Annotated in this window: 46 protein-coding genes and 2 pseudogenes; 33 read left to right on the top strand and 15 right to left on the bottom strand. The window is 59.3% G+C overall.

From position 1 onward, the window contains the following. Window positions 1-239: 239 nt before the first annotated feature. A complete protein-coding gene (locus tag ACIQV9_RS26165) occupies window positions 240-557 on the bottom strand; it encodes a DUF2388 domain-containing protein (RefSeq protein WP_134420813.1) in 318 nt (105 codons plus the stop codon). Between the two features lie 170 nt (window positions 558-727). On the opposite strand from ACIQV9_RS26165, the gene ACIQV9_RS26160 reads away from it, so the two are divergent. Further along, the gene (locus ACIQV9_RS26160) at window positions 728-1,708 is read left to right on the top strand and encodes a hypothetical protein (RefSeq protein WP_403107631.1); all 981 of its coding nucleotides are present in this window, start codon (window positions 728-730) and stop codon (window positions 1,706-1,708) included. A gap of 5 nt (window positions 1,709-1,713) precedes the next feature. Here ACIQV9_RS26160 and ACIQV9_RS26155 read toward each other — a convergent pair whose 3' ends face one another. Continuing rightward, entirely contained in the window at window positions 1,714-3,498 is a 1,785-nt protein-coding gene (locus tag ACIQV9_RS26155; RefSeq protein WP_403107629.1) for a GspE/PulE family protein, read from the bottom strand. Window positions 3,499-3,588: 90 nt separating this feature from the next. After that, on the bottom strand, window positions 3,589-3,927 hold the full coding sequence (locus tag ACIQV9_RS26150) for a hypothetical protein (protein ID WP_403107627.1): 339 nt from the start codon (window positions 3,925-3,927) through the stop codon (window positions 3,589-3,591). A gap of 125 nt (window positions 3,928-4,052) precedes the next feature. Here ACIQV9_RS26150 and ACIQV9_RS26145 point away from each other — a divergent pair, with 125 nt between their 5' ends. Continuing rightward, entirely contained in the window at window positions 4,053-4,523 is a 471-nt protein-coding gene (locus tag ACIQV9_RS26145) for an Lrp/AsnC family transcriptional regulator (RefSeq protein WP_403107625.1), read from the top strand. Window positions 4,524-4,681: 158 nt separating this feature from the next. On the opposite strand, the gene ACIQV9_RS26140 is transcribed toward ACIQV9_RS26145, so the two are convergent. Next, window positions 4,682-6,049 carry an inorganic triphosphatase gene (locus ACIQV9_RS26140; protein WP_403107623.1) on the bottom strand — a complete coding sequence of 456 codons (1,368 nt, stop codon included), beginning with the start codon at window positions 6,047-6,049 and terminating at the stop codon, window positions 4,682-4,684. A gap of 156 nt (window positions 6,050-6,205) precedes the next feature. On the opposite strand from ACIQV9_RS26140, the gene argE reads away from it, so the two are divergent. Beyond that, window positions 6,206-7,375, top strand: coding sequence for an acetylornithine deacetylase (gene argE / locus ACIQV9_RS26135; RefSeq protein WP_403107621.1), 1,170 nt, complete (start codon window positions 6,206-6,208; stop codon window positions 7,373-7,375). A 267-nt stretch (window positions 7,376-7,642) separates the two neighbouring features. Next, a complete protein-coding gene (gene argA, locus ACIQV9_RS26130; RefSeq protein WP_403107619.1) occupies window positions 7,643-8,941 on the top strand; it encodes an amino-acid N-acetyltransferase in 1,299 nt (432 codons plus the stop codon). A 115-nt stretch (window positions 8,942-9,056) separates the two neighbouring features. On the opposite strand, the gene tauA is transcribed toward argA, so the two are convergent. Continuing rightward, window positions 9,057-10,046 carry a taurine ABC transporter substrate-binding protein gene (gene tauA / locus ACIQV9_RS26125; RefSeq protein ID WP_403107617.1) on the bottom strand — a complete coding sequence of 330 codons (990 nt, stop codon included), beginning with the start codon at window positions 10,044-10,046 and terminating at the stop codon, window positions 9,057-9,059. Between the two features lie 364 nt (window positions 10,047-10,410). On the opposite strand from tauA, the gene ACIQV9_RS26120 reads away from it, so the two are divergent. The 9 genes from ACIQV9_RS26120 (at window position 10,411) to ACIQV9_RS26080 (ending at window position 19,423) form a co-directional block, all read left to right on the top strand. Beyond that, window positions 10,411-11,748 carry an OprD family outer membrane porin gene (locus tag ACIQV9_RS26120; protein ID WP_403107616.1) on the top strand — a complete coding sequence of 446 codons (1,338 nt, stop codon included), beginning with the start codon at window positions 10,411-10,413 and terminating at the stop codon, window positions 11,746-11,748. Window positions 11,749-12,158: 410 nt separating this feature from the next. Further along, window positions 12,159-13,496: an OprD family porin gene (locus ACIQV9_RS26115; RefSeq protein WP_403107614.1), complete on the top strand. Its 1,338-nt coding sequence runs from the start codon at window positions 12,159-12,161 to the stop codon at window positions 13,494-13,496. Between the two features lie 293 nt (window positions 13,497-13,789). After that, window positions 13,790-14,428, top strand: coding sequence for a peroxiredoxin (locus ACIQV9_RS26110; protein ID WP_403107612.1), 639 nt, complete (start codon window positions 13,790-13,792; stop codon window positions 14,426-14,428). Window positions 14,429-14,747: 319 nt separating this feature from the next. Next, window positions 14,748-15,341, top strand: coding sequence for an NADPH-dependent FMN reductase (ssuE, locus tag ACIQV9_RS26105; protein ID WP_403107610.1), 594 nt, complete (start codon window positions 14,748-14,750; stop codon window positions 15,339-15,341). Between the two features lie 101 nt (window positions 15,342-15,442). After that, window positions 15,443-16,408 carry a sulfonate ABC transporter substrate-binding protein gene (locus tag ACIQV9_RS26100; protein ID WP_403107608.1) on the top strand — a complete coding sequence of 322 codons (966 nt, stop codon included), beginning with the start codon at window positions 15,443-15,445 and terminating at the stop codon, window positions 16,406-16,408. A gap of 25 nt (window positions 16,409-16,433) precedes the next feature. Beyond that, a complete protein-coding gene (gene ssuD / locus ACIQV9_RS26095) occupies window positions 16,434-17,582 on the top strand; it encodes an FMNH2-dependent alkanesulfonate monooxygenase (RefSeq protein ID WP_403107606.1) in 1,149 nt (382 codons plus the stop codon). Window positions 17,583-17,590: 8 nt separating this feature from the next. Beyond that, window positions 17,591-18,373, top strand: a complete 783-nt coding sequence (gene ssuC, locus ACIQV9_RS26090; RefSeq protein ID WP_219095005.1) for an aliphatic sulfonate ABC transporter permease SsuC — start codon at window positions 17,591-17,593, stop codon at window positions 18,371-18,373. Continuing rightward, window positions 18,370-19,176: an aliphatic sulfonates ABC transporter ATP-binding protein gene (gene ssuB / locus ACIQV9_RS26085; RefSeq protein ID WP_109635717.1), complete on the top strand. Its 807-nt coding sequence runs from the start codon at window positions 18,370-18,372 to the stop codon at window positions 19,174-19,176. Before ssuC ends, ssuB begins: the two co-directional genes overlap by 4 nt. Before the next feature lie 31 nt (window positions 19,177-19,207). After that, window positions 19,208-19,423: a molybdopterin-binding protein gene (locus tag ACIQV9_RS26080; protein ID WP_003229256.1), complete on the top strand. Its 216-nt coding sequence runs from the start codon at window positions 19,208-19,210 to the stop codon at window positions 19,421-19,423. 146 nt (window positions 19,424-19,569) lie between these two features. Here the strand turns inward: ACIQV9_RS26080 and ACIQV9_RS26075 are convergent, their stop codons facing one another. Further along, window positions 19,570-20,208 (bottom strand): TetR/AcrR family transcriptional regulator, encoded by a 639-nt coding sequence (locus ACIQV9_RS26075; protein WP_403107603.1) that lies wholly within the window; start codon window positions 20,206-20,208, stop codon window positions 19,570-19,572. Window positions 20,209-20,475: 267 nt separating this feature from the next. Continuing rightward, window positions 20,476-21,852: a glutamine synthetase family protein gene (locus ACIQV9_RS26070; protein WP_403107601.1), complete on the bottom strand. Its 1,377-nt coding sequence runs from the start codon at window positions 21,850-21,852 to the stop codon at window positions 20,476-20,478. Between the two features lie 278 nt (window positions 21,853-22,130). Between ACIQV9_RS26070 and ACIQV9_RS26065 the strand changes: the two are divergent. The 8 genes and pseudogenes from ACIQV9_RS26065 to ACIQV9_RS26030 all read left to right on the top strand — a co-directional run. Further along, window positions 22,131-22,445, top strand: a pseudogene (locus ACIQV9_RS26065) (gamma-glutamyl-gamma-aminobutyrate hydrolase family protein); the annotation flags it as partial. Window positions 22,446-22,548: 103 nt separating this feature from the next. Further along, a complete protein-coding gene (locus ACIQV9_RS26060) occupies window positions 22,549-23,907 on the top strand; it encodes a glutamine synthetase family protein (RefSeq protein ID WP_403107599.1) in 1,359 nt (452 codons plus the stop codon). A 58-nt stretch (window positions 23,908-23,965) separates the two neighbouring features. Further along, complete coding sequence (locus ACIQV9_RS26055) at window positions 23,966-25,330, top strand: aspartate aminotransferase family protein (RefSeq protein WP_403107597.1); 1,365 nt, start codon at window positions 23,966-23,968, stop codon at window positions 25,328-25,330. 182 nt (window positions 25,331-25,512) lie between these two features. Next, the gene (locus ACIQV9_RS26050) at window positions 25,513-26,610 is read left to right on the top strand and encodes a polyamine ABC transporter substrate-binding protein (protein ID WP_403107633.1); all 1,098 of its coding nucleotides are present in this window, start codon (window positions 25,513-25,515) and stop codon (window positions 26,608-26,610) included. A gap of 236 nt (window positions 26,611-26,846) precedes the next feature. Continuing rightward, window positions 26,847-27,944: a polyamine ABC transporter substrate-binding protein gene (locus tag ACIQV9_RS26045; RefSeq protein WP_403107595.1), complete on the top strand. Its 1,098-nt coding sequence runs from the start codon at window positions 26,847-26,849 to the stop codon at window positions 27,942-27,944. A gap of 73 nt (window positions 27,945-28,017) precedes the next feature. Further along, complete coding sequence (locus ACIQV9_RS26040; protein WP_208670983.1) at window positions 28,018-29,160, top strand: ABC transporter ATP-binding protein; 1,143 nt, start codon at window positions 28,018-28,020, stop codon at window positions 29,158-29,160. Continuing rightward, entirely contained in the window at window positions 29,157-30,077 is a 921-nt protein-coding gene (locus ACIQV9_RS26035) for an ABC transporter permease subunit (RefSeq protein WP_403107593.1), read from the top strand. Before ACIQV9_RS26040 ends, ACIQV9_RS26035 begins: the two co-directional genes overlap by 4 nt. Next, entirely contained in the window at window positions 30,074-30,964 is an 891-nt protein-coding gene (locus ACIQV9_RS26030; RefSeq protein WP_403107591.1) for an ABC transporter permease subunit, read from the top strand. The genes ACIQV9_RS26035 and ACIQV9_RS26030 overlap by 4 nt, the downstream gene beginning before the upstream one ends. Before the next feature lie 128 nt (window positions 30,965-31,092). On the opposite strand, the gene ACIQV9_RS26025 is transcribed toward ACIQV9_RS26030, so the two are convergent. Continuing rightward, complete coding sequence (locus ACIQV9_RS26025; protein WP_403107589.1) at window positions 31,093-31,734, bottom strand: HD domain-containing protein; 642 nt, start codon at window positions 31,732-31,734, stop codon at window positions 31,093-31,095. A 340-nt stretch (window positions 31,735-32,074) separates the two neighbouring features. Here ACIQV9_RS26025 and ACIQV9_RS26020 point away from each other — a divergent pair, with 340 nt between their 5' ends. Next, the gene (locus tag ACIQV9_RS26020) at window positions 32,075-33,040 is read left to right on the top strand and encodes a GlxA family transcriptional regulator (protein ID WP_403107587.1); all 966 of its coding nucleotides are present in this window, start codon (window positions 32,075-32,077) and stop codon (window positions 33,038-33,040) included. A 120-nt stretch (window positions 33,041-33,160) separates the two neighbouring features. On the opposite strand, the gene ACIQV9_RS26015 is transcribed toward ACIQV9_RS26020, so the two are convergent. Both ACIQV9_RS26015 and ACIQV9_RS26010 read right to left on the bottom strand, forming a co-directional pair. Continuing rightward, the gene (locus ACIQV9_RS26015) at window positions 33,161-35,572 is read right to left on the bottom strand and encodes a penicillin acylase family protein (RefSeq protein ID WP_403107585.1); all 2,412 of its coding nucleotides are present in this window, start codon (window positions 35,570-35,572) and stop codon (window positions 33,161-33,163) included. 102 nt (window positions 35,573-35,674) lie between these two features. Then, entirely contained in the window at window positions 35,675-36,253 is a 579-nt protein-coding gene (locus tag ACIQV9_RS26010) for a DUF6436 domain-containing protein (protein WP_403107583.1), read from the bottom strand. A 97-nt stretch (window positions 36,254-36,350) separates the two neighbouring features. Between ACIQV9_RS26010 and ACIQV9_RS26005 the strand changes: the two genes are divergently transcribed. After that, complete coding sequence (locus tag ACIQV9_RS26005; RefSeq protein WP_403107581.1) at window positions 36,351-37,298, top strand: alpha/beta hydrolase; 948 nt, start codon at window positions 36,351-36,353, stop codon at window positions 37,296-37,298. A 111-nt stretch (window positions 37,299-37,409) separates the two neighbouring features. Here the strand turns inward: ACIQV9_RS26005 and ACIQV9_RS26000 are convergent, their stop codons facing one another. Next, window positions 37,410-38,162, bottom strand: a complete 753-nt coding sequence (locus tag ACIQV9_RS26000; RefSeq protein WP_403107579.1) for a DUF2059 domain-containing protein — start codon at window positions 38,160-38,162, stop codon at window positions 37,410-37,412. Window positions 38,163-38,285: 123 nt separating this feature from the next. Between ACIQV9_RS26000 and ACIQV9_RS25995 the strand changes: the two genes are divergently transcribed. Then, entirely contained in the window at window positions 38,286-38,918 is a 633-nt protein-coding gene (locus ACIQV9_RS25995; protein WP_403107577.1) for a 2OG-Fe(II) oxygenase, read from the top strand. A 2-nt stretch (window positions 38,919-38,920) separates the two neighbouring features. Then, window positions 38,921-39,406: a DUF523 domain-containing protein gene (locus ACIQV9_RS25990; RefSeq protein ID WP_403107575.1), complete on the top strand. Its 486-nt coding sequence runs from the start codon at window positions 38,921-38,923 to the stop codon at window positions 39,404-39,406. Window positions 39,407-39,534: 128 nt separating this feature from the next. Here the strand turns inward: ACIQV9_RS25990 and ACIQV9_RS25985 are convergent, their stop codons facing one another. Then, complete coding sequence (locus ACIQV9_RS25985) at window positions 39,535-40,122, bottom strand: transporter substrate-binding domain-containing protein (RefSeq protein WP_403107573.1); 588 nt, start codon at window positions 40,120-40,122, stop codon at window positions 39,535-39,537. A 135-nt stretch (window positions 40,123-40,257) separates the two neighbouring features. On the opposite strand from ACIQV9_RS25985, the gene ACIQV9_RS25980 reads away from it, so the two are divergent. After that, complete coding sequence (locus ACIQV9_RS25980; protein ID WP_403107571.1) at window positions 40,258-40,683, top strand: DUF4399 domain-containing protein; 426 nt, start codon at window positions 40,258-40,260, stop codon at window positions 40,681-40,683. 63 nt (window positions 40,684-40,746) lie between these two features. Here ACIQV9_RS25980 and serA read toward each other — a convergent pair whose 3' ends face one another. Then, window positions 40,747-41,976 (bottom strand): phosphoglycerate dehydrogenase, encoded by a 1,230-nt coding sequence (gene serA, locus ACIQV9_RS25975; RefSeq protein WP_129440240.1) that lies wholly within the window; start codon window positions 41,974-41,976, stop codon window positions 40,747-40,749. A 204-nt stretch (window positions 41,977-42,180) separates the two neighbouring features. On the opposite strand from serA, the gene ACIQV9_RS25970 reads away from it, so the two are divergent. The 4 genes from ACIQV9_RS25970 (at window position 42,181) to ACIQV9_RS25955 (ending at window position 46,484) form a co-directional block, all read left to right on the top strand. After that, window positions 42,181-43,575, top strand: a complete 1,395-nt coding sequence (locus ACIQV9_RS25970) for an FAD-binding oxidoreductase (RefSeq protein ID WP_403107569.1) — start codon at window positions 42,181-42,183, stop codon at window positions 43,573-43,575. Window positions 43,576-43,611: 36 nt separating this feature from the next. Further along, window positions 43,612-44,277: a fumarylacetoacetate hydrolase family protein gene (locus tag ACIQV9_RS25965; protein ID WP_403107567.1), complete on the top strand. Its 666-nt coding sequence runs from the start codon at window positions 43,612-43,614 to the stop codon at window positions 44,275-44,277. Between the two features lie 253 nt (window positions 44,278-44,530). Beyond that, window positions 44,531-45,460, top strand: coding sequence for an SdiA-regulated domain-containing protein (locus tag ACIQV9_RS25960; RefSeq protein ID WP_403107565.1), 930 nt, complete (start codon window positions 44,531-44,533; stop codon window positions 45,458-45,460). Window positions 45,461-45,566: 106 nt separating this feature from the next. Then, a complete protein-coding gene (locus tag ACIQV9_RS25955) occupies window positions 45,567-46,484 on the top strand; it encodes an SdiA-regulated domain-containing protein (RefSeq protein WP_403107563.1) in 918 nt (305 codons plus the stop codon). A gap of 126 nt (window positions 46,485-46,610) precedes the next feature. Here the strand turns inward: ACIQV9_RS25955 and rpiA are convergent, their stop codons facing one another. Next, entirely contained in the window at window positions 46,611-47,282 is a 672-nt protein-coding gene (rpiA, locus tag ACIQV9_RS25950) for a ribose-5-phosphate isomerase RpiA (protein ID WP_102595075.1), read from the bottom strand. Between the two features lie 286 nt (window positions 47,283-47,568). On the opposite strand from rpiA, the gene ilvA reads away from it, so the two are divergent. Then, window positions 47,569-49,083 carry a threonine ammonia-lyase, biosynthetic gene (gene ilvA, locus ACIQV9_RS25945; RefSeq protein WP_403107561.1) on the top strand — a complete coding sequence of 505 codons (1,515 nt, stop codon included), beginning with the start codon at window positions 47,569-47,571 and terminating at the stop codon, window positions 49,081-49,083. A gap of 39 nt (window positions 49,084-49,122) precedes the next feature. Then, on the top strand, window positions 49,123-49,548 hold the full coding sequence (locus ACIQV9_RS25940) for a DUF2269 domain-containing protein (protein WP_403107559.1): 426 nt from the start codon (window positions 49,123-49,125) through the stop codon (window positions 49,546-49,548). 122 nt (window positions 49,549-49,670) lie between these two features. Here the strand turns inward: ACIQV9_RS25940 and ACIQV9_RS25935 are convergent, their stop codons facing one another. Beyond that, window positions 49,671-50,327, bottom strand: coding sequence for an HAD family hydrolase (locus ACIQV9_RS25935; RefSeq protein WP_403107557.1), 657 nt, complete (start codon window positions 50,325-50,327; stop codon window positions 49,671-49,673). A 143-nt stretch (window positions 50,328-50,470) separates the two neighbouring features. Between ACIQV9_RS25935 and ACIQV9_RS25930 the strand changes: the two are divergent. Beyond that, window positions 50,471-50,818 (top strand): annotated as a pseudogene (locus ACIQV9_RS25930) (RNA pyrophosphohydrolase); the annotation flags it as partial. Window positions 50,819-50,890 lie beyond the last annotated feature (72 nt).

Here is a 50,890-nt window from a genome sequence, read left to right as displayed (position 1 = left end):
ACTGGAATAGGATTTTCGCATCATCATGCACACCTCAGATTTGGGCGCCATCATAGCGCCCTATTGATGTGTCCAAATTCATTAGGCCAGATCAGGCTTGCCCGCGAAAGCGGTGTGTCAGTTGACGTAAATGTTGAATGTTAAATCGCTTTCGCGGGCAAGCCTCGCTCCTACAGGGTTTTGTGTGGGCCATAAAAAATGCCGCTCAGTTGAGCGGCATTTTTATTCAGCTAAAAGGCTTATTCCGAAGCCACGGCATTCTTCGCCAGGATCGCATTCGCCAGTTCCATGTCCGTCGCCTGCAGGCCCGGATTATCAGCACGGACTTTCTGCATCGCGGCCTCCAGATAAGGACCGCGGATGCCGCCGTCACTGGCGACAAAGCTGCCGGCATCGTCCTGCGCAGCAATGATCAGTTTGTGATCCTTGAAGGTCAGGTAGGTCGAACCGGTGGTCGCACCGGAAGAGATGACGTTACGCCAAAAGCTATCGGCCATCGCCGAACCGACTGGAAGGGACAACAAGGCGATGGTAGCGACAGCAAGTTTGAGACGCATGATGGGGTGACTCCACTGATTAACTACGGGGTTGGATCGCCATTTCCCCAATCCAGTTCCATGACGGCTCATTCAGCAGGATCGACCCGCTAGATGTTGCCCATTTGACCCACATGGGGTGCAGGCTCAGAGGTTGTTTGGCACCATGGCCGATTATTCTCGATGCATGGATGCTTCCCTTGGCTATTGGCGCAATGCTGTACGTCACTGTGTTGAATGTGGTGTTGCTGGCGTTTGTCGGCCTACCCGCACTGTTGATTGCGCTGTGCGTTCCCGCCTGGCGCCGACAGATGTTGCGCCAACCCCGCAGGTTCGGTGCGCTTGGTTTGGTCTGTTTGAGCGTGGTTGGCGCCATGTCAGGCAACTACTGGCTGGATGCTGCCAACGATCGGGCGCGAAAGCCGACACTTGAGCATGACGTTCAAGTCGAAGGTCTGCCGCTGCCTGCCGGCGCCAGACTGCATCTGAGTACGGTCGACCCGCTGGATCAATACGATCAACCACAAGTCCATGGCCTGCCCAGCCTCATTGCTGCCGAATTTGTCGCACCGCACCGGATCAAGGGTATCAACGTCACGGCGCTGGAAATGTTTGGCCCGCCGTATGTGAAACTGCGGCTAGCCAGCGATCAAGCCGTTGATGGCTGGCCTTGTGCGAATGATACCTGGGTGACTTTCGAGATCGACGAAGAGATTCGCCTGCAACCGGATCGCTGGCGCTTCGAGTCCTGCACACTGGTGGCGAACACCGAGATGGGCGGGTTGACCTGGCCGTCCGGCAGTTACGTTCACCGTTTCGGTGAGGAATATGAACTGAAGCCGGGGGGGAAACGCGAGCGGGTTGTCCTTCAACGTGTTCCGTTGTCCGGCCCGACCCTGACCCTGAAACTGGATAAACAGCAAAAAGCCGTGGGTTGGGAGGGGCAACTGAATGACAGGATCACCTTTGGCGATTGGCAATACCCGCGCCTGACGAGGGTGCGCCAGGACTCGCCGCACACGCTGCTGTTCAGCCCGAACAAATCGGATCCTGCACACAACTTGCGCACAGGCAAAACGCTGGGAGTGGGTCAGTCGATCCTTCAGCGTACCCCGGACGGTGCAGTGCTATGGGTCAAGCCCAATACCGGATTGGGCCTGGCCGATTGGTAACGCGGCTATTTCTGCTCGCTCTGCGGCGTCACGCGCAATACTTCCTCGATCGTCGTCAACCCGGCCGCCACTTTCTGCGCCCCCGACAGCCGCAAACTGCGCATGCCTTCCTTGAACGCCTGCCGCCGCACCGCCAGCAAATCGGTGTCGGGATTGATCAGCGCTTTGACACCGTCAGTCAATTGCATGATTTCGTACACCCCGGCGCGGCCACGGTAGCCGGTGTCGCGACATTCCAGGCAGCCGATGGCGCGCTGGGCGTTGGTCGGCAGTGGCGCTTGCCAGGGTTTGGTCAGGGTTTGCCAGTCTTCTTCACCCAACGTCAGCGGTGCCTTGCAGTGCGGGCACAAGGTGCGCACCAGGCGCTGGGCCATGACGCCGAGCACCGTCGCTTTGATCAGGTAATGCGGCACGCCGAGTTCCAGCAGGCGGCTGATCGCGCTGGGCGCGTCATTGGTGTGCAGCGTCGACAACACCAAGTGGCCAGTGAGCGCGGCCTGGATCGCCATTTCAGCGGTTTCAAGATCACGGATCTCACCGATCATGATGATGTCCGGATCCTGTCGCATCAGCGCGCGCACACCGGCGGCGAAGGTCAGGTCGATGTTGTGCTGGACCTGCATCTGATTGAAGGCCGGCTCGACCATTTCGATCGGGTCTTCGATGGTGCAGAGGTTGACCTCCGGCGTCGCCAGTTTCTTGAGCGTGGTGTACAGCGTGGTGGTTTTCCCCGACCCGGTGGGCCCGGTCACCAGAATGATGCCGTTGGGCTGGCGGGTCATGTCCTGCCAGCGGCGCAGGTCTTCGGCGGAGAAGCCCAACTTATCGAAATCCTTGAGCAGCACTTCCGGGTCGAAGATCCGCATGACCATTTTTTCGCCGAACGCCGTCGGCAAGGTCGACAGCCGCAGCTCGACTTCGCCGCCGTCCGGGGTCTTGGTCTTCACCCGGCCGTCCTGGGGTTTACGCTTTTCCGCAACGTTCATTCGCCCGAGGCTTTTCAGGCGACTGACGATGGCCATGGTCACTTGCGGCGGGAATTGATAGACGTTATGCAGCACGCCGTCGATGCGAAAACGCACCGTGCCTTGCTCGCGCCGGGGTTCGATGTGGATATCACTGGCGCGCTGCTGGAAGGCGTACTGGAATAGCCAGTCGACGATGTTGACGATGTGCGCGTCGTTGGCGTCCGGTTCCTGATCGCTGGCGCCGAGGTTGAGCAGTTGTTCGAAGTTGCCCAGGGAGCTGGGTTGCTGATCGGCATTGGTCGCGCCGCTGACCGATTTGGCCAGCCGGAAAAACTCGACGCTGAAGCGCTGGATGTCCACCGGGTTGGCCACTACGCGTTTGATCGGCAGTTTCAGCACGTGGGTCAGGTCCGCTTCCCAGCCGTTGACGTAAGGCTGGGCGCTGGCCACGGTCACCGCGTCGCGGTCAATGGACACCGCCAGAATCTTGTGGCGCTGGGCGAAGGCGTAGGACATCAGCGGCGTAATTGCAGCCACGTTGATTTTCAGCGGATCGATGCGCAAGTACGGCTGGCCGGCCTGTTGCGACAGCCACAGGGTCAGGCTTTCCAGGTCGAGGTGTTTGCCCGGACGACTGAGGTCGTCGAGGTGTTGGCTGGCGATGAACTCCAGTGGATGTATCTGGCCATTGGCGGCATGCCGGCGACGAGCGTTTACCGCGTGCTCGGCCGAGTCCTGGCTGATAAAGCCTTGGGCGACCAGTTCACGCAGCAAATCATTGAGATCCAGCCAGCGGTCCTGAATGGCAAGTTGAACGGACATGCGGGCTCCTCATGAACAACAGTTCGCAAAGGATAGTCGCGGACCCGCCGACCGTTGGGCCACTACCCGACGAAGCCGTGTCGAGGTTTGTCAGCCGGCCGCCTGAGCCGGCTCACTCCACGACGAATCAGCGGCTTGCAGCTCTACCGAACACACGCTGATCAGGTTACGTAATTTGTCCGCAATCACTTCGGCGCGGTGCCAGCTCAACCCGTCCATGACGATGTCGATCGACATCAGATCATTCATCCGTTGGGCGCTGACCTGTTGCGGCGTCAGAAACTGTAAGGCGAACAAGTTGAGCGCCCGGCACAGCAGGTCCGGTTCGGCTTCGGCCAGCAGTTGGTAATGAACGCGGCAGTGCGCGTTGCCGGCGTTCCAGACATCGGCGCGGGTAGGCGAGGTGTTCACGGCTTCCAGGTGCGGCATGGTCGGTCTCCAAATCAATGGAGGAATTTTTACATTCGGTGCCGGGCATTTCTTATCTATGATTGGGCTTATCAGCTAATTTTCGAATTGTTTGATTCGGTTGCCTATCAATCACGGGTTTATTTATGCAAAACGAGCTGGATGGCTACGACCGCAAGATTCTCGCGCTGCTCCAGGAAGACGCTTCGCTCTCCAGCGCGCAGATCGCCGAACAGGTGGGGCTCTCCCAGTCGCCATGCTGGCGGCGGATTCAGCGGATGAAGGAGGAGGGGATCATTCGCGGGCAGGTGACGTTGCTTGACCGGAAGAAGATCGGGCTTAACACGCAGATCTTTGCCGAGATCAAACTCAACGCTCACGGGCGTTCGAACTTCACCGAATTTACCGAGGCGATTCGCGGCTTTCCCGAGGTGCTGGAGTGTTATGTGCTGATGGGGTCGGTGGATTTCTTGCTGCGGATTGTCACGGCGGACATCGAAGCCTATGAGCGCTTCTTCTTCGAGAAGCTGTCGATGGTGCCGGGGATTCAGGAGGTCAACTCGATCGTGGCGTTGTCGGAGATCAAGTCGACGACGAGTTTGCCGGTGTTGCGCTGATCGGAATGGCGTAGGGCTTTTGTGGCGAGGGGGCTTGCCCCCGTTGGGTCGCGAAGCGGCCCCAAAATCGGCGAATGCGAAGTGTCAGGTGGATCGCACTGGATGGTTTTGGGAGTCCTTCGGCCTCCAACGGGGGCAAGCCCCCTCGCCACAGGGTTTTACATGCGCAGCAGCATTTTCCAGGCACGATTCTGATACACCGCAATCGCCTGCTGCTTGCGCGCATCCAGCGATTCATCGGTGATCGGTTCGTTCGCCAATTGCGCAAGCTGTTTCAGCTCGCCGTACAGGCGATCCATTTCCGGGATGTCCAGCACGCCACGGGCATGGTGCAGCCAGGCCTGGATGCGCTCGATGCGTGGCAGTTGCTCAGCCAGGTCTTCCGGCTGTTGCTGATAACGCTGTAGCTGCAAGGACGTCGCCTCTTCACCCAGCAAACGCGGCAACCAGCTACCCAATTGCGCAGCGCCCTGGCGATTGCCACGGACGTTGCGATCAGCCGCCCAGGTACGGGCCAGCAACCAACGCGAGGTGTTCAGCGAGAACAGGCCCCAACGCGGGTCTTCCAGTTCTTCGAGGAACTGCTCTGGCGCGGCTTTGCGCACGTCTTCGTCGTCGACACCGGCTTGCACCAGCGGACGCCAGTCTTCGAGCAAGGCATCCAGTGCGAGGCGCAGGTCGTGGGTCGACTGACGCGGTGCGGCCTGGCCCAGGCTGCTGAGCAATGCGCGCAATTCAGCCAGGTTCTCGACCCAGTCCTGCAACAGGCGCCAGTGGCCGTTGAAGCGATACTGCTCGGCCAGACGCTGGCTGCTGCTCAGCAAATGCCAGCTCAGCGCGGCGAATGCATCGTCCAGCGGCGTTTCAGCGGTGATTTGTGGCGCCGGCAGGCTCAACGAATAGCTGTTGGCGTCGTACAAACGATAGCCACGCTCAGCCTTGCTGATGTCGCACGGCATCAGGGCCAGGGTCGCGGCCAGTTCGGCGGCCAGTTCCAGCAGGGCAGCCGGCTCGCCTTCGCGCAGTTCCAGTTCCAGTTCGCAGATTTCTTCTTTCTGCTTGCCGACCACCACGTGGCCCAGGTCCAGCGCGGCTTCGATGACCACTTTGGTCTTGCCACGGCCCCAGGCGATTTCGGCGCGTTCGCGAACGAAATCGGTGGTGAAGATCGGTTTCAGGGTTTTCTTGTCCAGCTCGGCCAACTCTTCAGGCCAGCATTCGCCGTCGAGTTTTTTCACGTCGAGCTTGGCTTTGGGCAGGTTCCAGTCGTATTCATTACGCTCGGACAGACCGGCGACGCTTTGGCCACGGGTCTTGAGGGTCTGAATCACTTCTTCGCCATCCTTGCGCAGGCGCAAGGCAACCTTGGCGCGGGCCAGGTCGCGCTCAGGCGTGTCGAAGTACTGGTTCATCAACTCACGGCGTTCCCAGCCACTTTTGTTGCGTTTTTTCAGGAGCGGGTGCTCGCGCAGGGCAGCGAGGGTTTCGCGGCTGACGCGGAGTTTGATTTCGGTTTCTTTCTGCATGGCCGGAAAATCCAGGATCGGGAGCGCAGCCGGGGGAATGTGTGGCTGCCAAGGTCGTGCAGTGTACAGGACTCACTCGTCCTACGCGCCGCGGCGGTTTATTCCTGTCGCCAGATGGTTCTATGATGGTCTTCAATTCGCGAGTCGGAGTCAGCGATGCCTTTGCCGTCCATGAAAGATCAGTTCGCTGCGCTGATTGCCGCGCCGTCGGTCAGCTGCACCCAGCCCAGCCTTGATCAATCCAATCGTCCGGTCATCGACTTGCTGGCGACGTGGCTTGGTGACCTGGGTTTCGCCTGCGACATCCAGCAGGTCAGCCCAGGCAAGTTCAACTTGCTCGCCAGTTTCGGTTCCGGCCCGGGTGGCCTGGTGCTGGCCGGGCATAGCGATACGGTGCCGTTCGATGGCGCACTGTGGCAGACCGATCCGCTGAAACTGACCGAAGTCGATGGTCGCTGGGTGGGTCTGGGCAGTTGCGACATGAAAGGCTTTTTCGCCTTGGCCATCGAGGCGGTGATTCCTCTGCTGGATCAGCCGTTCAAGCAACCGCTGTTGATCCTCGCCACTTGCGATGAAGAAAGCTCGATGTCCGGTGCTCGCGCCCTGGCCGAAGCCGGGCGTCCGTTGGGGCGTGCGGCAGTGATTGGCGAGCCGACCGGGCTCAAGCCGATCCGCATGCACAAAGGCATCATGATGGAGCGCATCGACATCCTCGGGCAGAGCGGCCATTCCTCGGACCCGCGCCTGGGCCACAGCGCCCTCGAAGCCATGCACGATGCCATCGGCGAGCTGCGCGGTCTGCGCCTGCTGTGGCAGCGTGAATTCCGTAATCCGCAATTCGGCGTGCCGACACCGACCATGAACTTCGGCTGCATCCACGGCGGCGACAACCCGAACCGTATCTGTGGGCAGTGTTCGTTGGAGTTCGACTTGCGGCCGTTGCCGGGCATGGACCCCAAAGCCCTGCGCGCGGACATTTTGCAGAGGCTCAATCCCATTGCCGAACGCCATCAGGTGAAGATCAATTACGCGCCGTTGTTCCCTGAAGTACCGCCGTTCGAGCAAGACGAGGACACCGAATTGGTCCGGGTCGCCGAAAAGCTGACCGGCCATCGCGCCGAAGCAGTGGCGTTCGGCACCGAAGCGCCTTATCTTCAGCGTCTTGGCTGCGAAACACTGGTGCTGGGCCCGGGCGATATCGCCTGTGCGCACCAACCGGGGGAATACCTCGAAATGTCACGTTTGCAGCCTACGGTGCATCTATTACGACAACTGATTGAACATTACTGCCTGACGCCGGCCAAATCGCCAGTGTCAGTCGGTTAAGACGCAGAACCCTGTGGAGTGAGCCTGCTCGCGATGGCGGTGTGTCAGGCACTTCAGTTTCGACTGACATTGCGCAATCGCGAGCAGGCTCACTCCTACAGGGGCTGTGCCATAACAGGCAAGCCCTGTAAATTACCAGTGTCCCAACCCGTATTCATGAGGAGAGCGCGCGTGTCGCCAAGCCTGTTCCGACGATAACCATCAGCCCGCTGTGCGTTTTTCTGTTTCGCCCATTTTTTGGCTGCTATTTATTACAGGCCCAGGTTCATGCCCGAATACGTTAATTGGCTTCGTCACGCTTCGCCTTACATCAACGCCCACCGCGATTGCACCTTTGTCGTCATGCTGCCCGGCGACGGCGTGGAGCATCCGAACTTCGGCAACATCGTTCACGACCTGGTGCTATTGCACAGCCTGGGCGTGCGGCTGGTGCTGGTTCACGGTTCCCGTCCGCAAATCGAAACCCGCCTCGCCGCGCGCGGCCTGACCCCGCATTACCACCACGGGATGCGCATCACCGATGCCGCAACGCTGGAGTGTGTGATCGATGCGGTTGGCCAGCTGCGTATCGCCATCGAAGCGCGGTTGTCGATGGACATGGCCTCGTCGCCAATGCAGGGCTCGCGCCTGCGGGTGGCCGGCGGCAACCTGGTGACGGCGCGGCCGATCGGCGTGCTGGAAGGTGTCGACTATCACCATACCGGCGAAGTACGCCGGGTCGACCGCAAGGGCATCAATCGCCTGCTGGACGAGCGCTCCATCGTGCTGCTGTCGCCGTTGGGCTACTCGCCGACCGGTGAAATTTTCAATCTCGCTTGCGAAGACGTCGCCACGCGCGCGGCCATCGACCTGGGCGCGGACAAACTGCTGCTGTTTGGTGCTGACCTCGGCTTGATCGATGAAAACGGTCGGCTGGTGCGTGAGCTGCGTCCGCAACAAGTCCCGGCGCATTTGCAGCGCCTGGGCAGCAACTATCAGGCAGAGCTGCTGGATGCGGCGGCTGAAGCGTGCCGGGGCGGCGTTGCCCGCAGCCATATCGTCAGTTATGCCGAAGACGGCGCGCTGCTGACCGAGCTGTTCACCCGCGACGGTGGCGGTACGCTGGTGGCCCAGGAGCAATTCGAGATCGTGCGCGAAGCGGCCATCGAAGATGTCGGTGGTTTGCTGGACCTGATCAGCCCGCTGGAAGAGCAGGGGATTCTGGTACGTCGTTCCCGCGAGGTGCTGGAGCGTGAGATCGAGCAGTTCAGCGTGGTTGAACGTGAAGGGATGATCATCGCTTGTGCGGCGTTGTATCAGATTGCTGATTCGGATGCGGGGGAGTTGGCCTGTCTGGCGGTGAACCCGGAATACCGCCATGGCGGTCGTGGTGATGAATTGCTGGAGCGCATCGAAACCCGCGCCCGGGCCCAGGGCTTGAAAACCTTGTTCGTGCTGACGACCCGGACCGCTCACTGGTTCCGCGAACGTGGGTTCGTGCCGAGCAGCGTTGAACGCCTGCCGTCAGCGCGAGCGTCGCTGTACAACTATCAGCGTAATTCGAAGATCTTCGAAAAAACCCTGTAAGTGAGGGCTGTTGTGGCGAGGGGATTTATCCCCGTTGGGCTGCGAAGCGGCCCCAAAAGATGGGACTGCTGCGCAGCCCAACGGGGATAAATCCCCTCGCCACAGTATTTTGCGTTTACTCCTGCACGAACTTCGCGCTGACATACGCCGAATAATCCGGCAGCACCGTTTCTACCTTCCCTTGCTCCTTCAAGAACTTCGCCGTCTCGCCAATCGCCTTCGCCGTGCCGCCGTCCAGCAGCGCGGTGGTCTGTTGGGCCTTGGCATCCGGGAACGTTGAGCCGGCCAGCAACTCCGGCACGTCAGCCGCATTGGCACCGGTCAATTTGGCGATTTTCTGCACCGGCACCGAGTCAGCCGTCCAGCTATCTTTATGCGCGGCATAGTCGGCGAACGAGTCCAGGGTGACCTTGGCGAATTTCGCCACAACGTCAGGATGCTTCTCGGCGAAATCCTTACGCGCCACCCACACCTCGAACGTCGGCGCGCCCCACTGACCCACTTGTGCGGCGTCGGTCAACGTCTTGCCCGTCTTGCGAATTTCCCCCAGCGCCGGCGACCAGACAAACGCGCCATCAATGTCGCCACGCTTCCAGGCCGCAGCGATTTCCGCCGGTTGCAGGTTCACCACTTTGACCTTCGAGGCGTCCAGGCCCCAGTGCTTGAGCGCGCCGAGCAGGCTGTAGTGGGAGGTGGAAACGAACGGTGTGGCGATCGTCTTGCCGATCAAATCTTCCGGTTTATCGATGCCGCTGCCGTTACGCACCACCAGTGCTTCGGCGGCGTTGATCTGCGCGGAAACAATGAACGCAACAATCGGCAGATTGCGCGAGGCGGCCGCGGCCAGCGGGCTCGAGCCGAGGTTGCCAATCTGCACGTCGCCGGAGGCAATGGCTGTCACCACTTCCGGGCCGCTGTTGAAACGACGCCAGTCGATTTTTTCGCCGATGGTCTTTTCGTAAACGCCGTCGGCCTGAGGGACTTTGCTGGGGTCGATGCCGGTTTGATAACCGACGGTGAGGTTCGCTGCTTGGGCGCTGAGGGAAAAAAATAGTGACACACAAACTGTAACAATTGGGCTGGATAGTGCGCGTTTGGTCGTCATGGCGTCGCCTTTCGGTGGGGAATTGTTTCCGAATTGCTTCAAACGCTAAACGATCTAAAAAACGGCTAATAAATACCATTTAGGAATTAGCTTATGAGCTGGAGGCTCTACTCCCGACTCAGTGATGAGTTCTCAACTTAATTCCTAAACGGTATGAGAAAAGAATTAGCTAGTTCTTTTCAGGTTTGTGACGAACTCATGACCTGCATGGACCAAAAAAACGGGGGGGTTAGACCATAGTCGTAGACACAAATAGTTACGATTGACTTGTGGGTCACGCTCTGGCGCTAATCGCGCATCTTAGGATCCTGAGCATCGACTTGGGGCCAGGAACACAAGAATTAGAATCGAGAGGAGCTTCACAATGAACAAGTCCACCTTGGCGTTAGCCGTGGCCGTTGGGGTTTTGGCGCAGCAGGCAGGCGCCGCCGGTTTCATCGAAGACAGCAAGGCTTCCGTTAGTTCGCGTACCTATTATTTCGACGCCGACAACCGTGAAGGTGCCAAGACTCCTGCTAACCGGCAGCGAGAGGCTGCCGAGGGTCTGAAGTTCGATTACCGGTCGGGCTTCACTCAAGGTGTCGTAGGTTTCGGTATCGACGCCCAGGCAATGGTCGGTATCCATCTGGACGGTGGCAAGGGCCATCACCCGGACAATAACTCCTTCAGCCCTAGCGACTCTGATGGTTCGGCAGAGAGTTCGTGGAGCCGTGCGGCGGGCAACGTCAAGGCACGATTCTCGAAGACAGAGGCCCACTACGGTGGCGCTCTGCAACCAAACATGCCGATCCTGATTGCGAACGACAGCCGCGTGCTGCCACAGACCTTTGAAGGTGGCACCATCACCTCGAAGGAAATCGACAACTTCACCTTTAACGTAGGTCAGTTGGAACACGCGACAGGTCGTGCATCCTCCAACAGCACTGGCCTGGCTGTGGCGGGTGGCACAGAGGACAGCAACCAGTTCCGCTACGCCGGTGCAGACTGGGCGGTCACCAAAGAGCTGACGCTGCAGTACTACTACGCGAACCTGGAAAACTACTACAAGCAGAATTTCCTCGGCCTGGTGCACGTCTACCCGATCGCTCCAAACCAGTCGTTCAAGACCGATCTTCGTTACTTCGACAGCAGCTCCGACGGCAAGAACGGCGACGCTGGCTACCAGTTCAACAACAACAGCGGCTACGCCAAGGAAAGGGGCGTGGTCGATAACAAGACCTGGAGCGCCACATTCACCTATACCCTGGGTGGCAGCGCGTTTCTGCTCGGGCATCAGAGTGTCAGCGATGATGGCGGCTTCGTTTTCCTGAACCAGGGCAACGTGGTTGACGGCAGAGGGCGCAACGAAGGTGCCGGCGGCGCCAGCTTCTACTCGTTCACCGACGCCACGGTCGGCAGCTTTATCCGTGCCGGTGAACAGACCTCGTACGGCCAGTATTCCTATGACTTCGCTTCGTTGGGTGTGCCAGGCTTGAAAGCGTCGGCTGCTTACTTGTATGGCCAGGACATCAAGGCCACCAGCGGTGTGGGTAAGGACCTGAACGAGCGGGAAACCGACCTGCGTGTGGATTACGTGATTCAAACGGGTCCGCTTAAAGGGTTTGGCACGACGCTGCGTCACGGTATGTATCGCGGCAACACCAGCACCCTTGATCAGGATCAGACCCGTCTGATCTTCAACTACACCTACAGCTTCCTGTAACAAGTCGGCAGAAAAAGCCTTACCCGTCGGTAAGGCTTTTTTTTGTCTTTGTATATTCCAAAAAGCTTTGTTTTGGTTATTTTTTATTCTTTTTAGGTTTTCTTGCGAGCGCCTAAAGTAGGCCCCGTCCGGTTTCATCACAAGATCCGGCGTTTAGCAAAATAATCCCCGTTAGAAGAACAGTTTCAGGAATCGGCTTTTTAGCCGATACCTCGGATCTGTGCTGTGCAGGCATATTCCGTAACGCTATGAAAAAGGATGATTCAATTCTTTTTAGCTTTATGACGATGTATCCTGCGCGGCCAAAACGACCGGGCTAGAAGGTTCGGCAAAAATTGCGCGTCTTAGGATCCAGGGCATACGACCCAGGACCAGGAACACAAGTATTAGAAACGATAGGAGCGAAACAAATGAACAAGTCCACCTTGGCCCTGGCTGTGGCCGTAGGGGTTTTGGCGCAGCAGGCAGGCGCCGCCGGTTTCATCGAAGACAGCAAGGCCACTCTGGGTCTGCGTAACTTCTACATCAACACCGATAACCGTGATGGTCCGGGCGCGAACAAAAACGAAGAATGGGGCCAAGGCTTCGATCTGCGTTTCATCTCCGGTTACACCCAGGGCACTGTGGGCTTCGGCGTTGATGCGATCGGCCTGCTGGGCGTGCGTCTGGATTCGGGCGGCGGCACCAATGGTGCGGCAAACGGCGCGGCTTACGGCGGCACTGTTTTCCCAAGCAAGTCGAACGGCGAAGCGGTTGATAACTTCTCCAGCCTGGGCCTGACCGCCAAGGCCAAGATCTCCCAGACTGAATTGAAGCTGGGTACTCTGCAGCCGAAAAACCCGGTGATCGTCACCAACGACGGTCGTCTGCTGCCACAGACCTGGCAGGGTGGCCAGATCACTTCCGGCGAGATCAAGGACCTGACTCTGGTCGGTGGGCAGATCGAGCACGTGAAAGGTCGTAACTCCAGCAACAACGAACAACTGTCGATCGGTGGTGCAAACCCACGTATCGCCAACAGCAACAAGTTCATCTATGCCGGTGGTGACTACAAAATCACCAAAGACCTGACTGCCCAGTACTACTACGGCAACCTGGAAGATTTCTACAAACAGCACTTCCTGGGTCTGGTTCACAACTGGGCTATCGGCCCGGGCGTTCTGAAATCTGATCTGCGTTATTTCAACAGCTCGGATGACGGTGCCAACTCCAACACCGCTGCTTACTTCAGCAACGGTAACTACAGCGGCGTGCCTAGCGGCAAAGGCCAGGTCGACAACAATCTGTACAGCGGCCTGTTCCTGTACACCGTTGCCGGTCACACCTTCGGTGGCGGTTATCAGGTCAGCAACGGCAGCAGCGACTTCCCTTGGCTGAACCAAGGCGACGGTTCGTCGAACTACACCATCACCGACATGCAAATCCAGAAGTTCGGCCGTGCCGGCGAGCGCACCTGGCAAGCACGCTACTCGTTTGACTTCGCCAAAGTCGGCGTTCCAGGCTTGACTGCGGGCATGGTTTACCTGCGTGGTGATGACATCGATACCGTTGGCGCACGTGGCGCACAGGCGGCCAATAACGCTTCCGAGTGGGAACGCGACCTGACTGTCGGTTACGTCGTACCGGAAGGCCCGTTGAAGAACGTTGGCTTCATGTGGAAAAACGCTACATGGCGCACCAACATCCCGGGTGTTCGCTCCCAGGACGAAAACCGTCTGATCCTCAGCTACTCGATCCCGCTGTTGTAATAGCGCTCGCGTAACCGCTGAAAAAAAGCCCCGCCCGGCATCTCGCCGGGCGGGGCTTTTGCGTTTTCAAGGCGAGGTCACCCCCGTAATCCCGCCTTGAATATTTCCCTCTTTGCAGCAACTCAAGGCCTTCTCGAACCTTGTCGGCGATGTTCTTCCTGATGCTTGCGAAGGTCCAGTGAACAGATATTTAATATTCATTTATGATCTAAACAAATCGATATTTATTCTTTTTAATCCATAAAGAACGCAGGCACAGTTGAGCTCAACCAGCACTCACCAGGAGCAGCACCATGAGCCTCAGACTGGGCGATATCGCCCCCGACTTCGAACAGGATTCCAGCGCCGGCACCATCCGTTTTCACGAATGGCTGGGCGATAGCTGGGGCGTGCTGTTTTCCCATCCGGCGGACTTTACGCCGGTGTGCACCACTGAACTGGGCTTCACGGCAAAGCTGAAGGATGAATTCGCCAATCGCGGTGTGAAAGCCATCGCCCTGTCCGTGGACCCGGTGGACTCGCACCACAAGTGGATCGAGGACATCAATGAAACCCAGAACGCGGTCGTCAATTTCCCGATCCTGGCCGACGCGGACCGCAAGGTTTCCGACCTCTACGACCTGATCCACCCGAACGCCAATGACACCCTGACCGTGCGTTCGCTGTTCGTGATCGACCCGAACAAAAAGGTAAGGCTGACCATCACCTACCCGGCGAGTACCGGGCGCAATTTCCACGAGATCCTGCGGGTGATCGACTCGCTGCAACTCACCGACAACTATAAGGTGGCCACGCCGGCCAACTGGCAGGACGGTGATGAAGTGGTGATCGTGCCGTCGCTCAAGGACGAAGACGAAATCAAGAAACGCTTTCCCAAGGGCTATCGCGCGGTGAAGCCGTATCTGCGTCTGACGCCGCAGCCCAACCGTTGAGTAAAAACTGTTCCCTGTAGGAGCGAGGCTTGCCCGCGAAGAGGCCATCACATCCAACAATGATAGTGGCTGTGACGTCGCCTTCGCGGGCAAGCCTCGCTCCTACAGGAGAGCGATGCAAATTCCATAAAGCAGGGGATTTTGGGCCGTTTCGACGGCCTTTTTTTATGACCGGAGAACAGTGTTTCTTATATCTCTTTAAGGCATAACCAAATGAATAAATATGATTTATGGATATAACAATCACCTGTTAAGGTCACTTCCATCACAGCGAGATCGCAAACCGCGAATCGCCAACACCGTTCAAGGAATCGCCTGAATGCTGGTCGTCTCACTCGGTGGCAGTCCCAGCCAACGCTCCCGTTCCGGAGTGCTGCTGGAGCGCTCCCAACGCTGGTTGCAGGAGCAAGGTGTGGAAGTAGTGAGTTACCAGGTACGGGACTTCCCGGCCGAAGACTTACTGCATGCACGCTTCGACAGCCCGAAGGTGATCGACCTGCTGCAACAGATTGAAAATGCCGATGGCCTGTTGATCGCCACCCCGGTCTACAAGGCGTCGTTCTCCGGCGCACTGAAAACCGTGCTGGACCTGCTGCCCGAGCGCGCGTTGGACCACAAAGTGGTTTTGCCCATGGCTACCGGCGGCAGCATCGCCCACATGCTGGCGGTGGATTACGCGCTCAAACCGGTGCTGTCGGCGTTGAAAGCCCAGGAAATGCTCCACGGGATTTTTGCCGTGGACAGCCAGATCGCTTACGGCGAAGGCAGTGCTCAGGCGCAGCTGGCGCCAGAGCTGGAACAACGACTGAATGAATCGCTGGAGCTGTTTTTCAGCGCCATGGCCCGACGGCCGAAGCCGCTCGATCCGAACCTGTTGAATGAACGTTTGTTGAGTGCTCGCTGGAGCATTTAAGTCAGCATTTAAGCCATACCTGAAATTGATGTACTGGCCTTACTCGCCCGCTAACGGGCAAGCAGGTGCAGCCAAAACCCAACTGCAAAAAGGAGAGCGCCATGCGCACTGTCATTTTGCGTCGTGGTCTGGTCGCTCTGTTTGCAGCGGCTGTCACCTTCGGCGCCATTACTCAAGCTCAAGCCGAGACTCTGCGAATCGGCTATCAGAAATACGGCACCCTGGTGCTGCTCAAAGCCAAAGGCACTTTGGAAAAACGCCTCGCCGCCCAAGGCGTGGACGTGCAATGGACTGAATTCCCCGGCGGCCCGCAGCTGCTCGAAGGCCTGAACGTCGGTTCGATCGACTTCGGCGTCACTGGCGAAACCCCGCCGGTATTCGCTCAAGCAGCCGGCGCCGATTTGCTCTATGTCGCCTACGAACCGCCAGCGCCGCACAGCGAAGCGATCCTGGTGCCGAAGGACTCGCCGATCAAATCGGTGCAGGACCTCAAGGGCAAGAAAGTCGTCCTGAACAAAGGCTCCAACGTCCATTACTTGCTGGTCCGCGCACTGGAAGACGCCGGCCTCAAATACACCGACATCCAGACCGTATTCCTGCCGCCAGCCGATGCTCGCGCTGCGTTCGAACGTGGCAGCGTCGACGCCTGGGTGATCTGGGACCCGTACCAGGCCGCTGCCGAACAACAGCTGCAAGCACGCACCCTGCGTGATGGCCAAGGCATCGTCGACAACCATCAGTTCTACCTCGCGACCAAGCCTTATGCGCAGAAAAATCCTGAGGTGATCAAGACCCTCGTGGAAGAAGTGCGCGCGGTCGGCGAATGGTCCAAAACCAACCCCATCGAGGTGACCAAACAAGTCTCGCCACTGCTCGGCCTGCCGGCGGACATCACCCTCACTTCGGTGAAACGCCAAGGCTACGGCGCCCTGTTTCTCACACCTGAAGTGGTCGCCGCCCAACAGAAAATCGCCGACAGCTTCTACCAGCTCAAGCTGATTCCGAAACAGTTGAGCATCAAAGACGTGATCTGGACGCCACCGGCAGCCGTTGCCAAAGCGCAGTAATCCGATTCCCCAAGGAGACCACTCCATGAGCCTCAATATTTTCTGGTTCCTGCCTACCCACGGCGACGGCCATTACCTTGGCACCGCCGAAGGCGCTCGCGCCGTCGACCACGGTTACCTGCAACAAGTTGCCCAGGCGGCGGATCGCCTGGGCTTCGGCGGGGTGTTGATTCCCACCGGTCGCTCCTGCGAAGACTCGTGGCTGGTGGCGGCTTCGCTGATCCCGGTGACCCAGCGTTTGAAGTTCCTTGTCGCCCTGCGCCCCGGGATCATTTCCCCGACGGTGGCCGCGCGTCAGGCCGCGACGCTGGATCGCCTGTCCGGCGGTCGTGCGTTGTTCAACCTGGTGACCGGCGGCGATCCGGAAGAATTGGCTGGCGATGGTTTGTTCCTGACCCACGAAGAGCGCTATCAGGCTTCGGTGGAATTCACCCGCATCTGGCGCCGCGTGCTGGAAGGCGAAACCGTTGATTACGACGGTCAGCACATCAGCGTGAAGGGCGCCAAGTTGCTCTATCCGCCGATCCAGCAACCGCGTCCCCCGCTGTACTTCGGCGGTTCTTCGGAAGCGGCGCAAGATCTGGCCGCGGAGCAGGTCGAAATGGTTCTGACCTGGGGCGAACCACCGGCTGCCGTTGCCGAGAAGATTGAACAAGTGCGCGCCAAAGCCGCGAAGCTCGGTCGTACCGTACGCTTCGGCATTCGTCTGCATGTGATCGTTCGTGAAACCAATGCCGAAGCCTGGCAAGCGGCGGATCGGCTGATCTCTCATCTGGACGACGAAACCATTGCCCGTGCCCAGGCTTCTCTGGCGCGGTTCGATTCGGTCGGCCAGCAACGCATGGCCGCGCTGCATGGCGGCAGCCGCGACAACCTGGAAGTCAGCCCCAACCTGTGGGCCGGTGTTGGTCTGGTGCGTGGCGGTGCCGGAACGGCGCTGGTCGGCGATGGTCCGACCGTGGCTGCTCGCGTGAATGAATACGCAGACCTGGGCATCGATACTTTCATCTTCTCCGGTTATCCACACTTGGAAGAGTCGTACCGGGTCGCCGAGTTGCTGTTCCCGCACCTCGACATCGAACGTCCGGAGCTGCCCCAAGGCGCCAACTATGTCAGCCCGTTTGGTGAGATGGTCGCCAACGATATTCTTCCCAAAGCCGCGTCCCAGAGCTGAGGCGCGCCATGAAGAGAATTATCCACAACCTCGCGCCCTGGGCGTTGCCGGTGTTGCTGCTGGCGGTGTGGCAGTTGTCGGTGTCGGCGGGCTGGTTGTCGACACGGATTCTGCCGGCGCCGATCGCGGTCATTGAGGCCGGCGTGAGTCTGGTGCGTAGCGGAGAAATCTGGACGCACCTGGCAATCAGCGGCTGGCGTGCCGCGTTGGGCTTCACCATCGGTGGCAGCATCGGTTTGGCCTTGGGTTTCATCACCGGCCTGTCGAAATGGGGCGAACGCCTGCTCGACAGTTCGGTGCAGATGATCCGCAACGTGCCGCACCTGGCGCTGATTCCACTGGTGATCCTGTGGTTCGGCATCGATGAGTCGGCGAAGATTTTCCTGGTGGCGTTGGGCACGTTGTTCCCGATCTACCTCAACACCTATCACGGCATCCGCAACGTCGATCCGGCGCTGGTGGAAATGTCCCGCAGTTATGGCTTGTCCGGTTTCAGTCTGTTCCGCCAGGTGATTCTGCCGGGTGCGCTGCCTTCGATTCTGGTGGGTGTGCGCTTCGCACTGGGCTTCATGTGGCTGACGCTGATCGTCGCGGAAACCATTTCCGCCAGCTCCGGCATTGGCTACCTGGCGATGAATGCCCGGGAGTTTTTACAGACGGACGTGGTGGTGCTGGCGATCCTGATGTACGCCGTGCTTGGCAAACTTGCCGACCTCGCGGCCCGTGGACTTGAACGTGTCTGGCTGCGCTGGCATCCGGCGTATCAGGTTGCCAAAGGAGGTGCCGCATGACCGCTCAACAACCTCCACGCCTGCTGCGCGGGATTCCGCTGGTGGTGCGCAAGCTGCAAAAGACCTTTGGCTCACGGCAGGTGTTGCGTGAGATCGATCTGCACATCCCGGCCGGTCAGTTTGTCGCCGTGGTCGGTCGCAGTGGCTGTGGCAAAAGTACCTTGCTGCGGCTGCTCGCCGGCCTCGACAAACCCACTGGCGGTGAATTGCTCGCCGGCTCCGCGCCGCTGAGCGATGCGCGGGAAGACACCCGACTGATGTTCCAGGAAGCGCGTTTGCTGCCCTGGAAAAAGGTCATCGACAACGTCGGCCTCGGGCTCAAGGGCAACTGGCGGCCGCAAGCGCTGGAAGCCTTGGAATCGGTCGGTCTGGCGGATCGAGCCAATGAATGGCCGGCGGCCTTGTCCGGTGGCCAGAAGCAACGCGTGGCCCTAGCCCGCGCGCTGATTCATCAACCGCGCTTGCTGTTGCTCGACGAACCCCTTGGCGCGCTGGACGCCCTGACCCGAATTGAAATGCAGCAGCTGATCGAACGGCTCTGGCAGAAGCATGGCTTCACCGTGTTGCTGGTGACCCACGACGTCAGTGAAGCGGTGGCGATTGCCGATCGGGTGATCCTGATCGAAGAGGGCGAAGTCGGCCTCGACCTGCACGTTGAGCTGCCGCGCCCTCGGGTCCGCGGCTCCCATCGGCTGGCGGCGCTGGAAACCGAAGTCCTCAATCGCGTGCTGGCGCTGCCCGGCCAGCCGCCGGAACCGGAACCTGTTTCACCCTTGCCTACGCAATTGCGTTGGGCGCAATAACCCGCCTTATCCACTGACAGGAATCAACATCATGACTATCAAAGCCATCAACGTTCGTAACCAGTTCAAAGGCTCGATCAAGGAAATCGTACTGGGTGACGTGCTGTCGGAAATCGACGTACAGACCGCTTCCGGCATCGTCACTTCGGTGATCACCACGCGTTCAGTGAAAGAGCTGGAACTGGTGGTCGGCAGCGAAGTGATCGCGTTTGTGAAATCCACCGAGGTGTCGATCGCCAAGTTGTAAGCGCGTGCATTGCGCACAACCCCGGAGGGTGTGAACCCTGATCGTTCCCACGCTTTGCGTGGGAATGCCTCTTTGGACGCTCCGCGTCCAGTGACGCGGAGCGTCACGGGCTGCATTCCTACGCAGAGCGTGGGAACGATCAAGGTTCAGGTTGGAATAGCGCGCTTCGGCAGGTAAGGCGGCAAATACAGCCCCAGATACGCATCAAACACCCGCATCCCTTCTTCCGCCATGCGCGGCGTGATCTGCCCATGCTGCTGCACCGAGCGCGCATACACCCGATCCCCCAGCTCCATTGCCAGCGCAAACACATCGACATCCTTGGGCAGCCTTGGCAGTTCGAAGTGATGATCGAACAGCTTGTGCATCAGGTCGCCGAGTTCGATGTCGTGCTGGCGGTCAGCCTGGGTGACTTCGGTCAGCCCATGCTGAGCGAGGATCAACTGGCGGGCAGCGGCATCTTCGCCATAGATGTCGAGCATGCGCTGCTCCACGATTCGTGAGAGGTCACGCCAGCCGCTGAGGGCGTTGTGGTCGATGGGCGCTTGCAGGCAGGCGCGGAACGCGGCGTGGACGTCGGCCGTCAAGGCTTCGAGCAGGGCCGGGACGCTGGCGAAGAAATGGTAGACGGAGGAGGGCGGGATCTCCGCGCGCTCGGCGACGCTGTAGATCGACAGGCTGGCCACACCTTCGGCAGCCAGCAGTGTGCGGGCGGCATCGAGTATCGAATCGATCCGGGCCTGGCTGCGGGCGCGGGGTTTGCGAACGGTGGCGGTGCGCGTCATTGGAGTCCTCCTGCGGGGCAGGGGGCATTGTACGCAGAGCGGGCAGATGTTCCATATCCCCTGTGGCGAGGGGGCTTGCCCCCGTTGGAGTGCGCAGCACTCCCCAGATCCGGTAAACGAGTTATGTCTGTTGCAATGAGATTGCCTGTTTTGGGGCTGCTTCGCAGCCCAACGGGGGCAAGCCCCCTCGCCACAGGGGTTGGTGTTCAGCCATAAAAAACGCCGCAAGCCTTGTCAGCCTGCGGCGTTTGTTTTTACTGCAACCGCTTAAACGGTATGCAGGTACCAGTTGTATTCAAGGTCGGAGATGGAGTGCTCAAACTCCTCCAGCTCGCTTTCCTTACAAGCCACGAAGATATCGATGTATTTCGGATCGATGTACTTGGCCATGACTTCGCTGTCGTCCAGCTCACGCAGTGCGTCGCGCAGGTTGTTCGGCAGGCTTTGCTCGTTCTGCTCGTAGGAGTTGCCTTCTACGGGGGCGCCCGGCTCGATCTTGTTGGTCAGGCCGTGATGCACGCCTGCCAGAACCGAAGCCATCAACAGATACGGGTTGGCGTCGGCGCCGGCCACACGGTGTTCGATGCGCACGGCATCGGCGGCACCGGTTGGAACGCGGATCGCCACGGTACGGTTGTCCAGGCCCCAGCACGGCGAGTTCGGCACGTAGAACTGTGCGCCGAAACGACGGTAGGAGTTGACGTTCGGGCAGAGGAAGGCCATCTGCGCCGGTAGGGTCTCGAGCACACCGCCGATCGCGTGACGCAGTGCGGCGTTCTGCTCGGGATCCTCGCTGGCAAAAATGTTTTTGCCTTCTTTATCAAGAATCGAAATGTGCACGTGCAGACCATTACCCGCCTGGCCTGGGTAAGGCTTGGCCATGAAGGTGGTGTCCATCTCATGGTCGTAGGCGATGTTCTTGATCAGGCGCTTGAGCAAGACCGCGTAGTCGCAAGCCTTGATCGGGTCGGCCACGTGGTGCAGGTTCACTTCGAACTGCGCCGGGGCACTTTCCTTGACGATTGCATCGGCAGGAATGCCTTGCTCCTTCGCACCTTCCAGAATGTCCTGGAGGCAGTCGACGTATTCGTCGAGGTCGTCGATCAGGTACACCTGAGTCGAATGCGGGCGTTTGCCGGACACCGGCGAGCGTGGCGGTTGCGGACGACCGTTCACGTTCTCCTGGTCGATCAGGTAGAACTCCAGTTCGAACGCGGCACAGATGGTCAGGCCCATCTCGTCGAACTTGCGAACCACATTGGCCAGCACTTCTCGCGGGTCGGCAAAGAACGGCTGGCCTTCGAGTTCGTGCATGGTCATTAACAGTTGCGCGGTAGGACGCTTCTGCCAGGGTTCGTTGCACAGGGTGTCAGGGATTGGATAGCAGATTCGGTCAGCATCGCCGATGTCCAGGCCCAGGCCGGTGCTTTCCACCGTCGAGCCATTGATATCCAGAGCAAATAGAGAGGCCGGCAGGTTGATGCCTTTCTCGTAAACCTTGTGGAGGCTGGTGCGTTCAATGCGCTTGCCGCGCACCACACCATTCATATCCGCAATCAGAAGTACAAAGTACATAACATCAGGATGTTCCTTAATGAACGAGTTCGCTTCTTTAAGCTGAACGGCACGCGGGGGTACCGACATGATGCAACACCTTTGTTGTTAAAAATATCAATCATTGATCTCTTCGGGTTTCAGTCAACCCGAACGGCATGCCGAAGTCAAGCGAGGCCTTTTTTGCCCTAAAAAAGCGCTCGTAGGGCTTTTTTGAGGCAGTTTGGGGCGTTTTTATGCCTTTGAGCGCTTTGGCGCCCGCGAGCTTGAGCGGGCCGTGTTGTATTTTTTACGGGGGTGTTGTGTAAAAAAATGAACAAGGCTAAGCTCGATTCAAACCCATAACAGCAATAATACCGGGGTGCTTCATGTCTCGCCTGCCGTTAATCGGCGTCGCCATCTGCTCAAGGCAGATCGGTCTGCATGCTTATCACATCAGTGGCGATTGTTGCGTTCACGCCAAGGCAAGCGTTGCCACGGGCGTGCCGTCGACTCTTCCTTCCCCGGCGAACTTGCTGTCCCCGTCCGATATTCTGGACGGTCTACACGACATTCTCTTTACTGGCTCTCTTTCCAATATAGAACCGTTTCGCCCTGGCAGCCCGACCAACGCGTCGGCTTTTGCTCATGATTCTGCACGTTCCACTACGCTCTCGCTGACCCACGCCATTACCCGAGTGGGTACTTGTGCGCGGCTATTGCAGTGGCAATCTGTATCACGCGACGCCCATGCGTCAAACAACGCCTGACTTGTAAGAGTCAGGAAACTCAGCCTAAGAGGCATTTATGAGTAACAACCTCGACCAGCTCACCGATTGGTTGAAAGACCACAAGATCACAGAAGTCGAATGCATGATCGCCGACTTGACCGGGATCACCCGGGGCAAGATTTCGCCGACCAACAAGTTCATTGCCGAAAAAGGCATGCGCCTGCCCGAGAGCGTTCTGTTGCAGACCGTGACCGGCGACTATGTCGAAGACGACATCTATTACGAGCTGCTCGACCCGGCCGACATCGACATGATCTGCCGGCCCGACCAGAACGCGGTGTATGTGGTGCCGTGGTCCATCGAGCCGACCGCCCAGGTGATCCACGACACCTACGACAAGCAAGGTAACCCGATCGAGCTGTCGCCGCGCAATGTGCTCAAGAAAGTGTTGAAACTCTATGCCGACAAGGGCTGGCAGCCAATCGTGGCGCCGGAAATGGAGTTTTACCTGACCAAGCGCAGCGACGACCCGGACTACCCGTTGCAACCGCCGATTGGCCGTTCCGGGCGCCCGGAAACCGGCCGTCAGTCGTTCTCCATTGAAGCGGCGAACGAATTCGATCCGCTGTTCGAAGACGTCTACGACTGGTGCGAATTGCAGGAACTGGACCTCGACACGTTGATCCACGAGGACGGCACGGCGCAGATGGAAATCAACTTCCGTCACGGCGATGCCCTGTCCCTGGCCGACCAGATCCTGATCTTCAAACGCACCATGCGCGAAGCTGCGCTCAAGCACGACGTGGCGGCCACTTTCATGGCCAAGCCCATGACCGGCGAGCCGGGCAGTGCGATGCACTTGCACCAGAGCATCATCGACATGGAAACCGGCAAGAACGTCTTCTCCAACGAAGACGGGAGCATGAGCCAGCTGTTCCTGCACCACATCGGTGGTTTGCAGAAGCTGATCCCCGAGTTGTTGCCGCTGTTCGCGCCGAACGTGAACTCGTTCCGCCGCTTCCTGCCGGACACTTCGGCACCGGTGAACGTGGAGTGGGGCGAAGAGAACCGCACCGTGGGCCTGCGGGTTCCGGATGCAGGGCCGCAAAACCGTCGGGTGGAAAACCGCCTGCCGGGCGCCGACGCCAACCCGTACCTGGCGATTGCCGCGAGCCTGCTCTGCGGTTACATCGGCATGGTCGAAGGCTTGAACCCGAGTGCGCCGGTGGTGGGTCGTGGCTATGAACGCCGCAACCTGCGCCTGCCACTAACCATCGAAGACGCGCTGGAACGCATGGAGCACAGCGCGACCATCGAGAAATACCTGGGCAAGAAATTCATCACTGGCTACGTCGCGGTCAAGCGGGCCGAGCATGAAAACTTCAAGCGCGTGATCAGTTCGTGGGAGCGGGAATTCCTGCTCTTCGCCGTCTGATGCGCCGGGCGCGACTGCACCTGGTCGCGCCTTTCACCGAAATCTTAGGAGAATTCGCATGACCAGCAACAACCCGCAAACCCGTGAATGGCAAACCCTGAGCAACGATCACCACCTGGCCCCTTTCAGCGACTTCAAGCAGCTGAAAGAGAAAGGCCCGCGGATCATCACCAACGCCAAGGGCGTTTACCTCTGGGACAGCGAAGGCAACAAGATCCTCGACGGCATGGCCGGGCTGTGGTGCGTTGCGATTGGCTACGGTCGCGATGAACTGGCCGATGCCGCCAGCAAACAGATGCGCGAGCTGCCTTACTACAACCTGTTCTTCCAGACCGCTCACCCGCCGGTGCTGGAACTGGCCAAGGCCATCGCCGACATCGCGCCGCAAGGCATGAACCACGTGTTCTTCACCGGTTCCGGCTCCGAAGGCAACGACACCATGCTGCGTATGGTCCGCCACTATTGGGCGATCAAGGGTCAGCCGAAGAAGAAAGTCATCATCAGTCGCAAGAACGGCTATCACGGTTCCACCGTGGCCGGCGCGAGCCTGGGTGGTATGACCTACATGCACGAACAGGGCGACTTGCCGATCCCGGGCATCGTCCACATCGCCCAGCCGTACTGGTTCGCTGAAGGCGGCGACATGACACCGGAAGAATTCGGTGTGTGGGCGGCCAATCAGCTGGAAGAGAAGATTCTGGAAATCGGCGTGGACAACGTCGGTGCCTTTATTGCCGAGCCGATCCAGGGCGCCGGCGGCGTGATCATTCCGCCAGAAACCTACTGGCCGCGCATCAAGGAAATCCTCGCCAAGTACGACATTCTGTTCGTGGCGGATGAAGTGATCTGTGGATTCGGCCGTACCGGTGAGTGGTTCGGTTCCGATTTCTACGGCCTCAAGCCCGACATGATGACCATCGCCAAAGGCCTGACCTCCGGCTACATCCCGATGGGTGGCCTGATCGTGCGCGACGAAGTGGTCGCAGTGCTCAACGAAGGTGGCGATTTCAACCACGGTTTCACCTATTCCGGTCACCCGGTGGCCGCTGCGGTGGCGCTGGAAAACATCCGCATCCTGCGCGAAGAGAAAATTATCGAGCGCGTCCATGCAGAAACGGCACCCTATTTGCAGAGTCGCCTACGAGAACTGAACGATCATCCTCTGGTGGGTGAAGTGCGTGGGGTCGGTCTGTTGGGGGCCATCGAACTGGTGCAGGACAAGGCCACTCGCAAGCGTTACGAAGGCAAGGGCGTCGGCATGATCTGCCGCACGTTCTGCTTCGACAACGGCCTGATCATGCGCGCCGTGGGCGACACCATGATCATTGCTCCGCCACTGGTGATTACCAAGGCTGAAATCGATGAGTTGGTGGCCAAGGCACGCAAGTGTCTGGACCTGACCCTGAGTGCGTTGCAGGGCTAAGTGCTAGGCTCTGAGCGGGGTGTGAAGTGTGCACTTCGCTCAGCGCAAACAAAGGATGGGTCTTTCCTTGAAAGCCTGCCTTGGATCTTGCCAGACTACCGGTTGTTCGGAGTGCCCGGGAAAGGCCGCTGAACACGTGGTTAAAAAGAAAAATTGGAGCATTACCCATGAAGACATTAGGTATGAAGATAGCTGGCAAGACCCTCCTCGCCATGTCCCTGATGGGCGTGATGGCGGGCGCAGTTCAGGCGGACGACAAAGTTCTTCACGTGTACAACTGGTCTGATTACATCGCACCGGACACCGTCAAGAAGTTCGAAGCCGAGTCGGGGATCAAGGTTGTTTACGACGTATTCGACAGTAACGAAACTCTGGAAGCCAAGTTGCTGGCAGGCAAGTCCGGCTACGACATCGTTGTGCCGTCGAACAACTTCCTGGCCAAGCAGATCAAGGCTGGCGTTTACCAGAAGCTCGACAAGTCCAAGCTGCCAAACTGGAAGAACCTGAACCCTGACCTGCTTAAAGCAGTATCGGTGAGCGACCCGGGCAACGAGCATGCCTTCCCGTATATGTGGGGTTCGATCGGCATCGGCTTCAACGCCGAGAAGGTCAAGGCTGCACTGGGTGCCGATGCGCCAACCAATTCCTGGGACCTGCTGTTCAAACCTGAAAACGCCGCGAAGTTGAAATCGTGCGGTATCAGTTTCCTCGATTCGCCAACCGAGATGATTCCGGTGGCGTTGCACTACCTGGGCTATCCAACCGACAGCCAGGACAAAAAACAACTGGCCGAAGCCGAAGCACTGTTCCTGAAGATTCGTCCTTCGGTGGGCTACTTCCACTCGTCCAAGTACATCTCCGACCTGGCCAACGGCAACATCTGCGTAGCCGTGGGTTACTCGGGTGATATCTACCAGGCCAAGTCCCGCGCGGCTGAAGCCGGTGACAAGGTGAAAGTCAGCTACAACATTCCGAAAGAAGGTGCAGGCAGCTTCTACGACATGGTCGCCATCCCTAAAGATGCCGAAAACGTCGAAGGCGCCTACAAGTTCATGACCTTCCTGCAGAAGCCGGAAATCATGGCTGAAATCACCAACGCCGTGCGTTTCCCGAACGGTAACGCGGCAGCCACTGCATTGGTTGAAAAAGAAATCACCGACGATCCAGGCATCTACCCGCCAGCGGACGTGCTGGCCAAACTGTACGCGATCGCCGACTTGCCGGCCGCGACCCAGCGGATCATGACGCGCAGCTGGACCAAGATTAAATCGGGTAAATAAGTAAAACCCTGTAGCAGCTGCCGAAGGCTGCGTTGAGGTCCGAAGGGCCTCCGCTTTTTCAACAGCACAACTGCTTCGCAGTTGAACGCAGCCTGCGGCAGCTGCTACAGATCTTCATAAAGTTTGCTGGAACGGTTTTTCGAGGGTAAGTTGCGCGCCGGTTTTGTTGTCAGGCCGCCATGGCTGTCATGTAACGCGGGGCAACTTGGGCCCAACTAATTTTAGAGGACCTCCACTTGCCTATTTTTTCTTTGTTGCGCAATGCCATGCTGGTTGGCGCGGGGCTGACGTTGGCTGTCAGTGTCCAGGCCGCCGGTACTGTGCATATTTATAACTGGTCGGACTACATCGGTCCGACCACCCTGGCCGACTTCCAGAAAGAGACCGGCATCAAACCGGTTTATGACGTCTTCGACTCTAACGAAACCCTGGAAGGCAAGTTGCTGGCCGGGCGTACCGGTTACGACGTGGTCGTGCCGTCCAACCACTTCCTCGGCAAGCAGATCAAGGCGGGCGCTTTCCAGAAACTCGACAAGTCGAAACTGACCAACTATTCCAACCTCGATCCGGTACTGCTCAAGCGTCTTGAGCAAAACGATCCGGGTAACCAGTACGCCGTGCCTTACCTGTGGGGCACCAACGGCATTGGTTACAACGTCGAAAAGATCAAGGCTGTGCTGGGCGTCGACAAGATCGATTCCTGGAGCGTGGTGTTCGAACCGGAGAACATCAAGAAGCTGCACAGTTGCGGCGTGGCGTTCCTCGATTCCGCCGATGAAATGATGCCCACCGTCCTCAACTACATGGGCCTCAACGCCAACAGCACCAACCCCGAAGACTACAAAAAGGCCGAAGCCAAGTTGCTGGCGGTGCGCCCTTACGTGACGTACTTCCACTCCTCCAAATACATCGCGGACCTGGCCAACGGCGACATCTGCATCGCGATCGGCTTCTCCGGTGACATGTTCCAGGCCAAGGCCCGCGCGGAAGAAGCCGGCAAAGGCGTGAACGTGGCCTACACCATTCCCAAAGAGGGCGGTGCGCTGTGGTTCGACATGCTGGCGATTCCGAAGGATTCAGCCAACGTCAAAGAGGCCCACGCCTTCATCAACTATTTGTTGAAACCCGAGGTGATCGCACAGGTCAGTGATTCTGTTGGCTATGCGAACCCCAACCCTGGCTCGGACAAATTGATGGAGCAGTCCATTCGCACCGACGAGTCGGTTTATCCACCGCAAGCCGTCCTCGACAAGACCTACGTGTCCGTCGAGTTACCACCAAACATTCAACGTTTGATGACCCGCAGCTGGACCAAGGTCAAGTCGGGTAAATAGCTGAAAGGCTCAAACTATCCAAGGTTGGCTCACCTTGAGCGAACTGCACTCTTTTTTTCTGGGAGTTTCGTAAATGGCAGTTGCCTCCGGCGCCTATAAGAAAGCCCTCGAGGGCGACCAGACACCTAAACAGGTGTTGGTCAAAATCGACCGGGTCACGAAGAAGTTCGACGAGACGATTGCCGTGGACGATGTGTCCCTGGAAATCAAGAAAGGCGAGATTTTCGCTCTGCTCGGCGGTTCGGGATCGGGCAAATCCACGTTGCTGCGCATGCTCGCAGGCTTCGAACGGCCCACGGAGGGGCGCATTTTCCTCGATGGCGTAGACATCACTGACATGCCGCCGTACGAGCGGCCGATCAACATGATGTTCCAGTCCTACGCCTTGTTCCCGCACATGACCGTGGCGCAGAACATCGCCTTCGGCCTCAAGCAGGACAAAATCCCCGCCGCTGAAGTCGATGCCCGTGTCGCGGACATGCTCAAGCTGGTTCAGATGACGCAGTACGCCAAGCGCAAGCCGCATCAGTTGTCCGGTGGTCAGCGTCAGCGTGTGGCCCTGGCGCGTTCTCTGGCGAAGCGTCCGAAGCTGTTGCTGCTCGATGAACCGATGGGTGCGCTGGACAAGAAGCTGCGTTCGCAAATGCAGCTGGAGCTGGTCGAGATCATCGAGCGCGTCGGCGTAACCTGCGTCATGGTGACCCACGATCAGGAAGAAGCCATGACCATGGCCGAGCGCATCGCGATCATGCACCTGGGCTGGATCGCCCAGATCGGCAGCCCGATCGACATCTACGAAACCCCGACCAGTCGCCTGGTCTGCGAATTCATCGGCAACGTCAACATCTTCGACGGTGAAGTAATCGACGACGCCGAAGGCCACGCCACCATCACGTGCAAGGACCTGGACCGCCAGATCTACGTGGGCCACGGCATCAGTACCTCGGTGCAGGACAAATCCGTGACCTACGCGATCCGTCCGGAAAAACTGCTGGTGACCCCGACCATGCCGACCTGCGAGTACAACTGGTCCAGCGGCAAGGTGCACGACATCGCCTACCTCGGTGGTCACTCGGTGTTCTACGTCGAGCTGCCGAGCGGCAAGATCGTCCAGTCGTTCGTCGCCAATGCCGAGCGCCGCGGCCAGCGCCCAACCTGGGGTGACCAGGTTTACGTGTACTGGGAAGACGACAGCGGCGTGGTACTTCGCTCATGAACATGCGCAAATTCAAACGCCGCCTCAATCGAATAATTCCCGGTGGCCGCCAACTGGTCATCGGGGTTCCGTTCATCTGGCTGTTCCTGTTCTTCATGCTGCCGTTCTTCATCGTCCTGAAGATCAGCTTCGCCGAAGCCGACGTGGCCATCCCGCCGTACACCGAGATCTACAGCTTCATCGACCAGAAGCTCCAGGTGCTGTTGAACCTGGGCAACTACGCGATGCTGGCCGGCGACGAGTTGTACATCGCCGCCTACCTTGGCTCGCTGAAGATGGCGCTGATCAGCACCATCCTCTGTTTGCTGATCGGCTACCCGATGGCCTACGCCATTGCCAGTGCCCGCAAAGAGATGCAAACGGTGCTGGTGCTGCTGATCATGATGCCGACCTGGACCGCGATCCTGATCCGCGTGTATGCGTGGATGGGCATCCTCAGCAACAACGGTCTGCTCAACGGTTTCCTGATGACCATGGGCTGGATCGACGAACCGCTGCAGATCCTCAACACCAACCTCGCGGTGTACATCGGCGTGGTTTATTCGTACCTGCCGTTCATGATCCTGCCGCTCTACGCCAACCTGGTGAAGCACGACAACAGTCTGCTGGAAGCCGCGTCGGACCTCGGTTCGAGTACGTTCAACAGCTTCTGGAAGATCACCATTCCATTGTCCAAGAACGGCATCGTCGCCGGTTGCATGCTGGTGTTCATTCCGGTCGTGGGTGAGTTCGTGATCCCGGAACTGCTCGGCGGTCCGGAAACCCTGATGATCGGTAAAGTGCTCTGGCAAGAGTTCTTCAACAACCGTGACTGGCCGGTGGCCTCTGCGCTGGCAGTGGTCATGCTGCTGATCCTGATTGTGCCAATTATCCTGTTCAACCGCAGTCAGGCCAAAGAAATGGAGGGTAAAGAATGAAGCGCTTCCGTTTCTCGAGTTTCATGCTGATCGCGGGCTTGCTGTTCATCTACGCACCGATGCTGATTCTGGTGATCTACTCGTTCAACGCCTCGAAACTGGTGACGGTGTGGGGCGGCTGGTCGATCAAGTGGTACGTCGGGTTGATGGACAACACGCAACTGATGGGCTCGGTGGTGCGCTCGCTGGAAATCGCCTGCTACACGGCGGTGGCGGCGGTGGCACTGGGTACATTGGCGGCGTTCGTCCTGACCCGGATCACCCACTTCAAGGGGCGCACGTTGTTCGGTGGCCTGGTTACCGCGCCGCTGGTGATGCCCGAAGTGATCACCGGTCTGTCGCTGTTGCTGCTGTTCGTGGCCATGGCGCAGATGATCGGCTGGCCACAGGAACGCGGCATCGTCACCATCTGGATCGCCCACACCACGTTCTGCGCGGCCTATGTGGCGGTGGTGGTGTCGGCGCGCTTGCGTGAGCTGGACCTGTCCATCGAAGAGGCGGCCATGGACCTCGGTGCGCGGCCGTGGAAGGTGTTCTTCCTGATCACCATCCCGATGATCGCGCCCTCCCTGGGTGCCGGCGGCATGATGTCGTTCGCCTTGTCGCTGGATGACCTAGTGTTGGCGAGCTTTGTATCGGGACCTGGGTCGACGACCTTGCCGATGGAAGTGTTCTCGGCGGTGCGCCTGGGGGTCAAACCCGAGATCAACGCTGTGGCCAGTCTGATTCTGCTGGCGGTTTCGCTGATGACCTTCCTGGTCTGGTTCTTCAGCCGCCGTGCCGAAGAAGCGCGCAAGCGTGCGATCCAGCAGGCGATCGAAGAAAGCGCTGCCGACTCCTGGAAACAACCGGACGTGCGCCGCGCACAGGCACCGGAAGCGGCTTGAGCCTACGATGATCGTTCCCACGCTCTGCGTGGGAATGCCTCCACGGACGCTCCGCGTCCGCTCTTGATGGGACGCGGAGCGTCCCGGGCTGCATTCCCACGCGGAGCGTGGGAATGATCAGTGTGGGGTCAGGAAATCCAGGGAGACTTGCGGATGATTTCGACGAAGTTCATCGGCTTGAACCCCGGCTCGCTGTCCACCAGCACATCCGCGTTTACCGTGCCGAACGTGGTGTCCGGTTTGTGTTTGAAGCCGTTGGCGAACGCACACAGGATGCATTCCTTGAACCCTTCTCCCCGTGGATGCGCATGCACCACTGCCTCACGTTGCACGGTGGGGAATGCGGCGTAATCGATACCCAGCACATCCATTTCCACACCGGCCGTGACCAATGCAACGTTAGGCCGCAAGTGTTGCGGTACACCTGGCGTGGTGTGCAAGGCAATCGACAGCCACACCTGCTCGATATCGCCATCCGACAAACCATAAGGCTTGAGGAACGCTTTGGCGGCGTTGGCGCTATCAACTTCGAAGCGCTCGTTGTCCGTGCGATGACCTTCCACCAGGCCCAGGTCATGGAACATGGCGCCGACGTAGAGCATTTCCGGATCGTAGGCCAACTGCTTGCGCTCACCGCTCAGGGCGCCGAACAGAAACACCCGGCGCGAGTGGTGGTAAAGCAAGTCGGACTCGGCGTCGCGAATGTATTCAGTGGTGGCCTTGGCCAACGCGCTGTCAGGGATTTTGATACCGGCAATGATGCTGCTCATGGTGCTTTCCTCGTGGGGAACGCCGTGGCGGCGCTGATGGAGCAAGTCTGTTCCGGCAGCCAAGACCGGACAATCGATCCATGGCTGCGATCCTTGCCAATGAGCATGCATATCGCGCCAACCTCGCTTGTTGCGCCCGGATTGGCTAAGTTTGCTCGGGGAGCAAGAGCTTTTGTGGTGAGGGGATTTTTGTGGCGAGGGGGCTTGCCCCGTTGGGCTGCGAAGCGGCCCCAAAAGACTGGGAGCGCTGCGCACTCCAACGGGGGCAAGCCCCCTCGCCACAAAGATGCATTTGCCACAGATTAGTGTTGGCCCTGATCCATTGAGAGCGATTCCTGCCATGAGTAAAACCGTTGCTATCGTGGTGTTCGCCGGCGTCCAGTCGCTGGACGTCACCGGTCCCATGGATGTGTTTTGCGAAGCCAATCGTTTCCTCGAGCCGCATGACCATTACCGGTTAGAGGTCATCGGCGTCGAACGCGGGATGATGGCGTGCTCCAACGGTTTGTCACTCAATGCCCATCGGCATTTCAGTGAAGCGCTGGACGCTTATGACTTGCTGCTGGTGGCCGGCGGGCCGCAGTTGCCGTTCCTGGATTTTGGCGCGGGCTTCGATGGCTGGTTGCGCGATGCCTGTGCGCGGGCGCAGCGGTTTGGCTCGATCTGCAACGGTGCGTTCATGCTGGCCCGGGCCGGCTTGCTTGATGGGCGAACTGTCACCACCCATTGGGACGATGCCGCGGCGTTGGCGACGCGGTGCCCGTCCACTCAGGTCGATGCCGATCGCCTGTACGTTCAGGACGGCGAACTCTTCACCTCGGCCGGGGTGACGGCGGGGATTGATTTGTCGTTGTACCTGTTGGCCCGGGACCACGGACCGGAAGTGGCGTTGAGCGTGGCCAAGCGGCTGGTGGTGTTCACCCAGCGCTCGGGCGGGCAATCGCAGTTCAGCCCGTTCCTCACGCCCCACGCCGAACCGACATCGGCGGTGGCGTTGGTGCAGCTCTACGTCCTGGCCAACCTTACCGGCGACCTGACCATTGCCGATCTGGCGAACGCCGCCAACATGAGCGCCCGTAACTTTTCCCGGGTGTTCGCCAAGGAAGCGAAAATCACCCCGGCGGAATTCGTCGAGCGGGCAAGGGTGGATGCGGCGCGGGTGCTGCTTGAAAGCACTCATTCGCCGCTCAAGACCGTGGCGTATCAGTGCGGGTTTCGCGACGCCCAGCATATGCGCACGGTGTTCAACCGCAGGCTGGGAGTGACGCCGCAGCAGTTCAGGCTGAATTTTGCGGCGATGGTTTGAGCCATGAATATGCGGTGTTCTTGCGGGCCTCTTCGCGGGCAAGCCTCGCTCCTACAGATGACTGCATACCCTGTAGGAGCGAGGCTTGCCCGCGAAGGCGTCAGCCCAGGCAACAAAAATCTACTGCGCAGCCCGCGCCGGCAAGAACTTCAACGTACTGCGCGTATTGGCCGTGACTTCTTCGTCATTGAAATGCGCCTCGTAGTAAATCCCTTCGACATACGCCTCAGCCTGATCGTCGTAGTGGCTGTCGAACGGCACGCCGCTCTGGCCGACCGGGTTGATGGTCAGGCTGTGGGCCGGGTCGGCAAAGTCCACCAGACGCCGGGTCGACGGGCCATAAGTCACCGGCCACGGCGCCGGGCCGATCTTGGCCGAGAGGTTGTTCGGCACTTCATGGGTGCCGGGCGCCGCGAACGGGCCGACGTTGAAGATTCGCTCCAGCGGCTTCTGCATGCCCAACGGATGGCCGTGGGTCAGGGTGTGCGCCTTGCCCCACTGCCAGTGCGCGAAATCAGCGCCAAGGGTGGTCTTGAGATGAGCGAGGCTCGCTTGCCAGGCCACCTTGACCGTGTCGGCGCGGGTTTCCTTGCCGAGGGTATTTCGGTTGTCCCACCACGGTGAGTCGGCAGATGCCGCCAGCCGTGGCAGCGCGGCGTCGATCACACGAGTCGAGAGCAGGGTTTCGAAAAAGTCATTGCCCAGCTCATCGTGCATCGTCGCGTCGGCCAGGTTGAACAGGAACTGGTTGAACAGCGTGGCGCTAGTGGAATCCAGCGGGTAATCGCCTTTCCATTGCGCCAGTTGCTCGACCAGTTTGAGTTCGGCGGGATCGCTCACCACTTCACGCAGTACCGGCAACAGCGGCGCCAACAGACGCGGTCCGTAGGCGGTGGTGGTGCCCAGTTGCAGCGTCTGGTTGGCCTCGTTGTCCCACTTCACGCTCTTGTCGCTGAGTTGACGATTGAGTTGCTGGCCGCGATCGGCGAGGTTGTAGTAACCGGGAATCTCCATGCCGGTCGGCGACACGGGCTGGAAGTTGGCCGAGACGATGTAGCCGCGCGCCGGGTTCTCTTCCTGCGGGTTGGCGCTGAACGGGTAGAAACCTTCCTTGTCCGCCTGGTTGGTGCTGCCGTCGAGGATGAAACCGGGCTTTACCCCGGCCGCGCGTTTGGGCAGCAGCGCCGAGGCCCACCAGCCGATGTCACCCTTGGCGTTGGCGTAGACGATGTTCAAGCCCGGCGCCTGAACCTTGGCCGATGCAGCGCGGGCCTTGGCCAGGGTGTCGGCGCGGTTGAGCTGATAGAAACCGTCGAGGATCGGGTTCGGCGTTTCAAGGAACGCCCACCACATGGCGACCGGCGTCTTGCCGGCGGCGGTGCCGAGTGCATCGTTGATGATCGGGCCGTGGGGCGACTGGCGCAGTGTCAGGGTGACCGGCGCCTGGCCCTTCACCGCGATCTGTTGCTCGGTGTTGACCATGTCGACCCATTTGCTGTGATACCAGACCTGGTTCGGGTTGTCCGGGTTGACCTTCTCGGCGATCAGGTCGAGGTCGTCGTTCTGGAACATCGTCAAGCTCCAGCCGAAATCCAGGTTGTGGCCGAGAAAGGCAAACGGCACCAGTGCCTGATGATGGCCGTAGAGCTCGAAGCCCGGCGCGGACAGTTGCGCCTCGTACCAAACCGACGGCACCGAGAAGCGAATGTGCGGGTCACCGGCCAGCAGTGGCTTGGTGCTTTTGCTACGACTACCGGAAATAACCCAGGCGTTGCTGCCTTCGAATTGCGGCAGGCCATTGTCGGCCAGGGCCTGTTCGCTCAGGCGGGCGAGGGCGTTCAGGTCTTTCCAGTCGCCGGCGGCGAGGGCGGGTCCTGGTGTGGAGCGCGATTTGGCCAGCACCCCTTTGGGCTGCCAGTCGAGTTCGAAGATGTTCAGGTAATCGGCACCCAGTTGATCGCGCACAAACGTCAGTAAAGGTTCGGTGCGAAATGCGGCGGCGAAACTGTAAGCCATGTAGCCGGCGACGCTGATGCTGTCTTCAGCAGTGAAAGGGCGCTTGTGGATGCCCAGCACGTCGAACTCCATGGGTGCCGCGTGAGTGTCCTGATATTGATTGATGCCATCCAGGTAGGCTTCCAGCGCCTTCCATGCCGGTGACTGACGATCCAGCGCAGCCACATAACTCTCGGCGCGTTCGCGGATGCGCAGGCTGCGGAACAGTTTGTCGGTGTCGACCAGTTTCGGTCCGAGGATTTCAGCCAACTCACCCCGGGCGAGGCGACGCATGGCTTCCATCTGGAACAAGCGGTCCTGGGCCTGCACATAGCCAAGGGTGCGGTAGAGGTCGGTTTCGTTTTCGGCGCGGATATGCGGCACGCCGCGCTCGTCGTAACGCACGGTCACCGAACCCTGAAGATGCTGCAACTCCACCTGGCCCTGGCGCGTCGGCTGCTTGATGTACACGTACCCGCCGACCCCGATGACGAGCGTGACGATCAGCAATACAAGTACGGTCAGGACGCGTTTCATGGTGACTCCTTGTTCTTCGGGATTGCCGCCCGTGCGGGCTGCAAACATGTAGCACAGACCTTCTGTGCCGGGCATCGCGGTCCTGGAAAAGTCAGAATTGCCTTACTTCAGTTCCTCCGGCCAAGGGCAGTAGCAACCGACCGCCAGCGTATGGGTGGCGCCCACTGCGCGACCTTCGCTGAGTGCTTGCAGGATGGGCTCGATAAAGCTGTTGTTCGAATTGCAGGTCAGGCCTTCGCTGTACGGGCCGAAATACGCCAGTTTGCCGCTGCGGTCCCAGATTGCCACCGCCGGGCTGGCGGGGATCTGTTCGGAACCCGGGAGTACGGTGATGGTTTTCAGGCTGCTCAAGGTGCTGGGCAACTGACCGTGGCTGCCGGGTTTTTGTACCGCGTAAAACTCCACGCCCTGCGGTACATACTGCTCGACCAGTTCGGTCAGGTGTTGTTGGTTGCCGACATTGCACGGGCAGGCCGGGTCCCAGAAATGCACCAGGCGGATGGCGCCGGGGCCGGCGAGTTCGTCGGGCAGGCGCAGCGGATCGCCGGAAAATACTGCGGTGTGCGAACTGAAGGCGCGCAAGTATCGCCCCTGAAACCAGTCATAGGCCGCCCACAAGACGCCGGCACACACGAGGGCGAGCAGGCTGGCAAGCAGTGTGGTGCGGTAGGCCGGACGCATGGGTTTCAATCCTCGAAGGTCGGCTAGCTTGCCATGCTTGCCGCGACAGATGAATATCGCAGGCCCATAAAGTCTGTTTAGCGCTCTGGAATAGCTCATGTCTGCCACTTTCGACCCCGATCATTTGCGCGCCAGCCTGCGGCCACTGGCCGAGTGGCAGCCGCTTTCGGTGGAGGCGCTGGCCTATCAGCGGTTTTACGGCCTGGATTTTCCGGGCCGAACGCAGCGCAGCGGGTTGGGGCGTTTCGAGGTCGATGGCTATGAAGTGGTCAGCCAGGTCTGGTGGCCTGAACAAGCGAAGGCGACGCTGTTTCTGTTCCACGGCTTCTATGACCACACCGGGCTCTACCGACATGTGATCGAGTGGGCGCTGGATCAGGGTTTTGCGGTGATCGCCTGCGACTTGCCGGGGCATGGTCTGTCCAGCGGCGAGCGGGCGAGCATCAAGGATTTCGCCGAGTATCAGCACACGCTGCAAGGGTTGTTTGCCGAGGCGCAGGCGCTCGACCTTCCACAGCCGTGGCACTTGTGCGGGCAGAGTACCGGCGGCGCGATCGTGATCGATCATGTGCTCAACCAGGGCGCGAACAGTCCGGCCCAAGGTCAGGTGATTTTGCTGTCACCGCTGGTTCGGCCGCGCGCCTGGGGCTGGTCGCAGCTCAGTTATTACCTGCTCAAGCCTTTCGTGAAAGCTATTGCCCGGCGCTTTAGCGAGAACTCCAACGACCCTGATTTCTTGCCGTTCCTGCAAGCCGATCCGTTGCAACCGCTGCGACTGCCAACGGCTTGGGTCGGTGCGTTGGCGCGGTGGATCAAGCGCATCGAGGCGGCACCGAACAGTCCACGGCGACCGCTGATTGTGCAGGGTCAGGCGGACATGACGGTGGATTGGGAGCATAACCTTGAGGTGTTGAAGGCCAAGTTTGATCGGCCGCAGGTATTGATGCTGCCGGACGCGCGGCATCATTTGGCGAATGAGACGGTGGCAATGCGGCGGGAGTATTTCGGGTTTTTGACCAAGCGAATAAAAGGTCGGAATCTTTAGTGACCGTTAGGGCCTCTTCGCGGGCAAGCCTCGCTCCTACAGGGGTATGCGGTTATCTGTAGGTGTAGGAGCGAGGCTTGCCCGCGAAGGCAATCTCAAAGGCGCTGAAGATTACTGACTGAGGTTCGACGTATCCTGCCCCACCGCCAACCCCGCCCGAATCGCCGCCAACGCCGCCTGGTAATACGCCTTGCCCTCTGTGGACTCGGCAAACGTGGCGAACTCTTCCAGTTCCTCATCCGACAAGTCGCGATAGACATACAGCAGCGTGTTGTTCAGATCAGCCCCGATCTGATCCATCAACCGCTGGCGCTGACCGTTCAACATTCCCTGAGCCTGACCACCACCGAGCAAACCGGGGATCATCGAACTCAGGCTGTCAGCCGCGACGCCGGCAATCGCCAGGCTGACTTCCGCGCCGGCCTCGCGAGCGGGCAGGGCCTGGGCCAGGTGGCCGATGATCAGCATGCGACTGTCACTGGCTTGAATCTTCGGAAGACCCTTGGCGTTTTTCGCCAGCTGATCGCGACGGGTCGCCAGCAGTTCGGCGGCGACGATTTTCTTGCCCAGGGGCGATTGAAAGAAGGTCAGTGCTGGTTTCGGATCGGCGAGGCTTTTGCGCAATTGCGCTTCGGCGCGCTGGTCCACGGCCTGGGGGGCGAAACGCTGATTGCTGTTCTTCACCAAGGCCTGAAACACCGCCGGTGGCAGGCTGCTCTGATAACGCTGCTGGGCGGCTGAGAGGGCGTCGTTAAAATGCGCGCGCTGATCTGGCCAACCGGCGACCTTGTACAACTGGTCGTGGCCGTCTGCCCAAGCGGGCAACACACAGAGCATCAGCAGTGAAAAAAGCAAACGGCGCATAGGGACTCCTGTCAGCAGGCGACTATTCTCCGTGCGGCTTCCGTACTTGTCGAGAATTCGTATCAGTAATCCGACAAATCCTCCGCCGCGCGGCTCTGTCGGATTTGCAGGGACAGGAATACTATGCGCGCCATGCAAATACCCTCTGATCACCCGCTGCTGTTACGTATCGTCGACGACCTGGCCGAGCGCGGCTGGTCGCAGCAGAATATTTTCCTGCCTCTAAGTCTGACCCGGGAACTGGCGGCTGAGTGCCGTAAACGTGCCGCCGAGGGCGACCTGGCCCCGGCGGCCGTGGGGCGCGGGCCGACGTCGGAGATTCGCGAGGGGATTCGCGGCGACCACATCCAGTGGATCGAGCCCGGTCAGGCCGTGGCGTGCGACAGTTATCTGGACTTGATGGACAGCCTGCGCGAGGCGATGAATCGCGGGCTCTTCCTGGGCCTGGAAGATTTCGAAAGCCATTTCGCGCTGTACCCGCCCGGGGCGTTTTACCTCAAGCATGTCGATCGTTTTCGTGATGATGACCGGCGCATGGTCTCGGCGGTGATCTACCTCAATGACGCCTGGCTGCCTGAGCACGGTGGCCAGTTGCGCATGTACCTGAAGGAAGGCGTCGAACACGATGTGGTGCCCACCGGCGGATGCCTGGTGGTGTTTCTGTCGGGCGAGGTGCCTCACGAAGTCCTTCCCGCGACCCGGGATCGTCTGTCATTGACGGGCTGGTTCCGGCGTCGTGGTAACGAGCCGTTCTGATCATGCAAAAGATTCTGGTAAGCCGCTGCCTGCTGGGCCACCGCGTCCGTTACGACGGCGGGGCGAGCGGGCCGTTCGATCAGCTTCAACAGTGGCTTGATGAAGGTCGGGTGGTGCCGCTGTGCCCAGAGGTTGCCGGTGGTTTGCCGACACCCAGGGCCGCGGCGGAAATTCCGGGCGGGCAGGGCGGTGCAGTGCTGGATGGCCACGCCTCTGTTATCACCACGGAGGGCGAGGACGTCAGTGCCGAGTTTCTGTCGGGGGCTTATCAGGCGTTGGAGTTGGTGCGAAAGCACGGCATTCGGGTTGCAGTGCTGAAGGCCAACAGCCCTTCGTGCGGGAATTTGCTGACGTATGACGGGAGCTTCAGCGGTGTGAAGGTCAGCGGTGAAGGTGTCACCGCTGCGTTGCTCAAGCGCCATGGTGTGCAAGTCTTCAGTGAGCTGGAGCTGGCCGAAGCGGCGGCAGCGTTAGCCACACAGGACTAACGCCCCACACAAAACCATTGTAGGAGTGAGCCTGCTCGCGATGAGGCCGTCCAGTCAACATTGATGTTGAATGTAAGGCCGCCATCGCGAGCAGGCTCACTCCTACAGTGTTGGTGGTCAGCCTGGGATCAGGGTTTGGGCGTCGCACTCGTATCCGCCCCAAACCACTTCTGCTCCAGCGCCCCCAGTCGCCCATCCGCCTTGATCCGCTTCAACGCAGCTTCCAGGCTGGCTTGAAAGGCCGGATTACCCTTCTGAAACGGAATCGCCAGGTCCGCAGCCGGGGCGGCTTTCGGCTTTTCTTCCGTCAGCGACTGCACCAGCAGGATCGAACGTGGCTCTTCTTCTTTCTGCGCGATCAATTGCGCATTGGTGTGAAGGTAAGGCTCGGTGAAGTCGAAACGATCTTTCAGTTCCGGGGTCATTGCTATGTGGTTGATGGCGATGTCGTATTTACCGGTTTCAACACCGGGCAACAGATCATTGGAATCAGTGACGACAAAGTCGGCCCGCACATCCAGCTCATTGGCCAGCAGTTGACCCAATTCGACTTCGAAACCGGTGAGTTTGCCGTCGTCCTTGAAGTTGAAGGGCGGTGTATTAGCCTCAAGAGCAATGCGCAATTCGCCACGGTCGAATACATCGTCAATCAGTTCGGCATGAGCCAAAGGGCTCAAAAGGGGTAGCAGGCAGATCAGGCCAGGCAAAAAACGCATGGTCACTCCTTTGAATTCATTATCGCGATGCGCTGGTTCAGGCTCGCTTTGCTATGGTTGTCGAGATCCTTCGACAACGAATGGCCGTGAAGTTGTCTCGGCCACGCGGATTTTACGGAAAAACTGGAGAAGAGAATGAAAACGTTTATGTCACGAGCAGCATTGGCTGGCCTATTGATGGGCGTTTCGGTGCTGGCCAGTGCTGCAACACCGGCCCCCAAAGGCGCCGAAGTGTCCATCGTTTCTCCTGAAGATGGTGCGACTGTCCCGCAAACTTTCAAAATCAAATTCGCTGTTGAGAACGTTGCGTTGGCGCCAGCGGGAGATACCACCAAGAATACTGGCCACCACCATTTGCTGGTCGATGCCAAGGATGTAGTGGCAGCAGGGGCGGTCATCCCGGCAGATGCCAATCACGTACATTTTGGCAAGGCGCAGACAGAAACCGAGCTGACGCTGACACCTGGCAAGCACACCTTGCAGTTGGAGTTGGGCGACATGAACCATATGGCCTTCGATCCACCGATCGTCTCCGAGAAGATCACCGTCAACGTTAAGTAACGTTAGTAGCGCCCATGAAAAAGGAGCCCCGAAGGGCTCCTTTTTTTGTCGCTCAAGTCACTCTCAGAACAACACGCGGCAACGAATGGTGCCGTTGATGTGCTGCAGCTTCTCTTGGGCCATTTCCGAGTACTCGGCGTCGACGTCGATCACCACGTAGCCGACTTTCTCGTTGGTCTGCAGGAACTGACCGGAGATGTTGATGCCGTTTTCGGCGAAGACCTTGTTGATCTCGCTCATCACGCCCGGAATGTTCTCGTGGATGTGCAGCAGGCGGTGCTTGCCAGGGTGAGCCGGCAGGGCCACTTCCGGGAAGTTCACGGACGATACCGAGGTACCGTTGTCGCTGTACTTGACCAGTTTCTCTGCCACTTCCAGACCGATATTGGCCTGCGCTTCAGCGGTGGAGCCGCCGATGTGCGGGGTCAGGATCACGTTGTCCAGGCCACGCAGCGGGCTTTCGAACTCTTCGTCGTTGGAGCGAGGCTCCACCGGGAATACGTCGATGGCCGCGCCGATCAGGTGCTTGTCCTTGATCGCGTCCGCCAGGGCTTGCAGTTCAACGACCGTGCCGCGAGCCGCGTTGATCAGGATGCCGCCCTTCTTGATGGCGCGGATTTCCTTCTCGCCGATCATCCACTGGGTCGCAGCGGTTTCCGGGACGTGCAGGGTGACGATGTCGGACATGCCCAGCAGCTCGGTCAGGTTGCCGACCTGAGTGGCGTTGCCCAATGGCAACTTGGTCACGGTGTCGTAGAAGTACACCTGCATGCCCAGGCCTTCCGCCAGGACCGACAATTGAGTGCCGATCGAGCCGTAACCGACAATGCCCAGCTTCTTGCCGCGGATCTCGAAGGAATTGGCAGCGCTCTTGATCCAGCCGCCACGGTGGCAGGAAGCGTTTTTCTCAGGAATGCCGCGCAACAACAGGATCGCTTCGGCCAGCACCAGCTCGGCTACGGAGCGAGTGTTGGAGTACGGGGCGTTGAACACCGCGATGCCGCGTTCGCGCGCCGCGTTCAGGTCGACCTGGTTGGTGCCGATGCAGAAACACCCTACAGCCACGAGCTTCTTCGCGTGATCGAAGATCTCTTCGGTCAGTTGAGTGCGGGAGCGAATGCCGATGAAGTGCGCATCAGCGATCTTTTCCTTCAGCTGGGCTTCCGGCAGAGAACCAGTGAGGTACTCGATGCTGGTGTAGCCCGCCGACTTGAGAACGTCGACAGCCGATTGGTGGACGCCTTCGAGAAGAAGGAACTTGATCTTGCTCTTATCGAGAGAAGTCTTGCTCATCTGCGTAAACCTGTATCCCGGAGAAAAATGGCAGGAAATGGTCAACAGATGCTGACCCGGACGGCAAGAATGCCGTCACCGCAGAATAGCCGTTGGGCACTACCCTGCGGGGTCGGTATGCTAGCATACGCACCCCGCTAAACACTCATTCCTGCGACGTGAAGCGTTCTCAGGATGACCATGAATTGTTCGAGAGTTCTGTCGATGACCAATCCTGCCCTGATTGAAGAGCTGAAGACCTTGGTTGAGCCTGGCAAGGTGCTGACCGATGCCGACTCCCTGAATGCTTATGGTAAGGATTGGACCAAGCATTTCGCCCCGGCCCCGACGGCCATCGTGTTTCCCAAGACCACCGAACAGGTCCAGGCCATTGTCCGCTGGGCTAATACGCACAAGGTGGCGCTGGTGCCATCCGGCGGTCGCACCGGTCTTTCCGCCGCTGCCGTGGCGGCCAATGGCGAAGTGGTCGTGTCGTTCGACTACATGAACCAGATTCTCGACGTGAACCTCACTGACCGCACCGCCGTTTGTCAGCCAGGCGTGGTCACCGAACACCTGCAAAACGTCGCCGAAGAAAAAGGCCTGTACTACCCGGTGGACTTCGCATCGGCCGGTTCCAGCCAGATTGGCGGCAATATCGGCACCAATGCCGGCGGGATCAAGGTGATTCGCTACGGCATGACCCGCAACTGGGTGGCCGGCATGAAGGTCGTCACCGGCAAGGGCGATCTGCTGGAACTGAACCGCGACCTGATCAAGAACGCCACTGGCTACGACCTGCGTCAGCTGTTCATCGGCGCCGAAGGCACCCTCGGTTTTGTGGTCGAAGCGACCATGCGCCTGGACCGTGCGCCGAAAAACCTCACCGCGATGGTCCTCGGCACAGCCGATTTCGACTCGATCATGCCGGTGCTGCACGCGTTCCAGAGCAAGCTCGACCTGACCGCCTTCGAATTCTTCTCCGACAAAGCCCTGGCCAAGGTCATGGCCCGCGGCGACGTGCCGGCGGCGTTCGAAACCGATTGCCCGTTCTACGCGCTGCTGGAATTCGAAGCGACCACCGAAGAAGTGGCCAACCACGCCCTTGAAACCTTCGAGCACTGCGTCGAGCAGGGCTGGGTGCTGGACGGCGTGATGAGCCAGAGCGAAACCCAGTTGCAGAACCTGTGGAAGCTGCGCGAATACATCTCCGAAACCATTTCCCACTGGACGCCGTACAAGAACGACATTTCGGTCACCGTGTCGAAAGTCCCGGCATTCCTGAAGGAAATCGACGCGATCGTCGGCGAACACTACCCGGATTTCGAAATCGTCTGGTTCGGCCACATCGGCGACGGCAACCTGCACTTGAACATCCTCAAGCCGGAAAACCTGAGCAAGGATGAGTTCTTCGCCAAGTGCGCGACCGTCAACAAGTGGGTGTTCGAAACCGTCGAGAAGTACAACGGCTCGATTTCCGCCGAACACGGCGTGGGCATGACCAAGCGTGATTACTTGACCTACAGCCGCTCGCCGGTTGAGATCGAGTACATGAAAGCCGTCAAGGCGGTGTTCGACCCGAACGGCATCATGAACCCGGGCAAAATCTTCGCTGTTTGACTTTTGAATTTAAGAGCTACGAAACAGGAGTCGGTAATGAGCTATCAGCACCAGTATGTCGACGGTACGCGTATTCACTTCCCGATTGGGAAAGTGGTGTGCATCGGCCGTAACTACGCCGAACACGCCAAGGAACTGGACAACCCGGTGCCTACAGAGCCGCTGCTGTTCATTAAACCGGGCAGTTGCGTCGTGCCGCTGGAAGGTGGTTTCAGCATTCCGACCGAACGTGGTTCGGTGCATTACGAAGCGGAGATCGCGGTGCTGATCGGCAAGCCGTTGTCGACCAAACCGAGCCGTGAAGAAGTGCTCGATGCGATCTCCGGCTTCGCTCCGGCCCTGGACCTGACGCTGCGTGACAAGCAGGCCGAGCTGAAATCCAAGGGCTTGCCTTGGGAAATCGCCAAGTCTTTCGACGGCGCGGCAGTGATTGCTCCGTTCGTGTCCGGCAGCACCTTTGCCGACCTGACCGACATCGGCATTCGCCTGACCATCAATGGCGCAGTTCGCCAGGATGGCAACAGCAGCGCCATGCTCAACCCGATTGTGCCGATGATCCAGCACATGGCCGGCTGCTTCTCGCTGCAGGCCGGTGACGTGATCCTGACCGGCACGCCGGTTGGCGTTGGCCCGCTGAATGTCGGTGATGAACTGGTGATCGAATTGCCGGGCGCCAGCAGCTTCACCAGCAGCGTGCGCTAACCCAAGCCAACTGATCGTTCCCACGCTCTGCGTGGGAATGCATCCCGTGACGCTCCGCGTCACACCCCGAAGCGGACGCGGAGCGTCCATGGCGGCATTCCCACGCAGAGCGTGGGAACGATCACTGTGCAGGGCAATCCCGCCATTTCCCGTTTTTTTCACATCTAGTCTGGATAATTCCGCGGATTCCGGCGTCTGAGCCGGTCCCAATTGTGCTATTACCCGTAGCCTGAATTTCTGGAACGCATCCTGAATGGCCACCCGACCGCTGCCCACCGTCAAAACTGCCCGCCGCTCGCGCTTCGTCATGCGTTGGTATTCCTGGCTTTTGTTGGTGGCCGTCGCCGCTTATGGCCTTGCCTTTGCGATGCATTGGGATGATCGCGGTGTGCTCTGGCTGCGTGAACGTTTTGACAGCCCGGCCGAGCGTCAGGAAAGCATCTGGCTGCCGGATTACCGCGCGGTGATCGACGCCAAGCTGCTGCCGGGCATGGAGAAGGACGAAGCGTCGGACCTGGCCTACGACCCGCAAACCAAAACCCTGTTTTCGGTCATGGGCAAAAACCCGTTCCTCGTTGAGCTGAGTTTGCAGGGCGACGTCTTGCGTAAGATGCCGCTGGTGGGCTGGAGCAACCCGGAAGGCGTGACCGTGATGGGTAACGGTTTGCTGGCCATCGTCGATGAGCGTGAGCACATGCTCTCCATCGTCAAGGTCGATGCCAACACTCGCGAGCTGAACATGGCCAACTTCCCGAAATACGACCTCGGCCCTTCGAAAGACCAGAACAAGGCCTTCGAAGCCATCGTCTATGACCCGCGCAATCAGCAAATCCTCTTGGGTGAGGAGCGTCCGCCGGCGCTGTTCAGCTGGAAAAGCGACGGCAGCCCGACCCTCAAGGGCGACAAGCAAAAGCTCGCCAATGACGAACTGGATATCCGCAACCTGTCGGGGCTGGCCATCGACCCGCGCACGGGCCACACTCTGGTGCTGTCTGCCGACTCCCACTTGTTGCTGGAGCTGGACGAGAAGGGCGAACAGGTCAGCTTCATGACCTTGCTGGGCGGCTTCAACGGCCTGAAGAAGACCATTCCGCGTGCCGAAGGCGTGACCATGGACGAGGCGGGTACGCTGTACATGGTGAGTGAGCCGAACCTGTTCTACCGTTTCGAAAAGCAGCAATAAGCGCCCCCGAATCCAGCAATTGTGGTCCAAGGCAACTGGCCATTAAGCTTGAATTCATACAGGCGTGATATTTCATCCGCCTGTTTCTGTTTCCGAGCTCGCCTGAATGCGCCGACTTGCCCGTCCCAAACCCCTTGTTTTGATCCTGACAGTGATTGCACTGATCGCGCTGATTGCGGTCGGCCAATACATGCGTCTGTTCGAGCGCGCCTGGTTCAACCTGCACACCCTCTGGCAACCGCTCAGCAGCGAGTCCATCGGCCTGGATCATTACCGGGTGGAGATCGAGGCCCGGGTCATTGACGGGCTGAATGACGATGTGTCGGCGCTGACCTTCGATCCGGTGCGCAAAAGCCTGTTTACCGTCACCAACAAAAACTCCGAGCTGATCGAGCTGTCGCTGGACGGTCGGATCATTCGACGCATTTCGCTGATCGGCTTCGGTGACCCGGAAGCAGTGGAGTTCATCAGCGCCGACACTTACGTGATTACCGACGAACGCCAGCAGCGGCTGATCAAGATTCACCTGGAAAAGGACACGACGTTCCTCGACGCGGCGGACGCCGAGCAGATGACCCTCGGCGTGCACATGAGCGGCAACAAGGGTTTCGAAGGCCTGGCTTACGATTCGGTGGGCAAGCGCCTGTTTGTCGCCAAGGAGCGCGACCCGATGCTGATCTACGAAGTGCAGGGCTTCCCGCATTACAACCCGGAGAAATCCTACGCGGTGCACGTGGTCAACAACCCCAAGCGCGATGCCGGGATGTTCGTGCGCGACCTGTCGAGCCTGCAATACGACGAGCGCAGCGGCCATTTGCTGGCGCTGTCCGACGAGTCGCGGCTGATTCTGGAACTGGATGTGGACGGGCGACCGCTGAGCACCATGTCTCTGAGCAAGGGGCGCCAGGGGTTGCAAAAGACCGTGCCGCAAGCGGAAGGCATCGCCATGGATGACGACGGCACGATATACCTCGTCAGCGAACCCAACCTGTTCTACGTCTTCAAAAAACCACCGCAGCCCTAAAGCCACACCCCAAATCCAATTGTAGGAGCGAAGCTTGCTCGCGAAGAGGCCCTGACATTCAACATATTATGTCGACTGTCAGGGCCTCTTCGCGAGCAAGCTTCGCTCCTACGGGGCGGCGAACAATCAGGCCTTGAGGGTTTTGACGCCTTCGCTGGTACCCAACAGCAGCAAATCCGCCGGACGCGCCGCGAACAAACCGTTGGTGACCACACCCACAATCGCGTTGATCTGCGTCTCCAGCTCCACCGGGTTGGTGATCTGCATGTTGAACACGTCGAGGATGATGTTGCCGTTGTCGGTCAGCACGCCTTCGCGGTAGACCGGGTCGCCGCCGAGCTTCACCAGCTCGCGGGCCACGTGGCTGCGAGCCATCGGGATCACTTCCACCGGCAGCGGGAACGCACCGAGCACCGGCACCAGTTTGCTGGCGTCGGCGATGCAGATGAAGGTCTTGGCCACGGCCGCCACAATCTTCTCGCGGGTCAGGGCTGCGCCGCCGCCCTTGATCAGGTTCAGGTGCTCGTCGCTTTCATCGGCGCCGTCGACATAGAACTCCAGGTCGCTGACAGTGTTCAGCTCATACACCGGAATGCCGTGGCCCTTGAGGCGGGCAGCGGTGGCTTCGGAACTGGCGACCGCGCCGTCGAACGCGCCTTTGTGCTTGGCCAGTGCGTCGATGAAGCAGTTGGCGGTGGAGCCGGTGCCGACCCCGACGATGCTCTTGTCGTCGAGTTTCGGGAGGATGAAGTCGACGGCGGCCTGAGCCACTGCCTGTTTGAGTTGATCCTGGGTCATGCGGGCTCCGAGGTGCCGAAGGAGGGAACGAAAGGCCGGCATTATAGGCTTCGGGGCAGGGAAGGTCATTGCCCGATTGGCAGGCTGTGACCGTTACCGGCACCCCCAACCGTGACCGTGACCCGTAGGAGCGAGGCTTGCCCGCGAAGAGGTCGTTACATGCAGCGTAAATGTTGGCAGTCAGATCGCTTTCGCGGGCAAGCCTCGCTCCTACAAGTGTGGTCGTCTGGCCGAAAGCCGGGTTAGACTCCTTGGCCCTGCCCAACCCGCTCAGTGATGCTTTCCGATGCTCGAACAGTACGTCAAAAAGATCCTCACCTCGCGCGTTTATGACGTTGCCGTAGAAACCCCATTGCAGACTGCCCGCCAGCTCTCCGAGCGGCTGGGCAATTCCATTTGGCTCAAGCGCGAAGACTTGCAGCCGGTGTTCTCGTTCAAGATTCGCGGCGCCTACAACAAACTGACCCAACTGAGCGATGAAGAGCGCGCTCGCGGCGTGGTCACCGCCTCGGCGGGTAACCACGCGCAGGGCCTGGCCCTGGCGGCGAAAGTGCTGGGCGTGAAAGCCACCATCGTCATGCCCAAGACCACCCCGGAAATCAAGGTCGAAGGCGTGCGTTCGCGTGGCGGCAAAGTGGTGCTGCACGGGGATTCGTTCCCGGAAGCCCTGGCCTACTCGCTGAAACTGGTCGACGAAAAAGGCTACGTCTACATTCACCCCTACGACGATCCCCACACCATTGCCGGGCAGGGCACCGTGGCGATGGAGATTCTGCGCCAGCACCCCGGGCGTCTGGATGCGATCTTCGTTCCGGTGGGCGGCGGCGGGCTGATCGCCGGGATCGCGGCGTATGTGAAATACCTGCGCCCGGAAATCAAGATCATCGGCGTCGAGCCGGACGATTCCAACTGCCTGCAAGCAGCCATGGCGGCCGGCGAGCGCGTGGTGCTGCCGACCGTGGGCCTGTTCGCCGATGGCGTCGCGGTGGCGCAGATCGGTCAGCACACGTTCGACATCTGCAAAGACTACGTCGATGAAGTCATCACCGTCAGCACCGACGAGATCTGCGCGGCGATCAAGGACATCTACGACGATACCCGCTCGATCACCGAACCTGCCGGCGCTCTGGGCGTGGCCGGGATCAAGAAGTACGTCGAGCAACGCGGCGTCACCGGGCATACCTTCGTGGCCATCGATTCCGGCGCCAACGTCAACTTCGACCGCCTGCGCCACGTTGCCGAGCGCGCCGAGCTGGGCGAGGGTCGTGAAGCCATCATCGCTGTGACCATCCCCGAGAAACCGGGCAGCTTCAAGGCATTCTGCGAAGCCATCGGCAAGCGCCAGATCACCGAATTCAATTACCGCTACAACACCGGCAGCGAAGCGCACATTTTCGTGGGCGTGCAGACGCATCCGGAAACCGACCCGCGCAGTGCGCTGATCGCCAGCCTCGGCGAACAGGGTTTTCCGGTGCTGGACCTGACTGACAACGAATTGGCCAAGCTGCACATCCGCCACATGGTGGGCGGTCGTGCGGCCCATGTGGTCGATGAAGTGATTCTGCGCTTCGAATTTCCGGAGCGTCCGGGCGCGCTGTTCAACTTCCTCAACAAGCTCGGCGGGCGCTGGAATATCTCGATGTTTCACTACCGCAACCACGGCGCGGCGGATGGCCGTGTGGTCGCGGGGCTGCAAGTGCCTCACGATGAACGTCATCTGGTCCCTGCGGCGCTTGAAGAAATCGGCTACCCGTACTGGGATGAAAGTGACAACCCGGCCTATCAATTGTTTCTTGGTTGAGCGGCTACGCTGATGGCCAGGCCATAAGGAAATCGAACAATGGAAACGTTAACCGCCCTGAAAGTGGCGCACACCGCGACGACGGCAATATTGTTGGGCTGTGCACTGGGCCTGGGGATATGGGTTTGGCAAAAGCGGCGTAAGGGCGATGCGACTGCTGCGGCACGCACGCTGCAGCGGCCGCGAGTGTTTGTCTGGCTGCTGATGGGCCTGGCGCTGCTGAGCATGCCGTTTACCGGCTGGTGGATGGTGCATCTGGTGGGCTGGCCGTTGGGGCAGACGTGGTTGCTGGCGTCGAGTGTGCTTTACACCCTGGCGGCACTGGGGTGGTTCTGGTTGCTGGTGCGGCTTAACAAGTTGCGCACTGCACCGGGAGGCAGCGGTAAGTTCACCTTTGCCCTCGCGCTGTTCAGCTTCGTCTGCTTTATCGCCATTGCCGGGTTGATGGGTGCCAAGCCTGTTTAAGGCTTGAAACCGAGGCGACCCCAATCGCGGGCAAGCCCGCTCCCACAAGGTTTTGCTGAGTGGCATAGATATCAGTCACACCAGAGATCCCTGTGGGAGCGGGCTTGCCCGCGATGGCGTCGTCAGTCGCGCAACGACATCACCGGCCAGCCACGCTTCTCGGCCTCGGCCCGCAGATTCGGATCAGGGTCGACCGCCACCGGATTCGCCACTTGCTCAAGCAGTGGCAAATCATTCATCGAATCGCTGTAGAAATAGCTGTCTTCCAGCGAATGCCCTGTCTCTTCCAGCCAACGATTCAACCGCGTGACCTTGCCCTCACGGAAGCAAGGAACATCGGTGCTGCGCCCGGTATACCGGCCATCAACCATCTCGCATTCAGTGGCGATCAGGGTTTCAACGCCCAGACGCTGGGCAATCGGCCCGGTGACGAAGCGGTTGGTGGCGGTAATGATCACCAGTTTGTCGCCGGCTTCACGGTGCTTGGCCAGTAACTCGATAGCCTTGGGCAGCACGATCGGCTCAATGCAATCGCGCATGTAATCCAGGTGCCATTGATCCAGCGTGGCCATCTCGGTGCGGCCGAGGACTTCCAGGCAGAAGTTCAGGTAGGCATCGTTATCCAGCTTGCCGGCCAGGTAATCCTGATAGAACTCGTCGTTGCGTGCCTTGTAGGCGACGGCGTCGAGGAAACCGCGCTCGCACAGGTAATCGCCCCAGGCGTGGTCACTGTCGCCGCCCAAAAGCGTGTTGTCCAAGTCGAATAAAGCCAGCCGCATTGCAGTTACTCGCTGAAAAGTCTGTAGAAAGGCCTCCAGAATACGGACTTTTCACAAGAGTGCACATAAGGTAGGTCGGCTCGTTGCTGCCTTCACAACCTTTGTGGAACAATGCGGCGACATGCGTTTGCGAGGTTGTTGCCGTGATCGACCCCGATGGTTTCCGCCCCAATGTCGGGATCATTCTCACGAATGATGCCGGACAGGTGCTATGGGCTCGCCGTATCAATCAAGATGCCTGGCAGTTTCCACAGGGCGGGATCAACCCCCAGGAGACGCCGGAAGACGCCTTGTACCGCGAGTTGAACGAAGAAGTGGGTCTTGAGCGCGAAGATGTTGAAATTCTCGCCTGCACCCGGGGCTGGTTGCGCTATCGTTTGCCGCAACGTCTGGTCAGGACACACAGCCAACCGCTGTGCATCGGCCAGAAACAGAAATGGTTTCTCCTGCGCCTGATCTCCAACGAGCAGCGGGTGCGGATGGATTTTACATGTTATCGGTAGTTCGTTGTGTTGGGATTGTTTTTTTTTTTTTTTGTTTTTGGCGTTGTTGTGAGTTTCATT

It is taken from the genome of Pseudomonas sp. NPDC099000, from assembly GCF_044759925.1.
GTDB lineage: Bacteria > Pseudomonadota > Gammaproteobacteria > Pseudomonadales > Pseudomonadaceae > Aquipseudomonas.
The sequence above is the reverse complement of the archived record's forward strand: the minus strand, read 5'-3'. Positions and strand labels throughout refer to the sequence as shown.

What these genes read in the sequence shown, in the direction of transcription:
- ACIQV9_RS26165 (WP_134420813.1), bottom strand. Translation starts at nt 557, where the DNA reads ATGCGTCTCAAACTTGCTGTCGCTACCATCGCCTTGTTGTCCCTTCCA.
- ACIQV9_RS26160 (WP_403107631.1), top strand. Translation starts at nt 728, where the DNA reads ATGCTTCCCTTGGCTATTGGCGCAATGCTGTACGTCACTGTGTTGAAT.
- ACIQV9_RS26155 (WP_403107629.1), bottom strand. Translation starts at nt 3,498, where the DNA reads ATGTCCGTTCAACTTGCCATTCAGGACCGCTGGCTGGATCTCAATGAT.
- ACIQV9_RS26150 (WP_403107627.1), bottom strand. Translation starts at nt 3,927, where the DNA reads ATGCCGCACCTGGAAGCCGTGAACACCTCGCCTACCCGCGCCGATGTC.
- ACIQV9_RS26145 (WP_403107625.1), top strand. Translation starts at nt 4,053, where the DNA reads ATGCAAAACGAGCTGGATGGCTACGACCGCAAGATTCTCGCGCTGCTC.
- ACIQV9_RS26140 (WP_403107623.1), bottom strand. Translation starts at nt 6,049, where the DNA reads ATGCAGAAAGAAACCGAAATCAAACTCCGCGTCAGCCGCGAAACCCTC.
- argE (WP_403107621.1), top strand. Translation starts at nt 6,206, where the DNA reads ATGCCTTTGCCGTCCATGAAAGATCAGTTCGCTGCGCTGATTGCCGCG.
- argA (WP_403107619.1), top strand. Translation starts at nt 7,643, where the DNA reads ATGCCCGAATACGTTAATTGGCTTCGTCACGCTTCGCCTTACATCAAC.
- tauA (WP_403107617.1), bottom strand. Translation starts at nt 10,046, where the DNA reads ATGACGACCAAACGCGCACTATCCAGCCCAATTGTTACAGTTTGTGTG.
- ACIQV9_RS26120 (WP_403107616.1), top strand. Translation starts at nt 10,411, where the DNA reads ATGAACAAGTCCACCTTGGCGTTAGCCGTGGCCGTTGGGGTTTTGGCG.
- ACIQV9_RS26115 (WP_403107614.1), top strand. Translation starts at nt 12,159, where the DNA reads ATGAACAAGTCCACCTTGGCCCTGGCTGTGGCCGTAGGGGTTTTGGCG.
- ACIQV9_RS26110 (WP_403107612.1), top strand. Translation starts at nt 13,790, where the DNA reads ATGAGCCTCAGACTGGGCGATATCGCCCCCGACTTCGAACAGGATTCC.
- ssuE (WP_403107610.1), top strand. Translation starts at nt 14,748, where the DNA reads ATGCTGGTCGTCTCACTCGGTGGCAGTCCCAGCCAACGCTCCCGTTCC.
- ACIQV9_RS26100 (WP_403107608.1), top strand. Translation starts at nt 15,443, where the DNA reads ATGCGCACTGTCATTTTGCGTCGTGGTCTGGTCGCTCTGTTTGCAGCG.
- ssuD (WP_403107606.1), top strand. Translation starts at nt 16,434, where the DNA reads ATGAGCCTCAATATTTTCTGGTTCCTGCCTACCCACGGCGACGGCCAT.
- ssuC (WP_219095005.1), top strand. Translation starts at nt 17,591, where the DNA reads ATGAAGAGAATTATCCACAACCTCGCGCCCTGGGCGTTGCCGGTGTTG.
- ssuB (WP_109635717.1), top strand. Translation starts at nt 18,370, where the DNA reads ATGACCGCTCAACAACCTCCACGCCTGCTGCGCGGGATTCCGCTGGTG.
- ACIQV9_RS26080 (WP_003229256.1), top strand. Translation starts at nt 19,208, where the DNA reads ATGACTATCAAAGCCATCAACGTTCGTAACCAGTTCAAAGGCTCGATC.
- ACIQV9_RS26075 (WP_403107603.1), bottom strand. Translation starts at nt 20,208, where the DNA reads ATGACGCGCACCGCCACCGTTCGCAAACCCCGCGCCCGCAGCCAGGCC.
- ACIQV9_RS26070 (WP_403107601.1), bottom strand. Translation starts at nt 21,852, where the DNA reads ATGTCGGTACCCCCGCGTGCCGTTCAGCTTAAAGAAGCGAACTCGTTC.
- ACIQV9_RS26060 (WP_403107599.1), top strand. Translation starts at nt 22,549, where the DNA reads ATGAGTAACAACCTCGACCAGCTCACCGATTGGTTGAAAGACCACAAG.
- ACIQV9_RS26055 (WP_403107597.1), top strand. Translation starts at nt 23,966, where the DNA reads ATGACCAGCAACAACCCGCAAACCCGTGAATGGCAAACCCTGAGCAAC.
- ACIQV9_RS26050 (WP_403107633.1), top strand. Translation starts at nt 25,513, where the DNA reads ATGAAGATAGCTGGCAAGACCCTCCTCGCCATGTCCCTGATGGGCGTG.
- ACIQV9_RS26040 (WP_208670983.1), top strand. Translation starts at nt 28,018, where the DNA reads ATGGCAGTTGCCTCCGGCGCCTATAAGAAAGCCCTCGAGGGCGACCAG.
- ACIQV9_RS26035 (WP_403107593.1), top strand. Translation starts at nt 29,157, where the DNA reads ATGAACATGCGCAAATTCAAACGCCGCCTCAATCGAATAATTCCCGGT.
- ACIQV9_RS26030 (WP_403107591.1), top strand. Translation starts at nt 30,074, where the DNA reads ATGAAGCGCTTCCGTTTCTCGAGTTTCATGCTGATCGCGGGCTTGCTG.
- ACIQV9_RS26025 (WP_403107589.1), bottom strand. Translation starts at nt 31,734, where the DNA reads ATGAGCAGCATCATTGCCGGTATCAAAATCCCTGACAGCGCGTTGGCC.
- ACIQV9_RS26020 (WP_403107587.1), top strand. Translation starts at nt 32,075, where the DNA reads ATGAGTAAAACCGTTGCTATCGTGGTGTTCGCCGGCGTCCAGTCGCTG.
- ACIQV9_RS26015 (WP_403107585.1), bottom strand. Translation starts at nt 35,572, where the DNA reads ATGAAACGCGTCCTGACCGTACTTGTATTGCTGATCGTCACGCTCGTC.
- ACIQV9_RS26010 (WP_403107583.1), bottom strand. Translation starts at nt 36,253, where the DNA reads ATGCGTCCGGCCTACCGCACCACACTGCTTGCCAGCCTGCTCGCCCTC.
- ACIQV9_RS26005 (WP_403107581.1), top strand. Translation starts at nt 36,351, where the DNA reads ATGTCTGCCACTTTCGACCCCGATCATTTGCGCGCCAGCCTGCGGCCA.
- ACIQV9_RS26000 (WP_403107579.1), bottom strand. Translation starts at nt 38,162, where the DNA reads ATGCGCCGTTTGCTTTTTTCACTGCTGATGCTCTGTGTGTTGCCCGCT.
- ACIQV9_RS25995 (WP_403107577.1), top strand. Translation starts at nt 38,286, where the DNA reads ATGCGCGCCATGCAAATACCCTCTGATCACCCGCTGCTGTTACGTATC.
- ACIQV9_RS25990 (WP_403107575.1), top strand. Translation starts at nt 38,921, where the DNA reads ATGCAAAAGATTCTGGTAAGCCGCTGCCTGCTGGGCCACCGCGTCCGT.
- ACIQV9_RS25985 (WP_403107573.1), bottom strand. Translation starts at nt 40,122, where the DNA reads ATGCGTTTTTTGCCTGGCCTGATCTGCCTGCTACCCCTTTTGAGCCCT.
- ACIQV9_RS25980 (WP_403107571.1), top strand. Translation starts at nt 40,258, where the DNA reads ATGAAAACGTTTATGTCACGAGCAGCATTGGCTGGCCTATTGATGGGC.
- serA (WP_129440240.1), bottom strand. Translation starts at nt 41,976, where the DNA reads ATGAGCAAGACTTCTCTCGATAAGAGCAAGATCAAGTTCCTTCTTCTC.
- ACIQV9_RS25970 (WP_403107569.1), top strand. Translation starts at nt 42,181, where the DNA reads ATGACCAATCCTGCCCTGATTGAAGAGCTGAAGACCTTGGTTGAGCCT.
- ACIQV9_RS25965 (WP_403107567.1), top strand. Translation starts at nt 43,612, where the DNA reads ATGAGCTATCAGCACCAGTATGTCGACGGTACGCGTATTCACTTCCCG.
- ACIQV9_RS25960 (WP_403107565.1), top strand. Translation starts at nt 44,531, where the DNA reads ATGGCCACCCGACCGCTGCCCACCGTCAAAACTGCCCGCCGCTCGCGC.
- ACIQV9_RS25955 (WP_403107563.1), top strand. Translation starts at nt 45,567, where the DNA reads ATGCGCCGACTTGCCCGTCCCAAACCCCTTGTTTTGATCCTGACAGTG.
- rpiA (WP_102595075.1), bottom strand. Translation starts at nt 47,282, where the DNA reads ATGACCCAGGATCAACTCAAACAGGCAGTGGCTCAGGCCGCCGTCGAC.
- ilvA (WP_403107561.1), top strand. Translation starts at nt 47,569, where the DNA reads ATGCTCGAACAGTACGTCAAAAAGATCCTCACCTCGCGCGTTTATGAC.
- ACIQV9_RS25940 (WP_403107559.1), top strand. Translation starts at nt 49,123, where the DNA reads ATGGAAACGTTAACCGCCCTGAAAGTGGCGCACACCGCGACGACGGCA.
- ACIQV9_RS25935 (WP_403107557.1), bottom strand. Translation starts at nt 50,327, where the DNA reads ATGCGGCTGGCTTTATTCGACTTGGACAACACGCTTTTGGGCGGCGAC.